We start from the raw sequence: 55847 nt of genomic DNA, 5'->3' as shown, positions 1-55847 counted from the left end.
AAGGTGCCGACCGAACTGCACGTCTATCCCGGTGCCTATCACGGCTTCGACGTCATGCCCGATGCGCCCGTGTCCCAGCGGATGAAAAACGACATGACCATCGCCCTACGCCGCGCACTGCACGGTGATTAAATAAGGCAGGCCGGAGCGAAGTGCGGCGATAGCCACGGCTTCGCCTCTTCTCGAAAAAGTGAGGGCGTCAGCAGAAGCACAGCCTCCCCGTGCAACAATGTTCCTGCGAAGGCAGGAACCCAGTCCCGCCGCATGAACTGGGCTCCTGCCTGCGCAGGAGCACAATAGTCGTCAATCCGAAGCAGCCTCCAGACGGCAAAGCTGACAGAACACGCGCGCGACCATTTGCGAACGTCTAGTGTGTAATGAAAGGGCCGTAGAGGCCGATTTTGAGACTGTCGGCTTTCCGGCGGAGAGAACGCTATGGCTGCCGGTCGTCTTTTGGGGCACGCGATCGATGGTGGGCGGAAATAGCTCCCTGTCGCTCGTCGACCATAGTCGGTCGCTTTCAAGCGTTTATCGAAACTCTGAAACCAGCCGTTCCGCTTGGACATTCGCTAGAATAGGTCAATCTGGAGCGACCCCAAAGTGCGTTTTACGTAGTCACCCCAATCTGGATCGTCGAGCTGCGCGATGAACATGGGAACTCCATACATATCAAATTCTGTCGTTCGAACTGGAGGTCGCCCAAGAATGGACGAGGCCATGGTGGGAGGAGCGGCAAGATCATCATGGTCCGCTAGTTTCTCCGTTATGGAGACTCTCCCGCCAATGTCAGACATATCAAGCTTCAATCCCGAATGAGCAAATCCACTCTCCCGATACCTGTGGATTATCGACGCAAGGAGCTTGTAGAGGTCGCCCTCTCCCGCAGCTTTTGCAGCCTGCTCATTTGGGTATTTTGCAAGATAGAGGATTGCATCTGACGACCAGAAAATCGTAAGCGCGGTTGTTAAGTCGCAGTCGGGGCGTTCCACTATACTTTGAAGTGTCTCTATTCCGCCACCCAAGCCATAATTCCATGCAATGACGCACTCTGCCCGATCGTCATCAGACGCCGAGGCGAACCACGCATCAAAGGAAGCCCGCTGCCGCTCACTAAAATATGTGTAGCCCATCATCTTCCTACGCCTTATGCCGCTGACTGACATAGACTTAATGGACTGCCTGTCAGATCGTGGCAACGTCAAGGCTGATGCAAAAGGCCGATGCTGCGCGTCGCCTTAGCGAACGGGCGTTCCGAAACCCGACAGTCTCAAATCCACCCATCCCAGCGATTTGGCCGGATCAAAAGCCTGGCGAGTCACGCCGGTGCTGCCAGTTCGGTTTATGTCCGCATAAGATTCAATGTAAGAATGGCGCTGACGAGTGGGTAAGCGGATATCCTTCTCCCCTCCCGCAGGCGGGAGGGGCCGGGGGTGGGCCAGCGCAACATTGGCGATGTTCTTCAAAGGCCAAGCTTGAAGCTCGCTTCGCTCGCGCCCACCCCTAACCCCTCCCGTCTACGGGAGGGGAATATCTCGGAATGATCGACGGCGGACCGGCAGCTTTTTTCGCCAGATGGGCGGTGCCAATCTGAACGAATGACCGCTACAAAAGAGCAGCCGGGGCAGCATGAACCGCCCCGGCCGCCTTGTCCTTATTCAGCGCGCAGTTCGGCCAGCTCGTCCGCCGACAGCTTCAGGCTCGCGGCCTTCACGCTTTCTTCGATCCGCTCCGGGCTGGACGCGCCAAAGATCGGGATGACCTGGCCCGGCTGGTTGATCAGATAGGCCAGCACGACTTCCGCCACGCTCACACCATGGCGCTGGGCCACGGCCTTGGCCGCGTTGAAACGGCCTTCGTTCGCCGGATTGTCGTAAAAGCCCTGCAGCGCTTCGGCGACTTCGCCCTTTTCCAGCATGCTGAAATAGCCACGGCTCTGCGCGCAATAGGGGATGATGGCGACGCCCGCATCCTTGAGCGCGCTGCCATGATCCTCGAAATACAGCTGATAGCCCTGCTGCATCGCATTGCCTTCGTTCGGCTTGGCCAGGCCCCAGAAAGGTTCGACCGCGACAAAGCCGGTCTTGCCGTTCGCCTTGGCATAGGCATTGGCTTCCAGCACGCGGTCGGCGGTCCAGTTCGACGCGCCGAACCAGCGGATCTTGCCCGCTGCCTTCTGTTCGTTCAGGAAGTCGATCAGTTCGGCCACCGGCGTTTCCGGGTTGTCCATGTGCAGCCAGTAGAGGTCGATCGTATTGACGCCCAGATGGTCCAGGCTCTCATTCAGGTCGCTGGCGACGTCGGTCGGGTTCACCCGGTTGCGATAGTCGCCCACGCGCATGTCGAAAAAGCCGCCCTTGGTCGCGACCACCACGTCGTCGCGCTTCTGCGTCTTCAACCACGCGCCGATCGCGCGCTCGCTCGCGCCCTTGGGGGCGTCGGGCATCCAGTCGCCATAGGACCGGGCGCTGTCGACGAAGTTACCGCCCAGCGCGGCGAACTTGTTCAGGATGGCGTTGGACCGGTCCTGGTCCAGGTTCCAGCCCAGCATGTTGGTGCCGTAGCACAGCTGGCTGACCTGCAGGTCGGTGTTGGCGAGCGTCACTTTCGAAAGCATGGCATTCTCCTGAATGGATAGGTCGACCTTTCCGTGGGAATGGTCTCGCTTTAGGGCGGGCACGGGGCCGCGCGGGCGATGTTTGGTGCATCGCTGGCCTCCCTATCCGTTACGCATTGCGACAGCGAAAGGGAAGAGGATTGTGCCAAATAGTCGCTAACCGACGCTTGATGGTGCGATGATTGCGGCGGTGGTCCCGCCTGGACTCACGACCTAGTCCGCCCGGATCATGACATCTGGCGCTCTATGATTCGGCACGCTATGGTCCGGCCAAATTGAGAGGTGGGCACTAATGCAGATACGAAGCGGGCGGACGATGACGCCGCCACCGCTGGATGCTTTGGACACGAGCATCATTGAAATTCTACGGACCAACGGGCGCGCCACCAACCAGGACGTGGCCAAACAATTGTCCGTCACCGCGGCCACCGTTTCCGCCCGCCTGCAAAAACTGGAAGACAGCCGCGCCATGCGGGTCGTCGCCGTCACTGATTTCGCCGCGCTGGGCTACAACATCATCATCGCCGTGGGCGTAAAGATATGGGGGCGCAGCGCGCAGGATGTCGGGCGTGACCTGGCGCGTTTCCCCGAAGTGTTGAGCGTCAACATCATGAACGGGGCCAATGACCTGGAACTGATGGTCGCCCTGCACGACTTTTCGGAAATCCAGAACTTCCTCTACGATCATATCGCCGGGATCGAAGGCGTCGCGCATCTGGAATCCGGGATCGCCGTCGACATCGTCAAATATGAATTCAACGTGGCGCCGCTGTGAGCGTGGCCAGTTGGCAGCGCCTGGACGCGCTGGACCGCAAGATCGTCGAAAAACTGGGCCGCGACGCGCGCATTTCCAACCGCGCCATCGCAGCCGAACTGGGCGTGACCGAAGGCACGATCCGCACCCGCATCAAACGGTTGCAGAATGAAGGGCTGATCCAGTTCACCGTGGTCAAGGATTTCCGCATGGCGGGGTCGCCCAATCTGTGCATGCTGGGCATCGACGCTGATCCGTCCTGCGTGTCGGACCTGGCCGAAACGATCCGGCAGATCCCCGAAATCAACTGCGTGGTGCTGATGCTGGGCCGGTTCAGCCTGCTCGCCATGGGCCTGTTCACCAATATCGAACAACTGAACGAAATCGTCATCGACCAGATCCGCACCTTGCCCGGCGTCCGCCGCGTGGAAACGTCGATATCGGTGCACAATCTGAAATATGACCCAACCATCGCCAAGATCACGTCGGGGCCAAAGGTCGATCCGGCCTGCGCGGATAGCTAGAGCATCGCGCGGAAAAGCCTGCCCTGAGGTGGTCGAAGGGTAGGCCACAAAAAGCGTTAAACCGAAAACCCCTTCCTCCGTTCGCCCTGAGCTTGTCGACCCGAAGGGCGGCGATAGCCAACGGCTTTACTTCTTAAGCCTCCCCGCGTCAGAAGAGAGAAGGGCCTCGATATTTGAACGAGACAAACGGCTCGTTCAAACAGCCCAAACGGGCACTCCCATGAACCACAGTCCCCTCTAATTCCCCAACCACCAAAGCACGGCGATCAGCGACCCCGAAGCCAGGGTCGTGGTCAACGTCACGGCCCATGCGCTCAACTCCATCGCCCACCGCCCGGCCTTGCCCGCCAGCACGAAACTGGAAGCACCGCACGGCATCGCCGCCATCAGGATCGCGGTCTTGGCCCAAAGGGTCGGCATCGGCGGCAACATCATCACGAACCCGGCGGTGATCAACGGATGCACCCCCAGTTTCAGCACCAGCGACCGCCCGATCGGGGCGGGCGCGGCGTTTTGCCGGGGCAGGGCGATAAAAATGCCGATGGCGGTCAGCGCGCACGGCGCGGTCGCCTGCGCCAGCGTCTCCAGCAGCACGTCCAACGGCCCGCCCAGCGGCAACCGCAGGATCGACCATAGCACGCCCATCACCGCCATCAGGATCAGCGCATTGCGCGACACCGCGCGCGCCGCCAGCCTGATCCCCTTCATCGTGCCATGGCCGTGATTGGCCGCGATTTCGCTCACCACCATGCTGACGGTGAAGATGACGGCGGAATAGATCAGCATCGCGACCGCCACTGGCGCGACCGACCCCTGGCCAAATGTCAGCAGCGCGACGGGCAACCCGATAAAACCGGTATTGCTGAAACAACTGCACAGTCCCGCGATATTGGCGTCACTGCTCGTCCGGCCCAGCCATTTTTCGATCCCGAAACCGATCGCATAGGTAAGCAGCGCGCCGCCGGTCACGGCAATGAACATTGACGGCATCGCCAAATCGCCTGGGTCCATCTGCGCGATAGACCGGAACGTCAGCACCGGCAGGGTGATGCCGATGACGAAACGGTTCAGCACTTCAAACGCGCGGTCGCCCAGCAAATTGGTGCGGCCACAGCCATAACCGAGCATGATCAGCCCGAACACAGGCACCAGCGCGCCCAATATCGTTATCGCCATGGAAAGATCGTCACCGCAGAAAGGAGGGCCTCGCCCCGCTTACAGCATCGCGCCGACAAGTGGGAACCAATTCTCCGCAACCCGATGTCGGCGTCAAATCGCTTCCCGCTTCCCTCACTCCATTTTGGGCGTTTCGACGCCCGCATTGTCGCACGCATGGTTCAACAGCGCGCTATAATCCTTCGACGCATATTTGGTCGCGCGCGCCCCACCGAAAACGGCATGGGCCGCCGCGCCCATGGGCAGGCCGACGCGGTTTTCCGCCGCTGCGTTCATCGCCAGGCTCAGGTCCTTGAACGCCAGGTCGATGGTAAAGCCCGGTTCAATGTCGCCCTTCAGCACCTTGTTGGCCATCAGTACATGGAACTGGCCGTTGCGCGCGGTGGTGGCGCCCGTCACATCATGCATGGTCTGGATGTCCAGCCCCAGCTTCGTCCCCAGCGCCAGCGATTCCGCGACAATCTGCGCCGTCGACAGCAGCATGAAATTGTTGATCACCTTCATGCGGCTGCCCATGCCGGGATGGCCGCAGCGGAAAATGTCGGTGCCCATGGCGTTCAGCGCCGGTTCGACCCGCGCGAAATCCGCATCCTCCGCGCCGACCATGAACAGCGATTCCCCGCGTTCGGCATGCATCGCCAGACGCCCAATCGGCGCATCGACAAAGCTGATGCCCTTGGCCGCGCAGGCGGCGGCGACCCGGTCGGTCCCCTTGGCATCGATGGTGGACAGGTCCATCAGCAGCCCGCCCGCGTCGATATTGGCCAGCACGCCGTCCTCGCCCAGCACCACGGCTTCCACATGCTGCGTCGCGGGCAGCACGGTGATCACGATGTCCTGCCCCCGGCTAGCCTCGGCCACGCTCGCCGCCTTGGCCGCGCCCAGTTCGGCGACCTTGCTCATTTTCGCATCGTCAATGTCGAAAACGGTGACGGCAAAGCCCTTGCGCTGCAGGTTGGATGACATGGGCAGCCCCATCGCGCCCAGGCCGATAAAGCCGATCTTCATGGTCATGTTCTTTCCTCTCCAAATCCAGAAGCAGCCTCACACACTCCCCCTCCCGCAGGCGGGGGGGCCGGGGGTTGGGCCAGCGCAACGTCAGCGCAATGCCCAAGGTCAGCGCCAGACGCTCGCTCCGCTCGCGCCTACCCCTAACCCTTCAAACGAGTCACGTGCCTCGTTTGAACGCCTGCGGGAGGGGGAGCAAGGTTCCTCAATGCAGCTTCTCCGCGACAACCCCTGCTTCTACAAGCTCTGCAATCGCCGCCTCATCAATGCCCAGCACGTCCGACAACACCGAACGCGTATCCTCGCCCGAACGGGGCGGGGCATGGCGGTAATCGGCGGGCGTCTTGGAAAATTTGCCGGGATAGCCCAGCACCTTCACCACAGTCCCGTCGGACCGCACCATTTCGCGGATCACGCCGCGCGCTTCGATTTGCGGGTCGGCCAATATATGGGGGATGTCGTTCACCCGTCCGCCGGGCAATTTGGCCGCTTCCATGGCCGCGATCAGGTCGTCGGACGTCCATTTGGCGATGGCGGGCCGCATTTCATCCTGCAAGGCATGGCGGTTGGGCGACCGCCCGCCATTATCCTTGAACCGCGGATCGTCGGGCAGGTCAGGCCGCCCGATCAGCTCGCAAAAGCTGCGGAACTGCCGGTCATTGCCCAGCGCCACCAATATGTCGCCGTCGGAACAGGAAAAATCCTGATAGGGAACGGTATTGGGGTGCTCGTTGCCCAAACGGCGCGGGATCATCCCGCCATTCATGTAATTGCTTGCCTGATTGGCGAGCAGCGCGACCTGCGTGTCCAGCAACGCCATGTCGATCTGCTGGCCTTCGCCGGTGCGGTCCCGATGGGCCAGCGCCGCCAGGATGGAAATGGTCGAATATAGCCCCGTCACCAGATCGCTGATCGGAATGCCGACCTTGATCGGCCCGCCGCCCGCTTCATCGTCCGGGCGTCCGGTGATCGACATCAGGCCGCTCATCCCCTGGATCAGGAAGTCGTATCCGCCGCGATCCTTGTACGGCCCGTCCTGGCCAAATCCGGTGATCGAACAATAGATGATCTTTGGATTGATCGCCGACAGGGTCGCGTAATCCAGCCCATATTTGACCAGGCCGCCGACGCGGAAATTTTCCACCACAATATCCACGTCCGCCGCGATCTTGCGGATCAGCTCCGCACCGCGCGGATCGGCCAGGTTGATGGCCGCCGATTTCTTGTTGCGGTTGGCGCACAGATAATAGGCCGCGTCCTTGGACCCGTCGTCCAGAAAGGGAGGCCCCCAGCGGCGCGTGTCGTCGCCCTGGCCGGGCTGTTCGATCTTGATGACGTCCGCGCCCAGATCGCCCAATATCTGCGTGGACCATGGCCCGGCCAGCACGCGGGACAGGTCCAGCACCTTGATCCCGGCGAGGGGGCCGGTGGGCTGCGGTGAAATAGTCTCGCTCACTTGTCGTTGAACTCCGGCGCGCGCTTGCCCAGAAATGCGGCAATCGCTTCATGATGATCTTGCGTATAATGGGCCATCGACTGATAGCTCGCCGCCATTTCCAGCAGCGTGGCCAGCTTCATGTCCGCGCCTTCGCGCATCAGCCGCTTGGCCATGCGGGTGGCGTGACCCGGATTGGCGGCGATCTTCGTCGCCAGTTCCAGCGCCCGGTCCATCAACTTGTCGGCAGGCAGCACCTCCGCGACCAGCCCATATTCCAGCGCGGTCTTCGCATCGATGGCGTCGCCGGTCAGCGTCATGATATTGGCGCGCTGCGGGCCGATCAGGCGCGGCAACAGCCATCCGCCGCCACCGCCGGGGATGATGCCCAGCTTCACATAGCTTTCCGCGACCACCGCCGTGTCGGCCATCAGGCGGATGTCGCACATGCAGCTGATATCCAGCCCCAGGCCGATGGCCGGGCCGTTGATCGCGGCGATCATCGGCACTTCCAGTTCCATCAGGGCCGGGCCGATCATCTGGACGCTGGTGCGATAGCTGTTGCGGATTTCATAGGGCGATCCGCCGAACATGCCCGCCCGGTCCGCCATGTTCTTCACATTGCCGCCTGCGCAGAACGCCTTGCCCTCGCCGGTCAGGACGATGGCCCGCACCGACGTGTCGCGCACCATCTGACGGCAGAAATCGACGATCGCCTCGCTATGCTCGACTTCGGAAATGGCATTGCGTTCGGCGGGGCGGTTGAACCGGGCAATGACGACGGGGCCATCGCGCTCGATGAGCAGAAACGGGTCCAAAGTCGGCTCTCCTGATAATTAGGCCTGAAAAACTGGGTGGGTTTGCGCGGCACGCTAGGCGCTGGCATCTTTTGGCGCTAATATTGATTTCCGCTTTACCGATACACAGGGGCTATCGTGGAACTGCGCCAATTGCGTTACTTCGTCACTCTTGCGGACACCGGCAATTTTCACCGTGCCGCTGAACGGCTCCACATCTCGCAACCGCCGCTGACCGTCGCCATTCGCAAGCTGGAGGCGGAACTGGGCGCGACGCTGTTCGACCGTGGGTCCAGGGGGGTGACGCTGACGCCAGCGGGGCGCAGCTCGCTGGAAATCGCGCGGGCGACGCTGGCGCAGGCGGACCGTTTTCGCGAAGCGGTGCGCGAAGGCGCGGTGGGCGAACGGGGCAGGCTGCGCGTCGGCTTTGTCGGTTCGGCGACCTTCGAACTGCTGCCGCGCCTCATCACCGAATATCGCCGTCGCTATCCCGCCGTGGAACTGGTCCTCGAAGAAGCGACCAGCGCCGAAATCGCGCGAAAACTGGCCGCGACGGAATTGGACGTCGGCCTCGTGCGGCTTCCGCTGCTCCACATCGCGGCGGTCGATACACGCGTGATCGACCCGGACGAACTGCACGCCGCCATCCCCGTCGGCAGTCCCTTCGCCAGCGCCGACAGCGTCGAACTCAGCGCGCTGGCGCAGCAGCCGTTCATCCTGCAAAGCCGCATCAGCGTGCTCCACTCCATCACCCTCACCGCCTGTCAAAAGGCCGGGTTCATGCCCATCGTCGCCCAGGAAGCCGCGCAGTTGAGCGCCGTCCTCGCCCTGGTGCGCTCTGGCCTCGGCGTCGCTTTGGTCCCATCCCGCGCCGCAGGGTCAGTGCCGCAGGGCGTCCGCCTCGTCCGCCTTGCCCAACAGGTGCCCGTGCAGACCGGCGTCGCCCTCCCCCGCGATCGCGCCAGTCCGCTTGCGCAAAACTTCGCTGCCATCGCTTCCGATAGTCAATAAATATCGATCTTCGGACAATCGATATTGGACACTCGCCCCAACAAACGCGATTCAGTCCCCTACTTCATTCATGGTTTGACGAGGCCGGCTTGTTCGAAACACTGACTCTTTCCGCCCTGCCGCCAGAGGACGAAGCAATTCGCCCCGCCCTGCGCGCTCTGATCGCCGAAGCCATCGCCGAACTCCCGGTCCACCGCCGCGCCCGTTCCTGGGTGGGCTTCGACGCCTCCTTCAGCCGGAAACTGGGACAGGCGGGTTATCTCGGCCTGTCGATCCCGCAAAGCTACGGCGGTGCCGACCGCAGTCCCTTCACCCGCTTCGTCGTCGTCGAAGAACTGCTCTCCGCCGGCGCCCCGGTCGCCGCCCACTGGATCGCCGACCGTCAGAGCGGGCCACTGATCCGCCACTTCGGCACAGAGGAACAGCGCCAATTCTACCTCCCCCGCATCTGCAAGGGTGAAGCGCTGTTCTGCATCGGCATGAGCGAACCGGGTTCCGGCTCCGACCTTGCCAGCGTCCGCACCCGCGCCGAACCGCAGGAAGATGGCGGCTGGCTGCTCAACGGGCAAAAGATCTGGACCACCAACGCAACCCACAGCGATTACATGATCGCCCTGGTGCGCACCTCCGGCACCAGCGCCGATCGCCAGCAGGGCCTGTCGCAGCTGATCGTTGACTTGAAACTGCCGGGCATCACCATTCGCCCGATCGTCGACCTGACCGGCGACGCGCATTTCGCCGAAGTCTTCTTCGACAATGTCCGCCTCGCCCCCGACGCGCTGATCGGCGCGGAAGGGCAGGGGTGGAAACAGGTGACCGCCGAACTGGCCTTCGAACGCAGCGGGCCAGAGCGCATCTATTCCTCCGTCGTGCTGATTGACGCCTGGGTCCGTCATCTGGAAGCTGTCGGCCGCAAGGACAGCGCCACCATGCGCCTGGTCGGATCGCTGACCGCACAACTCGCCGTGCTGCGGGAAATGTCGCTCGCCGTCACCGCGCGTCTGGTGGCCGGGGAAAGCCCCGTGGTCGAAGCCTCGTTGATGAAGGATCTTGGCACCGGCTTTGAACAGTCCGTGCCGCAGTTGATCGGCGACGACCTTGCCGCGCACCCGGATGAGCCGGTCGATGCGGAACTCTACCGCACATTGCTGTACGTCACGCACGTCGCGCCCAGCTTCTCGCTGCGCGGCGGTACGCGGGAAATCCTGCGCGGCATCATCGCGCGCGGCTTGGGGCTCAGATAAGGGGACGGATGATGGACATGCAGGAACTGATCGACCCCTTCGCCCGCCTGATAGAGGATCTGTGCACCCCCGCCGCCGTACGCGCGGTGGAAGCGGGCGGCGATGCCAGCGCCATGTGGGATGGCTTTGTGGAATCCGGCTTTCTGGACGCGCTGGTGGCGGAAGATGCGGGCGGTGCGGGTCTCTCGCTCGCCGATGCCGCGCCGCTGATCGCACTGCTTGGCCGCCATGCCGTGCCGCTGCCGGTCGGCGACACGATGATCGCGCGCGCACTTCTGGCGGCTGCCGGAGTCGAAGCGCCCGCCGGGCCGATCGTCATCGCGACGGGGGCAGGAGCGGTCCCGTTCGGGGCTGTCGCCTCGCACATCCTGTCCGGCACGCCCGACGCCCCGATCCTGACTGAAGCGAAGGTGCAGGCGACCGGCGTTCATCACGACGTCGATGCCTATGCGACCGGCCTTGATGGCAAGGCGCTCCGCCCCATTGCCGCCGTGCTGCGTGCGATGCTGATTTCCGGCGCGGCTGGGCGAGTGATGGAAATGACCGTCTCCTACGCCAATGAACGCAGCCAGTTCGGCAAGCCCATCGGCAAGCAGCAGGCGGTGCAACAGCAGCTGTCCGTCCTGGCGGAGCAAGCCGTCGCCGCCCGCATCGCCGCCGCCATCGGCGCACGGTCCGGCCTCGCTCCACGCCTCCCGGACGCCGCTGTCGCCAAGCATGGCACCAGTCTGGCCGCCGCGCAGATCGCCGCCATCGCCCATGCGGTGCACGGCGCGATCGGCATCAGCGAAGAATATGACCTGCAACTGCTGACCCGTCGCCTGCACGGATGGCGGTTGGCCGACGGGTCAGAGGGCTATTGGGCTGGCGTGCTGGGCGAATTGCGCATGGCGCAACCGGGCAAGCCGACAGCGGACTTCCTTCGCGCGGCGTGAGACCGATTACCTTCGACGCCAAGGTTGATACGGAATAATATGGCTATTGCAGGGGCCCGGTGACTGTCCTCACTTGACGGCGGGGCGCGATTGCGGGCAGCGATAGGCGGGAAGAAGCGACCCACGGTCTGGCTATCTCGCGGCGCAGGAGCAGTTATTTCGATGAAAGCGGACGTCCCTCGTCCCTCGCCACGCGGACGGCCCAGGCGGCTGGAACTGGAACAGGTGCTGGAAGCGGCATTGGCCGTGGGCCTGCAGCAGCTGACCATGGCCGCCGTGGCGGAACGGCTCGGCGTGGGAAAGGCCGTCCTGTATGGCTATGTATCGACGCGCGAGGAACTGGTGCAACTCGCCACTGCCTTTGCGTCCCGGCATCATGATTTCCCGGCCGATCGTGGACAGCCATGGCCGACATGGGTCGTCGAATATGCCCGCGCCCTGTTCGAGATGTTGACCATGAAAGGCGAACTACTTGAAACCTGGTTGAGCGGCGGACAATCGCACTTCGTCGAAATCGACGCCGGGGAAATGTGGTTGGCCACCCTTACCAAACGCGGCTTTTCGGGGGAGGAGGCGCTGCAATTGCGTCACGCCGTGTCCCACATGGTAATCGGTGCCGCCGCCGCCGCGAAACGCGACCGGACCATGAGCGATGAAGGAAAGCCGCGCGCCGCCTCTGTGAAAAAAGCGCTCATGAGCCGCGCGCCTGAGGAAGCCCCCCTGGTGCGGCAATTCCTCCCGGCATTTTTGCTCGAAGTGAACGAGCGTAATTGGGAATATGGGCTGTTCATCCTGTTGAAGGGCGTGATCACGGGCCGAGAGGCGGCGGGGCTTGAAAATGACGACACCCGCCGCTCTTTCGAGGAACTGGCATTCCAGGCGGATTAGAGCATTTCCAGTCAGATGGCATCATCCGACGACTTGGATCATGCTCTAATCGCGCGACCCGCCTTTATCGGTCGACCATGACCTTCAAATAAGTGGCGGCTATTTCGCTGTGATTGGCATCGCCGCGATTTTCTCGTTCGAAAAGCTGCGTGAGTTCCGTGTGAAGATCCGCCTCGCGCCCCGTGCTGGCCGCCGCCTCATAGGCATTCATTGTCGGGCCATAATAGCTGCGGAACACATCCAGAAACGCAGATGGCGGGCCGGGGAAGCGGAATGTGTATGTCGCCCGCTCGCACCTTATGTCGTCATCCCGCACGCCAGCAGCGGTGAATCTTTCACGCACACTGTCCTCCACGCCCCAACTGATCGGGCTGACGAATCCTTCGGGCGGCGGCGTGGTGTAGAGCGCGCAGGTCTGCAGGATGCGGGCGATCAGGGTGGGATCACCCGGAATCCAGTTGCCCATGACGATACGGCCACCCCTACGCGTCACGCGCACCATTTCCCGCGCGACGTCGAAGGGGCGGGGCGCGAACATCGCGCCGAACATGCTGACGACCAGGTCGAAGCTATCGTCTGCAATGGCATCCAGTTTGGACGCGTCACCTTCCTGGAACCGGATATTGGTAAGGCCCGCCTCCCGCGCGCGCGCCTGCCCGGCGGCCACAAGGTTGGATGCAATGTCGACCCCCAGCACCTTCGCACCGCGAAATGCGGATGGCAGGGCGGTGGTGCCATCACCGCAACCAAGGTCCAGCACATCCATGCCGGGTTGCACATTCAAACTTTCCACCAGCTCGTCGCCGCTCTCCCGCATGGTTTGCGCCAGGCGCGTGAAATCGCCTTTTTCCCATAAAGCCTTGTTGGGGTTCATCGCTCGCACCTCCTTGAAGGTCGTGTTGAACGGTCAGGCGGTCTGCCGTGCCGCCTGGACAATCGTGCCCGCCAGCTTGGGCGCAACTTCGGCCAGATGGTCGAAATGCGCCTCATAATGGGCCATGCCCTGGCTCATCGACCGGACTTCCGCTTCCAGCCCGTGCAATCCCGCCTCAGGCAGCAGCATTTCGACGACATCCCAGTTCGACCAGCCTTCCAGCGTGGTCAGCCGCAGCACTTGCCCGCGACGGCTGGCCACGAGTGAGGTGATGCGGGACGTCGCGCTTCCCGGCGCGGTGATGGTGACGTGCGCGACCGGCTCCAGCAGATAGGGCGATGCTGCGGCCAGCGCGTCCGCCGTCGCGATCCGCCCTGCCATGCGGAACGCCAGCTCCGAACTGTCCACGCTGTGGAAAGACCCATCGACCAGCGCCGCCGCCACGTCCACCACCGGAAATCCGAGCGGACCTTTCGCCAGCGCGTCCATCATTCCCTTTTCAACGGCGGGTATCCACTGCCGGGGCACGGCCCCGCCAGTGATGCGTTCTTCGAACAAAGTGCCTTCGCCGCGCTCCAATGGCCGGACTTCCAGCACGACGTCACCATATTGGCCATGGCCACCCGACTGTTTCCGGTGGCGACCGCGTTGCGTGACCGGCCTGCGAATGGATTCCCGATAGGCGATGGTTGGACGCTGCACCGACAAAGCGATGCCATAGCGGCGCTTCAGCCGATGGACGGCGACCGCCAGATGCTCCTCGCTCATGCCGTGCAGCAACGCTTCACGCGAAACATCGTCCTGGTCCCAGCGCAGGCCGGGATCTTCCTCGGCCAGGCGATTGAGCGCCATTGACAGCCGGACCTCGTCCTTGTGATCCTTGGCCGCGATGGCGACAGTGCAGTTCGCTACCGGCGGCTGCAGGTGCAAGGGGGCGGCGACTGGCGCGCCCGCCGTGCCAAGTGCGTCGCCCGCCCGGACGGCATCGACCTTAGCGATGCCCAGTATGGAACCGGCTGGAGCGGACGCGATCTTGGTCGCCGATCCGCCCTGAAGCGTGAACAGGCCGCCCACCCGCGTAGGCTGGCCGTCGGCGTCGATCAACTCTCCCCCGTCGGACAGGGGACCGCCGAACAGCCGCGCAATGGCCAGCCGCCCCACTGTCGAGGCATGGGATATCTTGCAGACCTGAACGCAGCTGCCATCCGCGCCGATCCGTGCCGCTGTCTGGCCTGCATGGGGGGTGTCGTGCCGCAGCATCTTGAGCAACCGCCGGATGCCAAGGCCACTGGCGGCTGACCCGAACAGCACCGGCACGATCAGCCCGCCTGCCGTTTCCCTTGCGAGATCGGCGAAGATCGTATCCAGGCTGGGCTGCTCATCGGACAATAGCTGCTCCAGCAGCATGTCGTCATGATCGGCCAACTGTTCCAGCATGTGAAAGCGGGCAGCGACTTCCTCTCTTTCCAGGTCCGGCGCAATCGCAACCGGGGTCGATGCCTTGCCCGGCTCATAGCGGTAGGCCCGTTCGTGGGCGAGATCGACAAAACCCACCACCTTGTCGTCGTTGCGGATCGGGATTTGGCGAGCGACCAGCGCCGCCTTGCTCATGGGGGTGAGTGCGGCCAGCAGCTCTTCAATGCTGCCCCGCGCCTGGTCCATCTTGTTGACGAACAGCGCATGGGGAATGCCTGCCTGCTCCAGTTTCCTCAGCGCCGGTTCGGCCAGGGCGGCGCGGGTGGGGTCGGGATCGACTACGACAATCGCCAGGTCGGCCATATGCAACGCAGCCGCGCCGTCCGCCGAAAAACCGGGCGATCCGGGGACATCGATCAGGGAAAATCCATCCCCCATCCATTCAAAATGCATGATGTTAAGTTCGGTCGAACTGCCGCGTTCCCGTGCTTCGGGGCTTGCGTCGCCGATACTGCTGCCCGCTGCGACCGATCCTTGGCGGGGGATGGCTCCCGCGACGAACAGCATGGCTTCGGCAAGGCTGGTCTTGCCCGCTCCGGCGGGTCCTACGAGCGCGACGGCCCGCACATCGCTGCCGCTCATTCTGGCTCTCCTCCAACTCATCCATCCTTCTGCGGGGATGGCCGCGTGGAGCCGCGATGTTCCTCCTAAATCGCCGTGAAGGCAAGCAGCTCAAAAGGGCGGGGTGAACTATCGGACAGGGTAGTCCTGGCGGGATTTCTACAGCGGCCAGGCCCACAGGATCAGCGGCGTGCCAAGCAGGACGACGAGCAGCGACAGCGGCGCGCCCAGCCGGGCATAATCGCTGAACTTGTATCCGCCCGGTCCCAGGACCAGCGTGTTGCACTGATGTCCGATGGGGGTCAGGAAATCGCATCCCGCTCCAATGGCGGTGGCGATCAGAAAGGCTTCAGGTCGATAGCCCAGGTCATGGGCGAAAACAGCCGCGATCGGGGCCATCACCAGAACGGTCGCGGCGTTGTTGAGGAAAGGCGTCACCGCCATCGCCGCCACCAGGATCAACGCCACCGCGCCCCAGGGCGGCAGGACTGCGGCAATGTGCGAAAGCTGGGTCGCGATGACGTTCGACGCGCCCGTGCTTTGCAGCGATTCGCTGACCGGGATCAGCGCGCCCAGCATGATAAGGATGGGCCATTCGACCGCCTCATAGGCTTCCCGCACCGGCAGCGCGCCCGTGATGATCACGGCCCCGGCAGCCGCGAAAAAGGCGACGGCCACGGGGATAACGCCGGTCGCGGTGGCGGTCATGGCGATGGCCAGGATGGCCAGCGGTAGCCAGCCTTTTTGCGAGAGCCCGAGCCGGATCGACCTCTGCGCCAAAGGCAGAACGCCCAGTTGATGCAGCCGGTTGGGCAACAGGGCGATGGAGCCTTGCAACACCAGCACGTCGCCCGCGCGCAATACCGTCTGCCCCAGCTTGCGCGTCAGCGTCTCGCCCGCGCGCGCCACGCCGATCAGGTTGATGCCGAAGCGTTCGCGCAGCAGCAGGCGGCCCGCCGTGCGGCCGATCAGCGCGGAATCGGTGGTCACCACCGCCTCGATCACGCCAATGTCGTCCGCATCTTCATCCGCTTTGTCATCGGCACCGGTCAGCGCCAGCCTGTCCCGCGCGATCACGCGCTCCAGCGCGTCGGGCGCGCCCCCCAGGATCAGCACATCGCCTTCCTGCAAGTGGACATATGGCTCCACCGCGCCATGCATGTCGCCGCGCAACAGGCCTGTCACCGTGATCTGATGTTCGTGCCGTTCCAGGAAATCCGCGATGCTGTCCCCAATGGCGGGCGACCCTTCCTGCACGGCAGCTTCGGTCACATAGTCGGAAATGTTGAGCGCCTCTCCCATAGTCGGCACGCCCTGCCGGTTCCTGGGAAGCAGGCGGTAACCAAAGCGCAGGAAGATGAGGCCGATCACCAGCAGGCCAAAGCCCGTGGGAAAGAAGTCGAACATGCGGAACGGCTCGCCGGTCATGTCCTCGCGCACACGGCTGACGATGATGTTGGGCGACGTGCCGACCAGCGTCATCAGCCCGCCCAGCAGCGATGCAAACGACATCGGCATCAGGTAGACGGACGGGCTGGCGTCATTCTTCTTCGCCATCTGGATCGCTGCGGGCATCAACATGGCGAGTGCCCCGACATTCTTGATCAGGGCAGAGGCAAAGCCAACCGAAGCGGTCAGGACCAGCAATTGCGAGCTGACCCTGCGAATATGCTGCGAAATGAAGCCGAGCGCGGTTTCGATCGCGCCGGACCGTTGGACCGCCGCCGACAGGACCAGCGCCGACCCGACGATGATGACGATGTCGTCGGAAAAGCCGGTAAAGGCGTCCTTGGGCTTGACTATGCCGACCAGCAGCGCCGCCAGCAGCGCGATTACCGCCGTCACGTCATAACGAAACCGCCCCCAGATGAAGAGGCCCATCATGCCGGCGAGCGTCGCGATGGAAAGCCATTGGGGAATGGTCATGAGACGGCGTGACTGGCGAACATGGCCCGTCCTTTAGCGTGAGGGCGGGGAAAAGGCCAATGGTGAACCGGCAGGGCCGGGGCCAGATCATTCATCCTTGATCGGGTGGAATAGCGCAGCCTTTGCCTTCGCCGGTCGCATCGGCTCGCCCTGCGGCGGCATCGCGCCATCGGGCGGGCGGGACGCCGGATCAGGCGCTCTGTCGCTGGTGTAGATCATCAGTGCGACAAGGATCAGCAGTCCAACCAACATGGCGACGACGAACAGGCAGGACCTGCGCTTGTTGCGAAAATCAGCCACGACGCGCGTCCCGGTGCGGTTGAAAATGATGCCGCCAGAATGTGCCCGCAGGCTCAATACAGGGCACAGCATTTCTGTTCAGAAGGGTGGTTCGCGTCATGATCATGTTCCAGACGGCATAACCAGCCGGAAGCTGAGTGGTGCCATGAATTTCGGCGGCGGCAAAATTTCCCTGAAGTTTCGGAGCGTTCACTTGCTGCCCTTCACACAGGGACGAAGCAGGCGACCCAACAGAAGGTTGAAGTGACACCAATGTCACTTTACCGACTTTCCGCTGGTAAAGTGACATGCGTGATTTTCCGAGAGCTGCGATTTTAAGCAGATGGCCTTTCTCAGCAATGAAGCAGAGGGCCTTTGAGAGGGTGATATCGGACACCTCGCTTATCCTCGTCCGGGTAAAGTGACACGGGTGATTTTTGTGAGCGAAAGGCTCCAGGGGGGATTCACATCGAGTCGCGATGTGCTAGATTCCTGATATGTTCCACCAGCCCGACCTTTTCGACCTGCCGCGTCCCCCCAGGCCGGTTCCCGATTTGCCCGCCATGGTTGAGCGGATTTCCCTGGTTTCGAAGCGGCCCCGATATGCGCTTCTGGTCCTGAACCTGATTGCGAAAGCTGCGGGGACCAACGGCAGCCTTGGCCCCTATGTGCCGGTCGATCGCGACATGGTGCCAGTGCGCGACTGGCTGTGTCAGGCGCTCGCGCCGCTCGCCAACCGGGATTGCCGCCGCCTAGCCATGGTTGAAACCGTGCGGGCGGAACTGGCGCTGGGCAGGCCCGGCGACACCGCTGATGCAGAACGCCGCGTAGAGGAGGAGGTCCAGTCCCGCATCATGCGGTCGGGCCGGACAAACATCAGCCGCGCTGTGTCTGACCTCGTGCGGGCAGGATTATTGCGTCGTCACTATCAGGGCTATCGCATCGACCATGCCAATAGGGGAGCCCAGCGCGAGGCTGTTTACACGGTGACGCCCGAAGTCCGCAGCGCCCTGTCTCGCACCTGTTGATCGGCGTTCCATGACGCGTCGCCGAAGCGGTCCCGCAGGAAGGCGATGAGGGCATCGACGACAAGCGGGCGGAATGCCGCGCGGGGATAGACGGCGTAAACGCCCAGATCGCCGGGACCTTCCCAGCCGTCCAGCACCCGCACCAGCTGCCCCTCCGCCAGCTGCACCCCCACGTCCCAGAGCGACCGAAGGGCGATCCCCACGCCTGAAAGCGCCAGTTCGCGCACAATCTCGCTGGAGTTGGTGCGAACATGGCTGCGCCCTTCAACCAGCTTGCGGGACCGCCCGTTGACCAGCCGCCATGGCAACTGCCCATCCGCCGCCAGCAGGCGATGCCGCGCCAAATCCTCGATCCGCTCTGCTATGCCATGTTCCGCAAGATAGGCGGGACTGGCGCACAATATCCGCCGATTGGGGGCCAGCAACTGCGCGTCCAAACTGGCGGGCACCTCACTCGTGATGCGGATCGCGACATCGACTTGCTCTACCAGCAGATCGACATAGGCATCGGTCAGATTCAGTTCCAGTTCCACATGGGGATAGGCCTTCAGGAAATCGCCGACATGGGCCGCGACATGCAGCCGACCAAAGGACGTCGGCGCGGATATGCGCAGCGGCCCGGATGCGGTGCGCAGACGGTTCGTCACGCGATCTTCCGCTTGCGCAATAGCGTCCAGAATGGCCACGATATCCCCGTGCAACATCGCGCCTTCCTCTGTCAGCGCCAGCCTGCGCGTCGTGCGGTGGACCAGCCTGACGCCCAGCCGCGCCTCCAGCCTGGCAATCCGCTTGGACATCATCGCGGGCGAGATCATCAACATGCGACCCGCCGCCGACAGGCTGCCAACCTCTACCGCCTTGGCGAACAGTTCATAGTCGGGGTCCATCATTCATCTTTTCTCCACAGGAGAATATTCTTATCCATTTTGTCGTCTAGTGCGATGGTGGCCGCAGGTCTATAGCATGGGTGACAGATGGAGGGATTGATGCACGACCGGATCGACAAGGCTGGCCTTCAGGTCGCGCCGGAACTGGCGCGGTTCATTGATGAGCGGGCGTTGCCGGGCACTGGCATCGAAGATGATCGATTCTGGACCGGGGTCGCCGAAATCTTCGCCCGCTTCAGCCCTCGCAATGCGGCATTGCTGGACAAGCGGGATCAGTTGCAGGCGCAGATCGACGCCTGGCACAAGGACCGCGCCGGGCAGGCGCTGAACGGAGCGGAGTACCAGGCGTTTCTGAGCGACATCGGCTATCTCGTGCCGGAGCCGCAGCCCTTCACCATCGGTTCGACGCGGGTCGACGATGAGTTGGCTCGGTTGGCCGGGCCGCAGCTGGTCGTCCCAATCCTCAACGCCCGCTTCCTGCTCAACGCCGCCAACGCACGGTGGGGCAGCCTTTATGACGCGCTCTACGGCACCGACGCCATCCCCGGCGCACCATCCGCCAAGGGCTATGATGCTGCGCGCGGCGCTCAGGTCATCGCCTGGGCAAAGGCGTTTCTGGACGGCGCGGCGCCGCTTGCGAAGGGTAGCTGGGCTGATTGGACGGGGGGCGTCCCAGAGCTTCGCGATCCGGCGCAGTTTGCCGGTCGGTCGGGCGACAATATCCTGCTGCGCAACCATGGACTCCATATCGAACTGGTGATCGACGCCGCCCATCCGGTGGGGCGCGACGACCCCGCGCATCTGGCCGACATCATGCTGGAATCGGCGCTATCGACCATCTGCGACCTCGAAGATTCGGTCGCGGCGGTCGATGCCGCTGACAAGGTTGCGGCCTATGCCAACTGGCTGGGCCTGATGAAGGGCGACCTGGAGGATAGTTTCGAAAAAAATGGCGCGATGATGACGCGCCGCCTGCATGGCGACCGCAGCTATGTCGCGCCCGACGGCAGCAGCTTCACCCTGCCGGGCCGGTCGCTGCTGTTCGTGCGCAATGTCGGCCACCTGATGACGACGCCCGCCATCCTGCTCGCCGATGGCAGGGAAGCACCCGAAGGCATATTGGACGGCATCGTCACCAGCCTGATCGCGTTGCACGACATCCGGCGCACTGGAACATTCGTCAACAGCCGGGCGGGCAGCATCTATATCGTCAAGCCCAAGATGCACGGACCCGAAGAGGCCGCCTTCACCAACGACCTGTTCGACGCGATCGAGGATGTGCTGGGGCTGGATCGCCATCAACTCAAGGTCGGCGTGATGGATGAGGAACGGCGCACCTCCGCAAATCTCGCCGCCTGCATCCATGCCGTGCGCGACCGTATCGTCTTCATCAACACTGGCTTCCTCGACCGCACCGGGGACGAAATCCACACGTCGATGCAGGCGGGACCAATGATCCGCAAGGGCGACATGAAGACCACGCCCTGGATCAAGGCTTATGAAGACCGCAATGTCCAGATCGGCCTTGCCTGTGGCCTGTCAGGCCGGGCGCAGATCGGCAAGGGCATGTGGGCCGCGCCAGACCGCCTGGCCGACATGATGGAACAGAAAATCAGTCATCCCATGACCGGAGCGAACACCGCCTGGGTGCCTTCACCCACCGCAGCGACCTTGCACGCGACCCATTATCATACGGTCGATGTTTTTGCCCGGCAGGCGGAACGCCGGGCCGAGGCCGTTGCCAGCCTTGACGCGCTGCTGACGATTCCGGTCGCGGAGGGCAGGAATTGGTCCGATCAGGACATTCGGGACGAGCTGGACAATAATGCCCAGGGCATATTGGGCTATGTTGTCCGCTGGATCGACCAGGGCGTGGGCTGTTCGAAAGTGCCCGATATTCACGACATCGGGCTGATGGAGGATCGCGCTACGCTGCGTATTTCATCCCAGCATATGGCCAACTGGCTGCTGCATGGCGTCTGTTCCCCAGAGGAAGTGGACGCGGCGCTGCGGCGGATGGCGGCAAAGGTCGATGCGCAAAATGCGGGCGATCCGCTCTACCGTCCCATGAGCGGAAATGAGGATAGCAGCCTTGCCTTCCAGGCCGCGCGCGCGCTGGTGTTCGAAGGGGTCACCCAACCGAACGGCTATACCGAACCGCTGTTGCACAGCTTCCGCGCGCGGGCGAAGGGTGTTTAAGGGCGCGAACGAATAGCTGTCGTGCTCCTGCGAAGGCAGGAGCCCAGTTGAAACGGCGGAACTAGGCTCCTGCCTCCGCAGGAGCACTGGTCGCGTCAGTCAATCAGTCAACCGCTCAACAATCGCCCTGGCCGCACGCGTCACGTCGTCCCAAGTCTCGTCAAACCCCGCTTCATCGCCAAAATAGGGGTCCATGACATCAGTCCCCTCGCGACCCAGGACAATGTCCATCAACAACCGCAGCTCAGCCGTTCCATTCGACGGTCTGATCTGCCGCAAATTGCGAAGATTCTCCCGATCCAGCGCGAAAATATGGTCGAAGCGGTGAAAATCCTGCGCCATGACCTGTCGACCGCGATAGCGGGAAATATCAGCGCCATTGCGCAGCGCCACGGCCTGCACACGCGGGTCGGGCGGACAGTCGACATGCCAGTCCCCGGTGCCCGCCGAGTCCACCGTGATCGGCAACCCAACCCGTTCCGCTTCGGCGCGCAATGCCGCCTCCGCCAGCGGAGACCGGCAGATATTGCCCAGGCAGACGAACAGGACCGACGCCGTCATCCCTCTGCCGCCGCCGTGCTCAGGCCCAGTTGGGGGACGCCGATGGATCGCCGCCCGCCAAAGTCGGTTCGCGCGACGATGACGCCCAGCTTTTCCATATAATCGATCAGCCGCCGCACACGGCCCGGCGAACTGGTGCCATAGGCGCGCGCCAACGCCGCGTCGCCGGGGCAGGGCATGCCCTCCATCGCGGCACGGGCGACCAGCAGGAACGGGGCCAGCATGTCTTCGGGCAGCGGTTCGGCGGCGCGCATCGCGTCGCCCCATCGGGGATCGGCGGCATCGAACATCCCCGCCTGCGCCATGGCAAAGCGTTTGCGGAATGCGGGTAGATCCAGCGGAGGCAGGCGCAGCCCCTTCATCCGGCACCGCACCCCGAAATCCTGATAGAGGGTCGACACGCTCGGCTGCGATTCCCCCAGGTCAGCGACGATTTCCTCCAGCACCGCAATCACGACCGGCTCATTCTGGCCAAAATCGAGTTCCGGCGCGGCGGGCTTGGCGGAAGGCGTCGCGGCCAGCGCACGCATCAATTCCTCGGCGGGCAGCGGCGGCGGATCGGCGCGCGGGGGGGAAGGGGGAAGCGCATCCTCCTCTCCGGGTCCGGCGAACAGCAACTCCTGCAGGTCGCCAGTCGCGGCCACCGGCGGGGGCATCAGCTTGTGCGTCCCGCCCCGCGTGCTGGTCTTCACCGCGCCGATCTTCACCGCGACCGGACGGCGACAGATGGCGGGGCCAAGCGCCAGGAACCGCCCGCGCTCAAGGTCGCGTATCTGTTCCGCCTGACGCCGCTCCATGCCCAGCAAGTCAGCCGCGCGCGCCATGTCGATGTCCAGAAATGTCCGCCCCATCAGGAAATTCGACGCCTCCGCCGCGACATTCTTGGCCAGCTTCGCCAGCCGCTGCGTCGCAATAACCCCGGCCAGCCCGCGCTTGCGTCCCCGGCACATCAAATTGGTCATCGCCGCCAGGCTCAGGCGTCGGGCTTCGTCCGAAACGTCGCCCGCGGCCACGGGCGCAAACATCTGCGCTTCGTCCACCACGACCAGAGCGGGATACCAATGATCGCGCGGCGCGTCGAACAGGGCGGACAGGAATGTCGCGGCGCATTTCATCTGCGCCTCCAGTTCCAGCGAGTCCAGACTCAGCACGACAGAGGCGCGGTGTTCGCGGATCCGCATCGCCATCTTGGCGATCTCGCGCTCATTATAGTCGCCTGCGTCGATCACCACATGGCCATATTCGTCCGCCAGCGTAACGAAGTCGCCTTCCGGGTCGATCACGACCTGCTGGACCAGCGCGGCGCTTTCTTCCAGCAGACGGCGCAGAAGGTGGGACTTGCCCGACCCGGAATTGCCCTGGACGAGCAGACGGGTGGCGAGCAATTCCTCGACATCGACCAGAACGGCGTTGCCGTTTCCGTCGGTCCCTATGCTGATGCTGGCGGTCACATCTGTCCTTTGGCCCAGGCAGTGGGATTCGCGCAAGGGCGCTGACTGAACAGCAGGCAGTTGGCGCAACGAAAGGTTGACCCTGCGGTTGTTGCAGAGCAGCATTGCGCCATGGCTACAACCGCTTCCCCCACCGCCCCTGCGATCGCACAAAATCCCGACATCCGCTATCTCGCCCGACTGCTGGGCGATGTCATCCGCGCCTATGGCGGGGAAAGCCTGTATCGCCAGACGGAATATATCCGATCGGCATCGGTGGACCGCGCGCGCGGCCTTCATGGTGCCGATGTCGTCGACACCGGGCTGGATGCGCTCAGCCTGGACGATACCCTGTCCTTCGTGCGCGGATTCATGCTCTTTTCAATGCTCGCCAACCTGGCCGAGGACCGGCAGGGCGTAGCTGCCGAGCCGGGCGCGGATGTCGCGTCGGCTCTTCAACAGCTAAAATCGCATGGCATCGGCCCTGACGCGGTGATCGACCTGCTGTCCAACGCGCTGATCGTTCCGGTGCTGACGGCTCATCCGACCGAAGTGCGGCGCAAGAGCATGATCGACCATCGCAACCGCATAGCCGAACTGATGCTGTCGCGGGACGCGGGCCGGACGGAAACGCCCGACGGGGAAAATCTGGACGAAGCGATTTTCCGCCAGATTGCGCTATTGTGGCAAACCCGGCCGCTGCGCCGTGAAAAGCTGTTCGTGCAGGATGAGATCGACAATGTCCTGACCTATTTCCGCGACGTTTTCCTGCCCGTCCTGCCCGCGCTCTATGCCCGCTGGGAACGGGTGCTGGGCGCGCGCCCGCCCAGCTTTCTGCGGGTCGGCAACTGGATCGGCGGCGACCGGGACGGCAATCCGTTCGTGCAGGCGCCGCAATTGCGGTCGGCCCTGGCGCGGGGCTGCGAAGTCGCGCTGCGCCACTATATGGACGACCTCCATGCGCTGGGGGCGGAGCTGTCGCTGTCGACCGAACTGGCTCATGTGCCGCAGCCGGTGATCGACCTGGCCGACCGGAGCGGCGACGCTTCGGCCAGCCGTCGGGATGAGCCCTATCGCCGCGCCATTTCGGGCATCTACGCCCGGCTCGCCGCCACCTACCGCGCCCTGACGGGTAAGGAGCCGCCGCGCGCCTCCACGCTCAAGGGTGAAGCCTATGCCGGGCCTGCCGATCTGCGGCGCGACCTTGTCACAGTGGCGCAGGGGCTGGCGAGCGAAGGCAATGGCGCGCTGGCCAGCGGCGGCGCACTGGGACGGCTGATCCGCGCGGTTGAAACCTTCGGCTTCCACCTGGCGACGCTGGACATGCGGCAAAATAGCGACGTGCATGAGCGCGTCGTTGCCGAATTGCTGAAGGTCGGCGGCGTCGAGCCCGACTATGCCGCCCTTGATGAGCCTGCGCGCGTGGCCTTGTTACGCCGGGAACTGGCCAGCACCCGCCCGCTCGGTTCCCGGTTCGAAGATTATTCGGAAGAAACCGCGTCCGAACTCGCCATCGTGCAGGCAGCGGCGGATGCGCACCGCATCTACGGCCCGCAATGCATCACCCACTATATCATCTCCAAGGCGGAAAGCGTTTCCGACCTGTTGGAAGTGAATATCCTGCTCAAGGAAGCGGGGCTGTGGCGCGCGGGCAGCGATGGCGCGACCCCGCAGGCCGCGATCATGGCGGTGCCCCTGTTCGAAACCATCGCCGACCTTGAAGCAGCGCCCGCGATCATGTCCGCTTATTTCGACCTGCCCGAAATCGCGTCCATCGTGAAACATCGCGGCCATCAGGAAGTCATGATCGGCTATTCGGACAGCAACAAGGACGGCGGCTACATCACATCGACCTGGGGATTATATCAGGCCAGCAAAGCGCTTGCGCCCGTCTTCGCGAAGGCGGGAACGGCGATGCAGCTATTCCATGGCCGGGGCGGGGCAGTGGGACGCGGCGGCGGATCATCCTTCGCCGCGATCCAGGCGCAGCCCAAGGGTACGGTGCAGGGCCGCATCCGCATCACCGAACAGGGGGAGGTGATCGCCGCCAAATTCGGCACGCGCGATGTCGCCATGACCAATCTGGAAGCGATGACCAGCGCGACCCTGCTCGCCACGCTGGAGCCGGAGGGCATTTCGGACGGGGACGCCCGGCGCTTTGCCGATGGCATGGATAAATTGTCGCAAACCGCCTTCGCCGCCTATCGCGACCTTGTCTATGGCACGGAAGGCTTTTGCGACTTCTTTCGCGAATTGACGCCCATTCAGGAAATATCGGGCCTGAAAATCGGGTCGCGCCCCGCCAGCCGGACCAAAAGCACGCGGATAGAGGATCTGCGCGCCATCCCCTGGGTGTTCAGCTGGTCGCAGGCGCGCGTGATGCTGCCGGGCTGGTATGGCGTGGGCCATGCGCTGGCGGCGTTTGAGGACAAGGCGCTGCTGGCCGACATGGCGCAAAGCTGGTCGTTCCTGCGATCAGCCCTCGCCAATCTGGAAATGGTGCTGGCAAAGTCCGACCTGGGCATCGCCGCCCATTATCTGCCGCTGGTGGAGGATCAGGATCAGGGACGCGCGATCTTCGACCGCATCCGGGAAGGGTGGAACCTGACGCATGACGGCCTGCTGGCCGCCACTGGCCAGTCGCGCCTTCTGGAAAAAAGCCCGAAGCTGGACGCGTCCATCCGCCTGAGGCTGCCCTATATCGAACCGTTGAACCTGCTGCAGATCGAATTGCTGAAACGCCATCGGAGCGGAGAGCAGGATGCGCGCGTCAAGGAAGGGATTGAACTATCGATCAACGCCATCGCCACCGCGCTGCGCAATAGCGGATAGTGGGCGGCTCAATCGCCTTCGTGATTATTCATTCACAACCAATTCAACCGGCCCGCGTTATCGTCAGCAGCAGATGGATATGAGGAGAGAGGCAATGACGTGGACCGGAAAGAGGTTTCTGGCTGCAATAAGTCTTGCCGGCGCAGTCACCTTGGGCGGCTGCGCCTATGACGACGGCTATTATGGTGGCGTGAGTGTAGGCACCGGCTATTATGGCGGCGGCTATTATGACGATTATTGGGGTCCGGGCGGTTACGCGCCGGGCTATTATAGCGGCTGGTATAATAATTATTATTATCCGGGTTCAGGCTATTATGTCTATGATCGGCGCGGCCATCGTCACCGCTGGAATGACGGCCAGCGCCGCTATTGGGAAAGCCGTCGTGAAGCGCGGCGCGGCGAGGATGGTCGCCGTTGGCGCCAGGGATCGCAGCAGCGGCCAGACGGCAACCGCCAGGGCTGGCGCGGACGGCAGCAGCGTGAAGGCAATGCGACCGCCACGCCCAACCGACCCCCCGTCGTTCGGGAAGAATCCCGCTCCAACCGCGGCAATACCCGCGAATGGTGGCCGGGCGCTCAGCGCGGCGGTAATCAGCGCGACGGGGACAAGTCCAACCGCGATGGCCGCCGGGGCTGGCGCAACTGATGCGGGCATGGACAGGCGCGGCCGCGCTACTGGCTAGCCTCTCACTCACCGCTTGTGATGGGCGGGAGGAAAGCGCGATCGACAATCTGGCGAACGGCGCGAACGCGGCGCAGGTGGAAAATGCCTTCCGGGCGGAAGCGCAAGCGGTGATGGAGCCGCTATCGCCCCCTGAACCCGGCACGCCCGGCGGCCTTCCCGCCGCCAGCCAGCCGGTCGAGGAAGAAGAAACGATCGATCCCAAGGGGCCACAGGGCGCGGCGCAGGTCGTGCAGGGCTATTATGGCCTGCTGGAAGAACGCCGCTTCGACGACGCGCAGGACTTGTGGAACGAAGAAAGCGCCATCGGCGCGCAGGACGACGAACTCTTTGCCCGCCGGTTCCGGGGTTTCAGTGAAATCCACGCGAATGTCGGTGCCCCCGGCCAGGTCGAAGGCGCAGCAGGATCGCTCTATGTCGTCGTGCCGGTCCAGGTCTATGGCCGCATCGCCGCCAGCGGAAAGCCCTGGTACACCCTGCGACAGGTCACGCTGCGCCGAGTCAATGACGTGCCGGGATCGACCAAGGCCGACCGCCGCTGGCACATCGAATCGATAGGGCCTTATGTGCCGCCAGCCGAGGGCGATGCGGACGCGATCAACGCGACCTCACCAGAATAGGGCAGGGGCACAGGTGGCTCCGGCTGACTGGAGTAACAAGCCTCACTCTCCCCCGTTCGCCCTGAGCCTGTCGAAGGGTCTACTTCTTCGGACTCCACGCGTCAGACGAAATGAAAAGACCCCTTAGCCAGTTTGCAGCAAGCGCTCAGGACGCGCTTCGACATTTGAACGAGACAAACGGCTCATTCAAACAGCCCGAACGCGGTGGTTCCGATTAACTACAGTCCGCTCTAACCGGAACCACCGTGATCATCAGGAAATCGTGGCGCTCACGATCTTGCCGGGGGTGCGCGGCGGCTCACCCTTGGGCAGGGCGTCCACATGCTCCATGCCGGACGTGACTTCGCCCCAAACGGTATATTGGCCGTCAAGGAAGGTCGCATCGTCGAAGCAGATGAAGAACTGGCTGTTCGCGCTGTTCGGGTTGGACGACCGCGCCATGGAACAGATGCCACGGACATGCGGTTCGCGGCTGAATTCCGCCTTCAGGTCGGGCAATTGCGATCCACCCATGCCGGTGCCGGTCGGGTCGCCACCCTGCGCCATGAATCCGGGGATGACGCGGTGGAAAACCACGCCGTCATAGAATCCATCCTTGGCAAGCTGGGTGATCCGTTCGACATGGCCGGGTGCCAGGTCGGATCGCAGCTTGATCACGACGTCGCCGCCGCTGTCGAGGGTGAGTGTGAGCGTTTCGTCGGCCATGAAAATCTCCTCTTTCGGGGGAGTGGGGAAATGTTGGTCCATATAGAGTGTTAAGCCGGGGATGGAAGCGCCTCAATCAACCTTTGAGGCATTGCATTTATCCCGATCATGAGCAAAAGCAGCGACATGTTACAGGAACCGGACAGTAGGGGACGCGATGAGCGAGCGAGCCGATATGGCCGAGCCCCGGCCGGACGAACTGCCTGCTGACGGCAAGCAGGAAGATCAGACGGAATCCCGCCATGACGAGGATGACCGGCTAAAGCGTGACTTCGTGTCCGCCGTGCTCGACGCGGTGGAGGAAGGCGACCGGGAAACCGCGCGCGACCTGGTCTCGCCGCTGCACCCCGCCGACATTGCCGACCTTCTTGAACTGACCCCGTCCGACCGGCGCGGCGATGTCGCGGCGGCGCTGGGCGATCTGGTCGGTGCAGAGGTTCTGTCCGAACTTAACGACTATGTCCGCGACGACCTGCTCGATGCGCTCGCGCCCGAACAGGTCGCGGAATTTGCCGCCGAACTCGATACCGACGACGCCGTCGCCATCATCGAGGATATGGAGGAGGCCGATCAGCAGGCCGTCCTCGACGCGATGGAGCCGGAAGATCGCGCCGCTATCGAAAGCGCGCTCGCTTACCCGGAGGAGTCCGCCGGCCGCCTGATGCAGCGCGACCTGGTCGCGGTGCCCGAACATATGACCGTGGGTCAGGTCATCGACTATCTGCGCGACAATGGCGACCTGACGCGGGATTTCTGGGAAATCTTCGTTGTTGATGAAGCGCATAAGCCGATTGGGACGTGCCAGCTCAGCTGGCTGCTGACCTGCCCGCGCCCCATCGCCATGGCCGACCTGATGAAGCGCGAACAGACGCTGATCCCGGTCGACATGGATCAGGAGGAAGTCGCGCTGCGCTTCCAGAAATATGCGCTCATTTCCGCAGCTGTCGTGGACAAAAGCGGTCGGTTGGTCGGCATGATCACGGTCGATGACATCGTCCACATCATTTCTGAAGAAGCGGGCGAGGATATTTTGCGCCTGTCGGGCGCGGGCGAAGGGGACATCAACCAGCCCATTTTGGAAACGGTGCGCACGCGCCTGTCCTGGTTGGTGGTCAATCTGGGGACGGCGATCCTCGCCGCGTCGGTGGTCGGACTGTTTCAGGAAACCATTTCCAAATATGTCGTGCTGGCGGTGCTGATGCCGATTGTGTCGGGCATGGGCGGCAATGCGGGGACGCAGACCATGGCGGTCGCGGTTCGGGCGCTCGCCACCAATCAGCTCACCAGTTCCAACACAATTCGGCAGATTGCGCGCGAATTCCGCATCGCCTGCGCCAATGGCACGACGCTGGGGATATTGATCGGCATTGCGGTCGGGTTGATCTACGGCAATCCCGACCTTGGGCTGGTGATCGCGATGGCCATGCTGATCAACAATCTGGTGGCGGGGCTGGCGGGGATATTGGTGCCGGTGACGCTGGACCGCTTCAATATCGATCCCGCTGTATCTTCGGCGGTGTTCGTTACGACAATGACCGATGTGATGGGGTTTTTCTCCTTCCTGGGGCTGGCGACGATCTGGGGCCTATGACGGTCTGGGGCGTGACGATCTGGGCCGTGGGCTTGACCGCTCGCGCCCAGCGCCCATCTTCACCCCATGCCGCTCCACATCACTAAAATCGCCTTTGGCAGCGAAAGTCCCGCGACGCTGCGCGCATGGCTGGAAAGCCATGAAGGCGAAGCGCGCCTCACGACCCGCTACCTGCCCAAGCGCGCGGCGGAGATGGAGGGCGGATCACTATACTGGATTCACGGCCACAGGCTGGTGGGCCGCAGTCCGCTGATCGGATTTCAGGAAACCGGGCAGGGCCGTTTCTGGATCAGGCTCCAGCCCCGCTTGATCGCCGTGCAGGCCAAGCCGAAACGGGCGCATCAGGGCTGGCGCTATCTTGAGGGAGAGGACGCGCCGTCCGACCTGGGCGAGGGCGAGGCGGATGACCTCGACGCGATGCCCCGCGCCATGCTGGGGGAATTGACGCGATTGGGGCTGGTTTGAGGGGGTAGAAATATCGTTGAAGCCGTGCGACGCGGCGGCTATGTGAAGTATGTGCTTATAAGAGTTGAAAAATCCGCGGACCAAGAGGCCATCGGGGCCGTCATCACTTCAGCATTTCTGGAAGCTGAGTATAGCAGCGGCAAAGAAGCTGCGATTGTCGAGATATTACGGAAAGCTGATGTTCTGACGGTCTCACTGGTCGCGACCGATGAGGCGAAGATCATAGGCTATGTGGCATTTTCGCCAGTGAACATCGATGGTCTGAATGATGGCTGGTTTGGCTTGGGTCCGGTCGCAGTGGACCCGGATTGCCAGCGAGAAGGCATCGGCAGCGCGCTAATCGAGGCTGGGCTAGCCAGCTTGAAAGAGCAAGGCGCAAGAGGCTGTGTGGTTCTGGGCGAGCCGGGTTATTATGGTCGCTTTGGCTTTGCCGCCGACGCAAATCTGATTCTTGAAGGCGTTCCTCCAGAATATTTCCAGCGCCTCTCCTTTGATGGGTCGTCGCCTGGCGGGCGCGTCGATTATCATCCGGCATTTGGGGTGAGTTGACGTCCGTTCCTTTCGCTTGCGACAGGCTTTCGGAAAGATGGCGGCAATAGGAAGATTACGCGGCTTTCCCCCTCAGCGCCTTTTGCCGCCGCCTCTGCACCGAAGATCCAATACCCAGCGATTCCCGGTATTTCGCCACCGTCCGCCGCGCAATGTCCATGCCCTTGCCGCGCAGCATGTCGACCAGCGTATCGTCCGACAGGATCGCTTCGGGCGCTTCGGCGGCGATCAGTGCCTTGATGTGGCTCTTCACCGCTTCGGCTGAAACCGCGCCTTCTCCGCCCGCCGCAGCAACGCCGCTGGTGAAGAAATATTTCAGCTCATGGACGCCGCGCGGACAGGACAGATATTTGTTCGATGTCACCCGGCTGACGGTGGATTCATGCATGCCGATGGCATCCGCCACGGTCCTGAGCGTCAATGGCTTCAGGTGAGCGACCCCCTTGTTGAAGAAATCCTCCTGGCACCGCACGATTTCGCTGGCGACCTTGATGATCGTCTTCTGCCGCTGGTCCAGCGCCTTCACGAGCCAGTTGGCGCTCGCCAGGCATTCGGCGAGCCACGCCTTTGACGCCCGGTCCTGCGGGCCGGACGCCAGCTCCACATAATAGCTCCGGTTGATCAGCAAGCGGGGGAGGGTGGCGCTGTTGATTTCGATCGACCATCCGTCGGGCGTCGGATTGACGAACAGGTCCGGGGTGATCGGTGCGGTGCGATCGGTCGAATAGCGTAGGCCGGGCTTGGGATCATAGCCGCGCAATTCGCGGATCATGTCGCCCAGATCCTCCTCATCCACGCCGCAGATCCGGCGCAACTGCGGCAGCGCGCCCCTGGCCAGCAAATCCAGATTGTCGATCAGCTTCGCCATGCAGGGGTCGTAGCGGTCGGCGTCCTTCGCCTGGATCGCCAGGCATTCGGCCAGCGACCGCGCGCCCACGCCCGCCGGGTCAAAGCCATGAATGACGGCCAGCACGCTCTCCACCTGCGCCAGCGGCACACCCACCCCATGGGCGGTTTCCAGCAGATTGGCCTCCAGATAGCCCGTTTCGCCAATCTGGCCGATCAACTGGGTAGCGATCAGCAGGTCCATGCCCGACAGCGCGGCGCGCGCCTGATCCATCAGATGTTCCTGCAACCCCTGGTCGGGATTGGCGAAGCTGTCGAAATCGATCGCTTCCCCATTGCCCCCCGGCAGCATGTCCATGCCGCCCGATCCGACGGCGCTCGCCGTCCTGTCCGCAGGCCCATCATCGATGAAGATGTCCGCGCCATAATCGACATCCAGCGGCGCGTCAGCTTCACCACGCCCCTGACCGATCAGATCGTCCACCCCGCCGGTTTCCGCCGCCAAAATGGGCTTTTCGACCAGCGCGTCGATCCCGTCGGCATCGGGCGCGCTATCGACCGACGCACCTGTTTCCAGCAGCGGGTTCTTCTCCAGCTCCCCCGCGACGAACGCATCGATCTCCAGGTTGCTCAGCGCCAGCAGCTTGATCGCCTGCTGTAGCTGCGGCGTCATCACCAGCGACTGGCTTTGCCGTATGTCGAGCCGCGGCCCAAGCGCCATCAGCCGCGTCCTTCACCGTCAGCAGGAAGGAAGCATCGGCCCGCCATGTCAGAGCGAGAAATTCTCGCCCAGATAGAGCCTGCGCACTTCGGCATTGGCGACCAGTTCGGTCGGGCTGCCCGTGAACAGCACCTGTCCCCCATAGATGATGCAGGCGCGGTCCACGATTTCCAGCGTTTCCCGCACATTATGGTCGGTGATCAGCACACCGATGCCGCGCGTCTTGAGCTGCTTCACCAGGTCGCGAATGTCGGCGATGGACAGCGGGTCGATGCCCGCAAATGGTTCGTCCAGCAGCACGATCGACGGGTCCGCCGCCAGCGCGCGCGCAATCTCGCACCGCCGCCGCTCGCCACCCGACAGCGCCATGGCCGACGAATCGCGCAGCCGCGTCAGCCCAAACTCGTCGAGCAACTGCGCCAGCCGCGCATCGCGCGCCGCCTTGTCCGGTTCCGCCAATTCCAGCACGGCGCTGATATTCTGCGCGACCGTCAGGCCCCGAAAGATCGACGTTTCCTGCGGCAGATAGCCCAGCCCCAATATCGCCCGGCGATACATGGGCAGGCCGGTCACATCCTGCCCGTCCAGAATGATGCGACCATGGTCGGGACGCACCAGCCCCATCACCGAATAAAAGCAGGTCGTCTTGCCCGCGCCGTTTGGGCCTAACAGGCCCACCACTTCGCCCTTGCCCACGGTCAGCGACACGTCGGCCAGCACCACCCGCTTGTCATAGCTTTTGGCGATGGAAATAACGGACAGGCCTTCCCCCACTTCCTGGGGTGAAAGGCGCGATGCCGGGGCTGTTCTGTCCTGGATCGTCACGTCGTCCATCACTCATCCTTGCGACCGCATGGGGAAGCGCAATAAAATAGGAACGCCCCCGTGGCAATTGGCAAGCTTTGTGCATGGGACAGCCGCAGGGGCAAGGGGAAAATGCACCATGCGCTCATTGGGGTACGCCGATCTGGCCCCCCGCCAAAAAAAGTGGGCCCCCAAATCACCGGGGACCCACTTTCAATTCAATTTCAAATCATAAGATCAGCTGGGCCGACCTTATTCCTCGCCATTATCCTTGACCCCAACGGTCGGGACATCGACGGTTTCCTCCTTGGTGCCGACCACGACTTCCTTGGAATCGACATCGACATTGGGCAGGGCGCCGCCCTCGACGCTGACTTCTGGCACATCGCCGCCGCTGACGTCGGCTTTCCAGAAGCCGGTTGCGAACAAGATGCCCACGATCGCCAAAATCACGATCAACGCGATCGCAAGGGTGCGGCCCGTCCGGCTCTTGTGAACGACCACGCGGTCGCCATCATAAGGGTCTCGATGCACTTCAGCCATCACAATCCTCCTCTTGAGATGGTGCAAACGGCTGTTATCGGGCTGTGGTTCCCAATTGGGCGATTTCGTGACCATGCGCTCACTGGCGCTTCCTCAAAAAATGTTTCCAACCATTGCCGGTTTGCATATGCACGACCGATTGAAGGATGACGCCATGATGGATCGCATTTTTACGCTTATCGCCACACGCATCGCGTCAGCAGCGGGTCAGCCCATGACCTTCATACTGGCGCTTGGCACGATTATCATGTGGGGCGTTACCGGGCCGGTCTTCGGCTATTCGGACACCTGGCAACTGATCATCAACACCGGCACGACCATCGTCACTTTCCTGATGGTGTTCCTGATCCAGAACAGCCAGAATCGCGACGCAGCGGCGATGCAGGCCAAGCTGGATGAAGTGATCCGCGCCATCGGCCCAGCGTGGGAGCAGTTCATCGGGATTGAGCATCGCTCCGCCAACGAAGTGGAAGCGATCCGCGCCGCCCTGGAAAAGGAAGTGGCAGACGCCGACGGTAAGGCGGCCACTGCCCACAAGAGTGTCGAACATGTCCTGAGGCGTTTTTAGAACGCCGTCACCCTATCAGACGCTTTCCGTCGCCATCGACGGGGCCTTGGCCGGCCAGGCATCATCGTCCAGCGCGGGCAGCCGTTCGAACGCATCATTTCCCAGCGTGAGCGTCAGCATGTCGCACCCGAACCGGATGTCGTCGCGGGCAACCGCCCGCAGCTTTTCCTGCAGCCCGCCAATGCCGCCCGAAGAGACCACCACATAGCTGACCCGGCCCGTTTCGCATTCGACCAGCGCTTCCACCGCATGTCCAACCGGATCGCCCGACCGGCTGTGGATCGGCATGCCCGCCACCCCCGTGGCGGTGAAGAGCGTGGACGCGGCAGAACGGCGGCTCGCTTCCTGCGCCGCCTTGCCGCCATCCTCATAGGCCCGCTGCCGCCCCAGCCAGCGCCAGATCCCCACGGCGTTCACCAGCATGAGGAAGAGGTTGGTCGCCAGCAAATTGGTCTGGCCGGTCGCAAATCCGACCGCCGACCAGGCGATCGAACCGACGGTAAAGACTACAAAGCCCCATCCGGTGATCCGCGCGCCCAGATTGGCGGCGGTCATCATCGCGGCGATCATTGTCGCTATCGGCGCGACCCACCCTGCAACATCTTCCAGCATCCTGCGCACAACTCGCGGGTCGGGCGAAAGCTGCATGACGGTCGGCACGTCGAGTGATCCCACCGGCGCAGGAAGCTGGCCGGGTTGAATGCTTCACCTTCCCGACGCGCTTTTCCTTCAATCTGCCTTGCGCGGCATAATAGCAGAAAGCCAGTGGGAACGTGCAGCCGTCGCGACCGTTGGCTCAGGGCAGAAGCAGCATAAGGAGGCTTTCATGGACCCCCGGCGCATCAGCCTTGGCCTTGGCATTTTCTCGCTGGCGCTGGGTGTTGCGGAAATCGCAGCAACTCGCCGTATCGCCCGCACATTGGGAAACGACCATCGAACGGGCCGGGCCACCCTCCGCGCGTTCGGCGCGCGTGAGATGATCACCGGCGCGGGCCTCATGGCCGCGCCCGCTCATTCGACGCTGATGTGGGGCCGCGTGGCGGGCGACGCGCTGGACCTTGCCGCTCTGGGACTGGCCGCAGGCCGCGCGCCTCGTCGCGGGGCGATATGGGGTGCCATCGCCTTGGCTGCCGGGGTCGCGGTGATCGACGCGCTGGTCGCCCGTTCGCTCGATCGGCAAACCGGTCGTGCCTATCCGTGGCGCGATGATGCCATGGCGGATCAGCACTTCTTTTCCACGGGAAATGCCACGACGATCGAGCCGGACGACATGCCTTTCATTCACGCGCCCGAAGTGACCCGCCATTAACCAGTAGCGCCAGAAGGAAGACCATCATGATACGTAAACTCGCCCTGCTCGCCGGAGCCGGATTCCTGGTCAAAAAGCTGCTGAACAAAGGGCAGGCAAATGCGCCATCGTCGCCGGGTCACAGGCCCACCGACCTGATGGGCAATCGTCATCCCGACGGCTCACGCCGGGCCGATGAACATTATCGCCCTGACCCAACCGGGCCGGTCGCGGCGGAGGATCGCGAGGGACTAAGGCCGGTCACCATGCCAGCGCCGCACGACCCGCCGGGCCGGTAGCGTCGGCGGCCTCCCCGTGATCCGGGCACCGGGCTGCGCGCAACAGGATGAGGATGATGAGCGATTATGAAAATTGCCGCATGCATATGGTCGATGTCCAGATCGCGGGACGCGGCATTCTCGACGCACGGGTGCTGAAGGCGATGCGCATCGTCCCTCGCGAATATTTCGTGCGCGAAGGAATGGAAGAACTCGCCTATGAGGACGCCGCGCTGCCCATAGAAGAGCAGCAAACAATTTCTCAGCCCTATATCGTCGCCGCCATGATCGAAGCGGCTGAAGTCGCGCCGGGCGACCGGGTGCTGGAGGTCGGTGCAGGGTCGGGTTATGCCGCCGCCGTGATCGGGCAGATTGCCGATCGGATATTCGCGATCGAGCGACACGAGCTTCTGGCAGAGCTTGCCCAAAAACGCATGGCCGCGCTGCACTATGACAATGTCGTCATCACAGTGGGCGACGGCACGCTGGGCCTGCCCGATGAAGCGCCATTTGACGCGATATTGGTGGCTGCTGCTGGACCTGATGTTCCTCCAGCACTCAAGGAACAGCTGGCCATCGGCGGACATCTGGTCATGCCGGTCGGCGATCCGGGCCATCAACGACTGCACAAGATCAGCCGGTTGAGCGAATACCGTTATGATGTGCAGCCGCTAGGCCCGGTCATGTTCGTTCCGCTGATAGGCGAACAGGGCTGGCACGAAGATGGTCTGGGGTGACGAGCGGTAACTTTGCTCCGCCTCAGCTATTGCGGTCCAGATAGTCGGTGACGGCATTCAAGCTGTGACCGACATGTTCCACCGCTTCTTCCAACCTGCGACGTGAAACCTGCAGGCGCTGCGACCAATATTGGACCTCAAGGTCCGTCTGCACCCCGACATGTTTCAGGTCGCGGGGAACGGGCGGCCCCCTGGTGTCTAGGGTAGGTTGGGCTATACTCGCCATGGCGTGGATTCCTCATGCATGATAGGGTGCGTTTATATCCACCATCATGTGGCCACGGCCCGCGACGGGACATGCTGCACCGATTTGCTACTCTCTCAGCGCACATCGCGGCGCTGGGTTCCACGCCCGGCGGCCCGAAGCGCTAACATGCATCAGCGCAGATGCCGCGTCGGATAGACGGGTGCTGAACGGTCGGAATTTTTGTCGCTTATATGTGGCATTTTATCGCACTGGCCTTCGCTCACCAACATAGGTGAAGGATAGCACACACAGATTGGTCCAGAAGCGAAGCGGGGGCTTGAACAGGGAATTGTCCATGTTGAGCCAAGTTGAATCCAGCGAACCGCATGTTCATTTCCGACCGCACCAATTTCTGATGCGTGAAGATGAAGAGCCTGCTGTTATTTTTCAGATCGATGAAGGCTGGGCTTGCCGTTATCGGCAATTATCCGACGGACGGCGACAGATTACTGCGCTTTATTTGCCGGGGGATTATTGCGATCCCCAATGGGCGCTGGGCAGAAAGCCGTCCCAACCCATCGTTGCGCTGACAAATGTGCGCGCAAGCTGCTTGCCGTGCAGGCCGCCCACGACATCGGCTGGTGGCACGCAGTCGGCTTTCTGGCTCAGCCTGAACGACATGATAGAGCGCCAGACCAACTGGCTGGTCACGCTGGGTCGCAAGACGGCGTTGGAACGGGTCGCGCATCTTTTGCTGGAATTGTTCGAACGGCTGCGCCGGTCGGGCCTCACCTATGGTCAGCAATGCGCGATGCCGCTGACACAGATGGAGATTGCCGACATGACCGGTCTGACCCCCGTCCACGTCAATCGCACGCTTCAACTGATGCGGACACGCGGCCTGGTGGAGCTGCAGGCGAAATGGCTGCGGATTCCCGATCTGGGGGCTTTGCGTCAGGCGGCGGCCATGCGGGCGCAAGGCGTGGCCGCCTGAAACAATCTGAAACCAGCGGGTAAATCAGGCCAGTTTCAGCCCCTCCTTGTTCATGCGGCGCGTCAGGCCACTATTCTCCGCCTGGTCGAGCGCATGTTTCAGGCGCGGGAACAGCTCATCCTCCTCACGCCTGATGTGCGCTTCTATGTCGGACCTGAAATTGGCGAGTTTCGCCTGAAAACCGGCATGGTCCTTGGTCAGGTCGCTCAATTCGTACAGATATTGCTTCACATAGCCATGCTCGCCCGTCAGGTCGTCGGCCTCTTCCTGCATGCCCGCCAGCCGCATCGCCGCGTAAACGGCATTTTCTTCCTCCATCGCGTGCTTGCCGAGCGCATGTTTTAGCTGGGTCAACAGCATGGCGCGGCGACCATTGGCTTCCGGGCCGGTTTCCTGCAGCTTGTCGAACAGGGCGAGCGCCATCCGATGCTCCATCGCGAGCGCCTTGTCCCAGTCGCCCGCCAGGGCGGTGGGTGCCTGCACCGCGAATTTCCGCCCTGCCGCGCCCAGCAGGGCCAGCCCCGCGCCGATGCCCGCGCCGATCAGCGCGTCGCGGCTGCCGCCATGTGTGATCCGATGAAAACTGGTCTGTGCGCCCATGATGTCCTCCAATGCAGATGATCGCTCCAGAAACGAGCGCTGGGGACCCGCGTTCCCCTTAGCCATCGTCAGACGGAGGCCAGAGTCACCCATGTTAACGAGCAAGGCGGGACCCACGTGACCATCGGCGCATCAATCGCACCATTTTGGCGAAGATTTCGCGAAATGCCGCTCGTTACGGCCCCAACCCCACCGTTGCGGTTGTAGTTTGAGATGAATTGAAGGGGAATTGCTCTACCCCTGCCGCTTCTAGAGACGGGTTTCCAGGGGTGGCGCTTGTATATGCGATTGGGACGGCTGTGGGACGGGTTGGCGGTGGTCGCCGCCGCTTGCCTGCTGTCCAGCGCGCCTGCGGTCCGCGCGCAACTCGCCAATCCCGGTGCAGGCGCGGCCAACGCCCCGGCCATCGACCGCGACCGCGCCGACCGCGTTGAACCAGGCATTCAACCCTCGCCCGCCGCACCCCGGCAACCGGCCCCCGCCGTCAATCTTTCCCCCGCCGCAGAACCCGCCGCCAGCATCCGCCTGACCAAAGTCCTATATATGGGCGCGTCGCTGCCCGTGGCCAATCTGGACGCGGCGGTCGCGCCACTGGTCGGACGCCCGCTGACAAGGGACACGCTTCAGGCTGTGGCGACGGCGGTGGGCGCGGCCTATGCGCGCAGCGACATCGCTTATTATTCAGTGTCCATCCCGGCCCAGATCCCCGCCGCTGGCCAGTTGATCGTCCAGGTCGTCGAAGGGCGCGTGACCGACTATCGCTTGGCGGGCCTGTCCCCCAGCACCCCGACCCGCCTGATCGACGCCCATATGCAACGGATGATGCGGGACGCCCCGCTCAGGAAATCGATGCTACAGCGGACCCTGGCGCTGCTGCGCGATATTCCGGGCCAGACAGTCGACGCGGCGGTCCGGCAGGGCGCGAAATCGGGCGACCTGATCATCGACCTGATCGTCAAGCGCAAGCAGCTTCAGGTCGGGCTGCTCATCGACAATAGCGGCGTCAGCAACGTGGTAAATGGCGTGCAGGCGCAACTGTCGATCACCGCCAATGGCCTGCTGCGCGAAGGCGACAGCACGCGCGTCGCGGGCTATCTGCCTTTCTATCCCGAACGCTACCAGCTCTATTCGCTCAGCCACAGCAGCCCGATCGGCAGCAACGGCACCACCCTGTCCGGCAATGTCGCGCATGTCGAAACACGGCAACGCGACGGCCTGATCAAGGGCGACGCGACGCTTGCGGGCATTGCGCTCAGCCACCCCCTCATTCGATCGAACAAGACCAACCTGTCCGTCACCGCGTCATTCGACGGCGTGAACAGCAGCAACTATTATCTCGACGTGCGCTTCGGCGATTACAAAGCGCGCGCCATCAGGCTGGGCGCGTCCTGGTCGCACGCCAGCGACACTGATGGAGAGGCGGCATCGCTGGTCATCAGCCGGGGCGTGAACATATTGGGCGCAAAGCCCTTCACCGGATTTTCCGAAACCGGCTTCACCAAAGCGAATATGCAAGCGGTGGCGGTGCGCGGCCTGTCCAAGCGCCTGTCCGTCAAACTTTCGCTCAAGGGTCAATATAGCCGCGACAAACTGCCCGTGACGGAGCGTTTCTCCTTGGGTGGCAGGGGCGCGGGAATGGCTTTCCGCCTGGGCACCCGCACCGCAGAGCAGGCCGCCGCCGCCGCCGCCGAAATCAGCTGGACCCTGCCGCCCAAACTCACCCCGCTCAAAAACGCCGCGCTGTTCGCTTACGCAGACGGCGCAGTCGCACATTCCGTCGCGCGCCCATTTTACGCGCTGCCAGCAGAAAATGCGTCGCTCGCCTCCGCGGGTGGCGGCATCCGCGTCGGGCTGGGCGGCAAATGGCGGGCGAGCGCGGAGGTCGCGGTCCCGGTCAAGCGTCCCGACAGCGCCCACAGCCGCAAGGCGCGCTTCTTCTTCGGACTAGGGCGCGCTTTCTGACGCCCGCAACATTGCGTGCACGCAAAACGGGCGCGCGCCAGCGTCTGACCGTGGGAGGAGCCACATGAACAATATCTGGGAGGTCTGGCCGTCAGCCCTGACGCCAGCCGAATGCGATGCGATCATCGACCGCGCCGCCACTTATGGCGATCAGTCGGCGACCGTCGGCTTCAACGAAAGCAGCCGCAGCGACGCGACCTATCGGTCATCCACCGTCCGCTGGTTCGACCCTCATCGTGAAAAGGACATCGTGGCGCGGCTGATGCAATTTGTCGAAGCGTCCAACCGCACCAACTTTGGCGTGGACATCGTTGCGCCCTATGAATTGCAGTTCACGCAATATCATGGCGACCAGCATGGCAAATATGACTGGCACCATGACGTCTGGCTGGAATCCGGGCGTCCATTCGACCGGAAACTGTCCGTCGTCGTCCAGCTTTCGTCGCCAGAGGATTATGAAGGCGGCGCGTTCGAATTTTATCAGGTGCAACAGCCCGGCGTGACCTTCGCGCCGCGCGGCAGCCTCCTGATATTCCCGTCCTTCCTCCAGCATCGGGTGCTGCCCGTCACGAAAGGCTTGCGGCAGAGCCTGGTGACCTGGGTCGAGGGACCGCGCTGGCGGTAGAGATGGTCAGAAATATAACCGTTATGGATAGGCTGGCGGATAGAGTCGTTCGGGCCTGATTGCGTATGATTGGCCATGAAGCCGCCCATCATTTGACTAAAAACACACCATTCCCGTAAATTATGGCCCAAACGTCGGGCTTTGCGTATCCTGCGCAACGGCTTTCATATGACCCCGCTATCCTTCGCCCCCTCTCCAATCCACTATAACCATATTGGCCGTTTTACAACGCGCCGTCAGGGATTTCCGTGCTTAGCCTGTGGGCATTGCGAACCGTTCGCGATGTAACAGGGAGATTTTCCATGTCCTTTGTGGGGCCGATACAATCCGGCAGGCGCTACCTTCTGTGCGCCACAGCAATTCCTCTTTTCCTTCTGGCCGCATGCGCTGACGGCGTGGGCTTCGACATTGGAGCCGGCGGCGGCCAGAACCCCTCCGGCCCATCTGGTCCCTCCGGTCCCAGCGGTCCGTCTGGCCCCGGAGGTCCCACCGGTCCCGGAGGTCCCACCGGCCCCGGCGGCCCAACCGACCCTGGAGGTCCGACCGGCCCCGGTGGCCCGACTGGTCCTGGCGGTCCCACCGGCCCCGGAGGCCCAACCGGCCCTGGTGGTCCAACCGGCCCCGGCGGTCCCACCGGCCCCACGCTTGGCAGCCCCCTGATCGGGGCAGCCGTGGGCGATCAGGTCATTACCGGGCCAAGCGGGCCGGGTACGGTTGTCGGCGTCAACATCCTGCCTGGCCAGACGCCGACGACAGGCACGCTCGCGACCGTTGGCCTGTTGACCGGCGACGGCACCGTGGTGGACGTCGCCCTGCCCACGACGCCGCAGGCGGTTCAGCAGGGATTGGCCCCTGTCGGCACGCTCACCGGCGCTTTGCTGGGGGATCAGCTGGGCGGCGCCGTCACGCAGGTGACGACCGGCCTGTCGCCTGTCGTCGCAACCGTGACTTCGGTGGTGGATCAGGCTGCCACTCCGCTGCTGGGTACGGTGAACGGCGTGCTGGCTCCGGTTCTGTCTCCGCTGGTCGGTGGCGATGGGGCGCTGGCCCCGGTGACCAATCTGCTCGAAGGAACCGTCGGCACGCTCACCGGGCCGTTAGGTGGTGGCGCTACGCCGGGCTCGCCCGTCACAGGGTCGCTGGTCGGCACCAATATCGGCGGCAATGTGCTGGGCGGTGGATCGACCACGGACAGCGTGATCGGCGTCAACCTGCTGCCCTCCACAGCCCCGTCCGTGCAAGGGCAGTTGCTGACCGCAGATGTGCTGACATCCGGCTCCATCGTCAACGTCGCCGTGCCAACGACGGCGGCTGGAGTGGAGGCGGGCCTGCAACCGGTCGGCAATCTGGTCGGGGCGTTGCTGGGTCCGCAGGCAGGCGGTGCCGTGGAACAACTATCCACCACCGTCGCCCCGGTCGCGGCAGTGGCGACGACCGCCGTGGATAGCGTGCTGTCGCCAGTGCTGGACACGGTCAACGGACTCGCGCCCGCACTGCCCGGCGGATCGGGGGGAGGGGGCGGCTCGCCGCTGGCACCCGTGACCGGCGTGGTCGGCGGCCTTCTGGGGTCAGCGACGGGGGGCAGCGGAAGCCCCACGGCACCGCTGACGGGCGTGATCGGCTCGGTGCTCAGCCCGCAAGGATCAACCGGCGGCGTGCTTGCGCCGGTCACGGGGGTGATCGGCGGTGTCCTGGCTCCGACCACCGGAACCGGCGGCAGCAGCCCGGCTGCACCTGTGACCGGTTTGCTCGGCGGCTTGCTGGGTCGGTGATGAGGGCGCGCGCGGCCTTGCCCCACAGAGCCGCGCGCACTTTCCCAGCCCCTGTCCCCTCACAGGCCGGGGACCGGGGGCGGGGCGAGGAGGCGGCCGGGCGCGCCGCCTCCTCAAACCCTTCGGAAAACGCATCATCATCAGGAAAGGGATCGCCTTGAACAATATGGCGACACGCACGGTCGGCCAGCTGGTCGTCATCCGGCTGAACAACCATCTGCCGATTGAGATCATATTCGGGCAGGATGCGGCGACGCGGGCGATGGAACATCTGCGCCGACTGGCCGAACGGCATTTCGGACGCGCGACCCTGTGCCGCATCCATCGCAATGAGGTTGAACTGGTGGTGCAGCAGGTGCCGATGCGGTGCCTGCCCGCCGGGCTGCTGACCGAAAATCTGTGCTACGCCTTGGCGGACGAACCCTTCCGCTGGGATGATGAAGACATGCTCCTGTCCGTGTCGGCAGGATGGGCTTCCATCGACACCGCCGACGCCCCATTGGAAGGTCCGCATGTCGATCAGGCCCGCGCCCGGTTGGCGCTGTCCTGCCTGTCCGGTGCACAGCCTGTCCTTTCGTCGGACGAAGCGACGACCCATTATCGCAAGGACATGGTTGCCGCCGCGAAACTGATGCGGCTGGCCCGGCGGGGAGCCGCCTTCTTCACCTGGCGGCCCGTGGCGCGGCCGGACGATCCGGGCGTCATACTCTATTATGAGGCGCTGCTGCGCCGCGTCGGTCATATGGGTGAACAGACCGATTGCGCGGACAGCTATGCCGCGCTGGAACGGTTGGGCATGGCGCATCTGCTGGACCGGCGGTTGCTGGCCGATGTGCTGGAAGAGCTGGAAAATGACCCCGCCGCCTGCCTCAGCGTCGCCATGTCCAGCCAAAGCCTGTCGCTGAACCTTCAGGGGGAAGGGGCCGGGTGGAATGACGCGATTGAACGGCTGAAGCGCGACCCCGAACTGGCCGGCAGGCTGGTGATAGAGATTGCCGACAATAGCGGCATTCCTCATCTGCGCGACGCCGTGAACTTTGTCCGCGCCCTGCGCGACCTTGGCGTGCGCATCGCCGTCGGTCATTTCGGATCTGGTCAGGCATCGATGGCCCAGTTGATGGCGCTGTCACCCGACGCGGTAAAGCTGGACAGCGCGTTCATGCGCACCGCCTATAAATCGGAACGCAACCGCCTTCGCATTGGCCACCTGATCGGGCTGGCCCGCACCATGTCTCCCATCGTCATATTGGATGGGGTCGATTCACCCTGGCACATGCATCTGGCCAGGGAAGAGGGCGCGGAATGGGTCGCCGGGTCTCATCTGGGCAGGCCCAGCCTGCGGCGGGGCTGGCTGAACGCGGACTATGGCGACAGCGTCGCGGGCCTTGCGGCCTTCAATGCCGCATTCCGACCGATGGGCGAATTGCGGCTGACCAACTGATCGTTGGCATCCCGCCGCGCAATATTGCGTGCGCGCAAAATTCAACAGAATAAAGGGAATTAAATTGACCAACATCCACTCCGGCTTGCCAAAATCGGCCTGGCGCACCGCGATTACGGGCGCGCTCATAGTGTCGGCGGGGCTTGCGACGGCGGCTCATGCTGCCCCCTATGGCCTTTATGCCGCGACCAATGGTCAGGCCGCGATTGCCGCCGCGCTCGATAGCACGGCCCCGCCGGCTGGCAGTGACCGCGCCGCCATGCTGGCTAGCATCGACGCCTTGCCATCCGCCGGGGAACGGGCGGATGCTTTGGGCCAGTTGACGGCGCGCAGCTATACGCTGCTGCCCCGCCTGTCGATCCAGTCGATGGATGCCGCCGACCGGGAAATTCGCCACTATCTGACCGAACGGCGCAGTATCGCACTCGATGCGGTGGGCGAACTGCCCGTGCGTGGCGACCGCACCATCCACATGATGCTGACCGGCGGGCTACGGCAGGCGAAATATGACGGGCGGACCGACCGGCCAGAGGCGCGAACGGACAGCCGTTCGATCCGTTTTGCCATCGATGTCAGCCCTGTCCCGAACCTTATCGTGGGCGCGACGCTGGGCATTGACGGCATCGACGCCCGGCTGGACCCGGACCAGCGGCCCCGCATCACGTCCTTCAACAGCCAGATCGGCCCCTATGCCAGCTATCAGAATGGCAAATTCTATGTCGACGCGACGGCGAACTATAATTTCTCGGAATATAAGCTGCGGCGTCAGGTCACATGGACCGGCTTTTCGGATCGGATGACGGCAGCCGCCGACGGCGACGGCTATGGTGCCAGCGTCGAAGCGGGCGCCATGCTCAAAGCGGGCGCGGTGCGGGTGCAGCCCTTTGCCGGGATGCATTACCGACATGCCGATATCGGCGGATTCCGGGAAGGCGGCGGCGCGGCGGCTCTGGAGGTCGCAAACTATCGCACCCGGTCGCTACGCTCGACTTTGGGCGCGCGGGCGTCGGCGACGATCGACAAGGGCGACTGGGCCATCCGCCCCACATTGGAAGCGCAATGGCGGCGCGAATTGCGCGCGCAGCCCGACAGCCGGATCGAGGCGCGCTTTGCCACGCGGGACCTGCCCGTCTTCACCCTTCACCCCAGCAGGCTGGCGCGCAATGAAGGGTTGGTGAGTGCAGCCGTGACCGCTACGCACAACAGCCGCACGACCGTGCGGCTCGGCTATAACGGCGAATATGCAGCCGATCATCGCGTCCACGCCGCCATCCTGTCCATCAGCCGCCGTTTCTGACCGCAGCGCGCAACGGCATTTTGCGTATTTGCACCGAAGCGAACCCAGTTGGGCGCGCGGCAAGGCGAACGACGCGCTATGCAATCGGCGTTGAACATCTGAACGGGACCTCATGATGGCAGGCTTCATCCGCGACATATTGACGACCTTGTCCTATGAACCCGGTCGCGCCGGGGCGGATCAACAGGCCGCGATGACGCGCCTGGACGATCGCTTGACCAGCTTCGCCGACACGGCGGCGCACAGTGGCGCGCCGTTGCTCCTGCGCGCGGCGGACTGTGCGGTGTGGGACGGCAATCCGCGTGACCAGCCCGCCCTCAACGCCGAAAGCTGCCGGTCGTTGATCGAATCCATCGCGACGGAGGGGGGCAATCGCATCCCCGCGCTCGTGCGCCTCAACCCGCCCGGCGCGGACCTGCCCTATCAGCTTCTGGTCGGCAGCCGACGACGTTTCGCCATCAACTGGCTCAACCATAATGGACGGCCCGAATTGCGGCTGAGCGCCCTGATCGTGGATATGTCGGATGAGGAAGCGTTCCGGCTGGCCGATATCGAAAATCGCGAGCGCGCCGACATTTGCGAACTGGACCGCGCGCGCAGCTATCAGGACGCGGTCGATCGCTTCTATGGCGGCGTGCAGTCCCGCATGGCCGAAGCGTTGAGCCTGTCCAACAGCCAGCTCAGCCGACTGCTCGCCCTGGCCCAGTTGCCCCAGGAAGTCGTCGACGCCTTCGCCACCCGCGCCGAACTCAAGGTCCGCTATTCAGAACTGCTCACCCCGCTGTTGCGACGACCCGAACAGCGCGCCGACATGATCGCCGAAGCGCGGCGGATCGGCGCTGAACAGCAATCGCTCGCCGCCCAGGACGAACGCATGATCCCGTCCGCCACGGTGCTGGCGCGCCTCCGCGAAGCCGCCGCACCCCGCCACCGCGACGAAGCGCGCGACTTGCCGATCATACTGGACGGCGACCGGATCGGCAGGGTCCGGGCAGGGAAGAACGGCGGCCTTGCCATCGACCTCCAGATCGCGGACGACGCCGATATCGACGCTCTGCTGGCGACCCTGCGAACCGCCCTTTTGCGCACACGCAACAGCGCCAGTCAGTAGCTTCCGTTCGTGACAACCACCGTCGCGTCCAGCGCGGTCGACGGCATCGGGATAAAGGCGGCGTAGCGCAGCAATCGCGATCCGCTCATGTCGTAACTCACGCTGACCCTGAACATGCCCGTGCCATCCGCCCCCGCTTCGATCTGCGGCGCAGAACCCGACGACAGCAGCGACCCATAGCCGTCGATCACCGCCTGCGCGCGGTCGCGGGCCAGCGCCGTCCGCTCGACCGTCGACATGCCCGCCATCGCCGCCCGCGCCCCTTCGGCCGCCGCATGGCGCACGCCCATCAGCGCGGAAAACCAGAAGGAATAGATGATGATCGCGAAAACGAGCATCAGCAGCGCTGGAGCGATCAACGCGAACTCCAGCGCCGCCATGCCCCTGTCGCAGGCCAGCGTCCGGCGCACATGCTTCATCCCGCCGATCAGTTCACTTCGTTGAACAGCGCGGTGAACGCGCCTGTCAGCTCGGTTTCAAAGCTGGTCCCAACCGCCCCGATGGCAGCAACCACAACCGCGCCCAGCACGGCATATTCGACCGCCGTCAGGCCCCTCTGGTCGCGCGCCAGGTGCTTCAAAAAATTGCGGGCTTTGGTGATCATATCCTGTTCCTTGTCCCTCCAATGACAGGACGGCTGCGCGGGGGAGGGGACCCACGCCGCCAATATCGCTAGACCAGCACCGGCACCCCGCACCGCGCGCCAGTGACCCACAAGGTCGCGTGGCCCAATTGAATGCCCAGCGCCGCCAGCAGATTGTCGAGCAGCGGATCGACCACATTGCCCACCAGCCCGGTGACGGGCGCAGTAATCGCGCTCAACAACTGGGACCGGATCGCCGAAGCACTGCAAAGCGGCGCGATGCACAGGCCGATGACATTCACCTGCAGCCCGTTCGACGCCGCCAGACTGCCGACCAGAGACGAAATCAGCGTCCCCGCCTGCGACCCATTGCCGATGCTCGCGGCGGTCCCCGGCACCCCAGGCCGACCGATGCTGCCCTGTCCCCCAGGACCGAAAACCAACGTGCCGCTATTCCCCATCACCGGCTGCGCGACGGCGCGCGCGTCGACGGTGATGATCCCCAGCACGCTCAATATCCGCGCGGGCGCGATGTCGCTGGCCGACAGCGGCGGCATCGGCCTGGTCATCGCATTGGCGGGCGCTTGGCCGATATAGGCGTTGACGAGGCCCGAACTGGCCAAAATGCTGACCCGCGTATCGCGCGCCTGTTCGGCGGTATCCGGGCAATCGATCCCGCTCACCTCCGCCCGCGCGGCGGCCACGTCGATCAACACGGGAACCGCATCGACCCCGATGCCCAGGATGGAAAGGTCAAGCCCAAGGTCCAGCTTGATCCGCAGCGCGGACGTGCCAGCACTGGTTTCGCCCGCCGGTCCAAAGGAAAAACGCGGGCGATCCACCGGCCCGCTCGCAATCGCGGAAATGCGCACCGTCGTCCCTGATACAACCCGGCTCAGCGCATCCGACGCGTCGATCGATCCGCCACCCGATTGCGCCGCAAAGGCCAACAACTGATAGGCGTTGATCCCCGCGCGCAACGCAGGCTGATCGGCGGCTTCGCCCACCGGCATATTCTTCCATACGCCAAGGCCAAACAGCCCGGACAGCGGCACGGTGTATCCAGTACCAACCTGCCCCGCCACCAGCGTTAGCGCGGCGGCAGTGTCTGGCCGATCCGCCGCGCTCGCCGCCGCCAGCATCAGGTCATGCAGGCTGACGGTGCGCGCGGTCAGGTCCGCATAGGTGCCGCTTTCCCCGACCCGCTCCGCCAGCGCATCGAAAAATCGGCCCGCATCGACATCGCTCGCCATCAACGCTTCGACATCGGCGGTGCTCAGCTGCAACTGGACGCCCAAAATCGCGCCCAGCAGGTCATTGACGCTGTTCACCAACGCATTGGTGACGGTCAATATGCCCGACGTGATGCCGACGCCCGCTTCATCGATGCGCGCGGCGGTGGCGGTGGCGGCCAGTTCAGGAATAGGATTCGCGCTGCCCAATACACGCGTCAAAAACTGGCGGCTGGGCATTTCCGTCTGCACGCGCACCGCATTCGTCCGGCCATCGCCGGGGCACCGGGCAAAGGTCGCATCGAAACGCTGGTCGGCGGGCGTCGCGGCATCGGGGCAATATCGCCCGACCACGACGGATCGCAGGATGGCGGGGTCATAGCCATTGCGGCTCAGCGCTTCGCCCGCCCGCGCACTGGCGTCGGCGGGGTTCATCGCGGCGGCCAGCGCAGCCGCCTCGGTCGCGGCCCGAAGCTCGCGACTGGCCGTATAATAAAGCCCGGCGTCCAGCGCAAAGCCCGTCGCGCCGACCAGCGCCGCGCCCAATGCCGCTATCATCGGGGCGACCGCGCCGCGCCGATCACGCCAGAGGACGGGGATGCGCAGGGCAATCACCGTCCGTCGCGGCGTTCAGGGGCCGACGACTGCGGCGGGCGCTGGCCGATGGACTGGAGATATCGTTCGCGGATGACCTCCGCTTCCTCGCCCGACAGCCCGGCGGCCTGACCATCGCGCGGGGGAGCACGCAACTGCCATTCAATCACCCGGCGCGCCTGATCCGGCATCGGCGCGACAGGCGCGGCGGCGGCGATGAGCAGACAGAACATCAGCTTTCCTTCCTTGCAATGCGATCGGCTTCAACGGCGAGCATCCGGCGCAGCGCATCCTGCTCACCGCCGTCGCGGATCTGACGCAGGCGGGCGTCGGCCTCCGCGCGCTCACCGCCGACGATCAACGCCAGCAGCAGATTGTTGCGGATGGATCGGTCTGTGGGCGCCAGATCGACCGCGCCGCGCAACGCTTCGATGGCCGGGGCGGTCTGCCCCAAACGCAGCAGCGCATAGCCCAGCGCATTGCGCAGCAGCGCATCGGCAGGCCGCGCATCCATCGCCTGACGGTAGAGCGTCGCCGCCTCCGCCCACTGACCCCGCGCGCAGAGCACATGCCCACGCACCGCGCTGCTTTCCGGCGATGCGGGCAGGACCGCCGCCGCTCTTTCCGCAGCATCGACATCGTTCAGGTCCAGCAGGCTGTTCACCCGCAAAATCTGCGCCTGCACCTCGCCCGGATAGCGGCGGTCGAAATCGTCCAGATAGGCGATGGCCGCACGGGGACGGCCATCGCCACGCGCCTGTTCGATCAGTTGCAGGTACAGGCTGCGCGTCGGGTCGGCCTTTGGCCCGGCGGCCATGATCATCACGGCCATCAGGGGAAGGGCAAACTGGCGGATCATCGCCCCGCGCCCCGCAATGTGTCGAATATGGCGATGACCGGCGGCCCGCCCAGCACGATGAACAGGGCAGGCATGAAGAACAGGATCATCAACACCACCATGCGCACGGTGATGCCGCCCATGGCTTCGCGCGCGCGGGCGACGCGGCGCTGGGTAAATTCGCGCGCAAATTCGCGCAGGGCCGGGGCCAGTTCGACCCCCTGGAACATGGCCTGTCGAAACAGCGCGGCCAGCTCCTTCCCCCCGCTGATCGCGACGCGCGCCGCCCAGCGGTCCAGTGCCAGTTCATAACGCATGCCCCGGTCAAGGTCGGCGATCAGCAGGCCGATCAGCGGGCCATGTTCAGGCACCGCCACCTGTTCATCCCGCGCGATGGAACGGAAACATTGGTCGAGCGACACGCCGCTTTCCAGCATCATCAGCATCAGATCGATCAGGAAGGGAAATTCCGCCGTCACCCTGCGCGACCGTGCTGACGCCAGCATATACAGCGCCTGTTTCATGCCGACATAGACCAGGCCCGCGCCGATGACGATCAACAGGGGCCGGGCCAGCCAGCCGCCCCATGCAACCCGGCACAGCAGCATGACCAGCAGCGCCGATCCGGCCGTCGCGGCGATCCGCAGCCCGACAAACAGTTGCAGCGCGCGCGGATCGCGGAAACCGGCCAGTTGCAGCCTGCTTTCCAGTTCCGACCGGTCGCGCCCACGCGCGGCGATGAAACCGGGCAGGGCAAAGCGCTCGCCGCCGGGCGTTGCTGATGGCGCTATGGCCGATAGCCGCGCTTCCAGCCGCCGGTCGGCCAGCGAAAGCCGCACCCCCTTCGCGGCGAAGACCAATCCCGCCAGCATGACGACGATGCAAAGGAAGAACAGCGGGGACGGCATCAGAAGGCCAGCCTCATGACGCGCCGCATCACCAACATGCCCGCCGCCTGCAGCCCAATCGCCACCACGGCCAGTTTGCGCCCGCGCGGATCAGCCAGAAAAAAGTCGATATAGGCCGGGTTCATCGACATCAGCAGCGCCATCGCCACCAGCGGCATGGCGATCAGCACGCGGGAACTGACCTTCGCTTCGGATGTCGCGGCCTTCAACTCGCGCTTGATGCGGATGCGTTCGCGCAGGATCGCCGCCAGGTTGGACAGGACGCCGGTAATCGACCCGCCATAGCGCAAATTGGTGCGGATCGCCGCCGCCAGCATCGATACTTCAGGAACGCGCAGGCGGTCTGCCAGCTGCTGCATCGCTTCACCCACCGGCGCGCCCAGTTCCAGGCGGCGGGCCACCGGGGCCAGATAGGCGCGCACGATGCCCGGCGCTTCGCCCAGCGACCGCTCCAACGCCTGCGACAGCGAATTGCCCACCGTCTGCATCTGCCGGACGGCGTCGATATAGAATGGCAGGGCATCGATCAGCGCATCGATCCGCCGCTGCGCCCGCCGCTTGACCCAGCCGAACGACAGTAGCGGCACAGCCAGCAGCAGGCCCAGCACCGCCACCGGCCCGGAAACCAGCAACAGGACAAGCGCCAGCAACATCAGCCCGCCCGCGATGATCCCGGCGGTGCGCGGCGTGATTTCCAGTTGCGCCTGCGCCAGCAACGGGGCGATCCGATCCGGCACCGTCAACGGGGCGCTCAGGCGGATGGGTGGTGCATCGACACCCTGCGACAAGGCGGCCAGACGCCGGTTCAGGCGGGATCGGGCCGCGCCCCGCAGCGCCAGCCAATGCCCCAGCACCGCCGCCATGATCAGCAACGCCAACAGCAGGAACGCCGCCCCCCTCAACATAGCGGCTGCCCCGTCACGCCCGCATAGTCGCGCAGGCGGTCGGCGAAATAGGGGCGCGGCGACAATGTGCGAAATTCGCCCAGGCCCGACATGGCGGGCTGCTCATGGAAACTGAAAAGTTCGTTGAGCGAATAGGCGTCGCCTTCCAGCCCGGTGACTTCGGTGACGCCGACGATCCGGCGGCTGCCATTGGCCAGCCGCTGGATGTGGACGACGATGTGGACGCTGCTGGCGATGAAGCGGCGGATCGCCCGAATGTCATTCTGCAGCCCGGCAAAGCCCAGCAGCATTTCCAGACGCGCGAAGGCGTCGCGGGGGCTGTTGCCGTGCAGCGTAGCCATCGACCCGTCATGCCCGGTGGACATCGCCTGCAACATTTCCACGACCTCGACGCCGCGCACTTCGCCCAGGATGATCCTGTCCGGGCGCATGCGCAGCGCGTTGCGGACCAGCTCGCGCGCGCTGACTTCGCGGTTGCCATCGACGTTGGGCGGGCGGGTTTCCAGCCGGACCACATGGTCCTGCCGCAACTGAAGTTCGGCGGCATCCTCTATGGTGATCAACCGTTCGCGGTCGCTGATGAATGTCGACAGCATGTTCAGCAGCGTGGACTTGCCCGCGCCCGTGCCGCCGCAGATCAGGATGTTCAGGCGCGACCGCACGGCGGCGGCCAGATAGGCGGCCATGTCCGCGCTCATCACTTGCCGTTCGACAAAATCATCGACGCCCAGCGCCTGCATGCGAAACTTGCGGACGGACAGCAACGGCCCGTCCAGCGCGACCGGCGGGATGACGATGTTGACGCGCGACCCGTCGGGCAGGCGAGCATCGACATAGGGGCTGGCTTCATCGACGCGGCGGCCAATCGGTCCCACGATCCGGTGGATGATGTTCATCAGATGCGCATCGTCGCGAAATCGCGTGCCGACCTTTTCCAGCAGCCCGGCGCGCTCGACATAGATGGACCCGGCACCATTGACGATGATGTCGTCAATGTCGGGGTCGCGCAGCAGCGGGGCGAGCGGGCCGAGGCCCGCGACCTCATCCTCCACATCCTCGATCAACAACAATCGTTCGGCTGCGTTCAACGCCATCTGTCCGCGTCGGCTTCGGCTGGTGACGACCTGTTCAATCTCCTGCCTTAGCGCGCCCAGCCCCAGCTTGTCGGCGGTGCTGCCCCGCGCTTCCAGTTGCTCGATCACCTGCTGGCAGGTCTGCGCCTTCACCGCCTGATAGCTGTCGCTCATCCGCTGGGTGGCGGGCTGGGCCACGGGCGCGGGGCGGGCACCACCGCGCGCCGGGCTGATCGGCAGGCTGTCTTCGGTCAGCAGGCTCATGACGCCCGCTCCATCGTTCGGCGGACGGCGCGGCGCACACGGTCGATGCTCGCGAAAGCGGCGCTGGGCGCGGGTGGCTGAATGCCGCACATCCTGCGGATCGCCTGCATATAGGGCCCGCCGTCCTTCTCCATCGCCATGGGCTGCCCCGCGTTCAGCGCGTTGCGCGCTCGCGCATGATCGACGGGCAGCGGATGGACGGTGGAAATGCCCAATATGTCGGCCATGCGCCGCCCGTCCAGCAGCACCGATGGCTGATGATCCCACACCACAAGCCGCGTCTTGGCCAGAACCGCGCCATCTGCTCCCATCCGGTCGATCAGGCGGCGGGACGCCTCCAGCTCGCGAATGGACTGGGCGCACAGCAATTCGATGCGGTCGGCCTGCGCCCCCAGATCCCGCAACAGCCCCGCATGGCGCAGGCTCCCGACGCTCAGCACCACCTCCGCGCAGCATGTGCGGAGCAGGCGGACCAGCGCGGCAATGTCTGTGGGTCCGATCCCCACCGGCTCCGCGCCCGTCCCGCCATCGAATGTCAGCAGCAACAGCCCACTGGGACCATGCCGGGCCAGCGCGCTGGACAGTAAGCTGGCGTCCAGCCGCTCCATGTCCCCAATGGCAGCGGCCATTCCATAACCTACTGATAAATCAAGATAAGCCTGCGCCGCACTGGTCGGCATCGTGCAGTCGATCAACACAGCAGGCGACCGCTCCCCCGCCCGACTAACCGCCATGTCGGTAGCAACCATAGCCGCCACCTCCTGATCCGCCCCCACCACCAACGTCAGTCGACCACCGCGATTCTGTTCGCTGTTTCCTTCATTAATTAGCCGCCACAATATGTCCGAAATCTCCCCTCCCTCACCCTGACGCGGAATGATGTCATCCGCCCCCGCACGAACAGCCCGCAATATCTCGTCAGCGTCACAATCCGACGTCGCCAGCACAATCGCCCGACCTCCCGCAACTTCGGCAACGGCTGCAATAGCGGCGGTGATCGACCGTTCAGGCGGGATCGCAGTCCGATCGATCACGATGACAGCGGGTCCAGCGGGCAAGTCAGACGCAACCGATTGCGCCATCTCGACAGTCGCCCGCCCGTTCATCGCCTGCTCGATCCGTTCGGCAAGGCTGCGGTCGACCGATAGAAGGAGAATGTTCGCCATGATCAGCGCCTCACCAAACCAAAGGTGGGCGCATCCGGGGCGATGGCATCCGTCGCAGTGCCGGGCAGCGCGGGCATGCTGGCCGCCTGCACTGGTCCCACCAGCCGGGGGGTGGCGACGATGACCAACTCCTGCCGTTCCTTCTGGCTTTGCTGGCGGCGGAAAAAAGCACCCAGCACGGGGATGTCACCCAGCAGCGGTGTCTTGTCCCGCGTCACCGACTGGCTGGAATAGCTGAGCCCCGCGATCACAAAGCTCTGTCCGCTACCCAGTTCGACCGTCGTTTCCGCCGACCGGCGGCGCAGGCCGGGGATGACATAGCCCTGCAACTGGACGCCGTTGGCATAATCCAGTTCGCTGACCTCTGGCGCGATCTTGAGCACGATATTGTCCTTCGACAGGACAAATGGGGTAACGGCCAGGCGCACGCCAAATTCCTTATATTGAATGGAAATGGTGCTGCCCGACCCGGCGGACGCTTGCGGGACCGGCACGGGTATTTCGCCGCCCGCCAGGAAACTCGCCTGTTCCCCCGACCGGACCAGTAATGTCGGTTGGGCGAGCAGTTCGGACAGGCCGTTCGATGACAGCGCACTCAACACCGCATTGACGCCGCGATTGGGTGACGACAGGAAAAGGTTGAACGCATTCTGGATGGGCACGCTGGCATCGATGCTGGAGCCGTCGCGGGAAAAGCTGGCGCTGGTGAGCGTGCTGGGCGACACGATCGCTCCCTGAAGGCCGCCGCTAAGCTTTGCGAAGTTGAACCCCAGCGCCTTGAGCGTCGATGTCGATATGGCGGCGAACTGCACATCAACGGCCACCACCTGTTCGCCCGCGACGATCCGGTCCGCGCTGGTCAGGCGGCCTTCTTCCGCCGCGTTGACGGATGAGGCGGGCGACCCCACCGTCACTATCCTTTCATCAAGCAGCGCGCCGTTCACACCGAATATGCGAAGCGTGGCTGTTCCTGCTCCGACCCCGGTCAGCCGCAGCGAACGGGCGCTGGGCGCGGCGACCGAGATGATATTGTCGTGGTCCACCTCGACGCGCCCGATCGGCTGGGTAAAGGTGATGGTGCGCTTGCCGCGCAGCGGCATTGGCGCTTCCTGCGCAATAGCATATGCTGGGCAGGCGGCGCACAGGGCCAGCCCTAGCAAGGCAGGGGTAAATGTCCTGATCAACGCGCTTCACCCCCTGAATAAATGGTTTCGTGGCGGTCGCCGACGACAAGCTGAATAGTGTGGGCAGGTCGCCGTGAGGGCCGCGACTTGCGCGGGGGCTGGGGCGCAGTGGCGGTCACCGCATCGGGTGCCCTGGACGTCGCGGCAGCGGCGGTGGCAGTCGTCTGTTCGCTGTCGACGGGATTGCGCAGCGAAAGGGTGAGCGCACCGGTATTCTTGGCAAGAGAGAGGGTGGACACTTGATCCGGCGTCAGCGCCAACGTGACCGTCCGGGC

The 55847-nt window shown here is 63.9% G+C and carries 58 protein-coding genes (2 of these 58 running past the window's edge); 26 read left to right on the top strand and 32 right to left on the bottom strand.

The window, feature by feature from the left end; all coding sequences use genetic code 11:
• On the top strand, positions 1–132 hold the final stretch of the coding sequence (locus FHS54_RS15490; RefSeq protein WP_167305035.1) for an alpha/beta hydrolase. 810 nt of this gene lie to the left of the window's left edge; 132 of the gene's 942 nt are visible here — the last part of the coding sequence; the start codon falls outside the window, past its left edge; its stop codon occupies positions 130–132.
• Between the two features lie 437 nt (positions 133–569).
• Here FHS54_RS15490 and FHS54_RS15485 read toward each other — a convergent pair whose 3' ends face one another.
• Positions 570–1133 carry a DUF4274 domain-containing protein gene (locus FHS54_RS15485; protein ID WP_167305034.1) on the bottom strand — a complete coding sequence of 188 codons (564 nt, stop codon included), beginning with the start codon at positions 1131–1133 and terminating at the stop codon, positions 570–572.
• 518 nt (positions 1134–1651) lie between these two features.
• Positions 1652–2614 (bottom strand): aldo/keto reductase, encoded by a 963-nt coding sequence (locus tag FHS54_RS15480; RefSeq protein ID WP_167305033.1) that lies wholly within the window; start codon positions 2612–2614, stop codon positions 1652–1654.
• A 292-nt stretch (positions 2615–2906) separates the two neighbouring features.
• Here FHS54_RS15480 and FHS54_RS15475 point away from each other — a divergent pair, with 292 nt between their 5' ends.
• Both FHS54_RS15475 and FHS54_RS15470 read left to right on the top strand, forming a co-directional pair.
• The gene (locus tag FHS54_RS15475; RefSeq protein WP_167305032.1) at positions 2907–3389 is read left to right on the top strand and encodes an Lrp/AsnC family transcriptional regulator; all 483 of its coding nucleotides are present in this window, start codon (positions 2907–2909) and stop codon (positions 3387–3389) included.
• The gene (locus FHS54_RS15470) at positions 3386–3892 is read left to right on the top strand and encodes an AsnC family transcriptional regulator (protein WP_167305031.1); all 507 of its coding nucleotides are present in this window, start codon (positions 3386–3388) and stop codon (positions 3890–3892) included. Before FHS54_RS15475 ends, FHS54_RS15470 begins: the two co-directional genes overlap by 4 nt.
• 237 nt (positions 3893–4129) lie before the next feature.
• Here the strand turns inward: FHS54_RS15470 and FHS54_RS15465 are convergent, their stop codons facing one another.
• The 4 genes from FHS54_RS15465 to FHS54_RS15450 all read right to left on the bottom strand — a co-directional run bounded on the left by FHS54_RS15465 (position 4130) and on the right by FHS54_RS15450 (position 8329).
• Entirely contained in the window at positions 4130–5068 is a 939-nt protein-coding gene (locus FHS54_RS15465) for an AEC family transporter (RefSeq protein ID WP_167305030.1), read from the bottom strand.
• A 114-nt stretch (positions 5069–5182) separates the two neighbouring features.
• A complete protein-coding gene (locus FHS54_RS15460; protein ID WP_167305029.1) occupies positions 5183–6082 on the bottom strand; it encodes an NAD(P)-dependent oxidoreductase in 900 nt (299 codons plus the stop codon).
• 199 nt (positions 6083–6281) lie between these two features.
• Positions 6282–7532: a CaiB/BaiF CoA transferase family protein gene (locus FHS54_RS15455; RefSeq protein WP_341785987.1), complete on the bottom strand. Its 1251-nt coding sequence runs from the start codon at positions 7530–7532 to the stop codon at positions 6282–6284.
• Entirely contained in the window at positions 7529–8329 is an 801-nt protein-coding gene (locus FHS54_RS15450) for a crotonase/enoyl-CoA hydratase family protein (RefSeq protein ID WP_167305028.1), read from the bottom strand. Before FHS54_RS15450 ends, FHS54_RS15455 begins: the two co-directional genes overlap by 4 nt.
• A 117-nt stretch (positions 8330–8446) precedes the next feature.
• Here FHS54_RS15450 and FHS54_RS15445 point away from each other — a divergent pair, with 117 nt between their 5' ends.
• The 4 genes from FHS54_RS15445 to FHS54_RS15430 all read left to right on the top strand — a co-directional run bounded on the left by FHS54_RS15445 (position 8447) and on the right by FHS54_RS15430 (position 12386).
• Positions 8447–9319, top strand: coding sequence for a LysR substrate-binding domain-containing protein (locus FHS54_RS15445; protein ID WP_167305027.1), 873 nt, complete (start codon positions 8447–8449; stop codon positions 9317–9319).
• An 89-nt stretch (positions 9320–9408) separates the two neighbouring features.
• The gene (locus FHS54_RS15440) at positions 9409–10563 is read left to right on the top strand and encodes an acyl-CoA dehydrogenase family protein (protein ID WP_167305026.1); all 1155 of its coding nucleotides are present in this window, start codon (positions 9409–9411) and stop codon (positions 10561–10563) included.
• A gap of 8 nt (positions 10564–10571) precedes the next feature.
• Positions 10572–11498 carry an acyl-CoA dehydrogenase family protein gene (locus FHS54_RS15435; protein WP_243855797.1) on the top strand — a complete coding sequence of 309 codons (927 nt, stop codon included), beginning with the start codon at positions 10572–10574 and terminating at the stop codon, positions 11496–11498.
• A 162-nt stretch (positions 11499–11660) separates the two neighbouring features.
• Complete coding sequence (locus FHS54_RS15430; RefSeq protein WP_167305025.1) at positions 11661–12386, top strand: TetR/AcrR family transcriptional regulator C-terminal domain-containing protein; 726 nt, start codon at positions 11661–11663, stop codon at positions 12384–12386.
• Positions 12387–12450: 64 nt separating this feature from the next.
• Here the strand turns inward: FHS54_RS15430 and FHS54_RS15425 are convergent, their stop codons facing one another.
• The 5 genes from FHS54_RS15425 to FHS54_RS15405 form a co-directional block, all read right to left on the bottom strand.
• A complete protein-coding gene (locus FHS54_RS15425) occupies positions 12451–13260 on the bottom strand; it encodes a class I SAM-dependent methyltransferase (protein ID WP_167305024.1) in 810 nt (269 codons plus the stop codon).
• A 33-nt stretch (positions 13261–13293) separates the two neighbouring features.
• Positions 13294–15318 carry an elongation factor G gene (locus FHS54_RS15420; protein ID WP_167305023.1) on the bottom strand — a complete coding sequence of 675 codons (2025 nt, stop codon included), beginning with the start codon at positions 15316–15318 and terminating at the stop codon, positions 13294–13296.
• Between the two features lie 138 nt (positions 15319–15456).
• Positions 15457–17223 (bottom strand): SLC13 family permease, encoded by a 1767-nt coding sequence (locus FHS54_RS15415; RefSeq protein WP_167305022.1) that lies wholly within the window; start codon positions 17221–17223, stop codon positions 15457–15459.
• An 87-nt stretch (positions 17224–17310) separates the two neighbouring features.
• Positions 17311–17523 (bottom strand): hypothetical protein, encoded by a 213-nt coding sequence (locus FHS54_RS15410; RefSeq protein ID WP_167304511.1) that lies wholly within the window; start codon positions 17521–17523, stop codon positions 17311–17313.
• A complete protein-coding gene (locus FHS54_RS15405; RefSeq protein ID WP_167305021.1) occupies positions 17516–17899 on the bottom strand; it encodes a hypothetical protein in 384 nt (127 codons plus the stop codon). The genes FHS54_RS15410 and FHS54_RS15405 overlap by 8 nt, the downstream gene beginning before the upstream one ends.
• 100 nt (positions 17900–17999) lie before the next feature.
• Here FHS54_RS15405 and FHS54_RS15400 point away from each other — a divergent pair, with 100 nt between their 5' ends.
• Positions 18000–18530, top strand: coding sequence for a hypothetical protein (locus FHS54_RS15400; RefSeq protein WP_167305020.1), 531 nt, complete (start codon positions 18000–18002; stop codon positions 18528–18530).
• Here the strand turns inward: FHS54_RS15400 and FHS54_RS15395 are convergent.
• Complete coding sequence (locus tag FHS54_RS15395) at positions 18482–19420, bottom strand: LysR family transcriptional regulator (RefSeq protein ID WP_167305019.1); 939 nt, start codon at positions 19418–19420, stop codon at positions 18482–18484. The genes FHS54_RS15400 and FHS54_RS15395 overlap by 49 nt on opposite strands.
• 96 nt (positions 19421–19516) lie before the next feature.
• On the opposite strand from FHS54_RS15395, the gene FHS54_RS15390 reads away from it, so the two are divergent.
• Positions 19517–21616 carry a malate synthase G gene (locus FHS54_RS15390; RefSeq protein ID WP_167305018.1) on the top strand — a complete coding sequence of 700 codons (2100 nt, stop codon included), beginning with the start codon at positions 19517–19519 and terminating at the stop codon, positions 21614–21616.
• 99 nt (positions 21617–21715) lie between these two features.
• Here the strand turns inward: FHS54_RS15390 and FHS54_RS15385 are convergent, their stop codons facing one another.
• Positions 21716–22177, bottom strand: a complete 462-nt coding sequence (locus FHS54_RS15385) for a low molecular weight protein-tyrosine-phosphatase (protein ID WP_167305017.1) — start codon at positions 22175–22177, stop codon at positions 21716–21718.
• Positions 22174–23628, bottom strand: coding sequence for a helicase HerA domain-containing protein (locus FHS54_RS15380; protein WP_167305016.1), 1455 nt, complete (start codon positions 23626–23628; stop codon positions 22174–22176). The genes FHS54_RS15385 and FHS54_RS15380 overlap by 4 nt, the downstream gene beginning before the upstream one ends.
• A 111-nt stretch (positions 23629–23739) precedes the next feature.
• On the opposite strand from FHS54_RS15380, the gene ppc reads away from it, so the two are divergent.
• The 3 genes from ppc (at position 23740) to FHS54_RS15365 (ending at position 27741) form a co-directional block, all read left to right on the top strand.
• Entirely contained in the window at positions 23740–26439 is a 2700-nt protein-coding gene (gene ppc, locus FHS54_RS15375; protein WP_167305015.1) for a phosphoenolpyruvate carboxylase, read from the top strand.
• A gap of 94 nt (positions 26440–26533) precedes the next feature.
• A complete protein-coding gene (locus FHS54_RS15370; protein ID WP_167305014.1) occupies positions 26534–27085 on the top strand; it encodes a hypothetical protein in 552 nt (183 codons plus the stop codon).
• Entirely contained in the window at positions 27085–27741 is a 657-nt protein-coding gene (locus tag FHS54_RS15365) for a hypothetical protein (RefSeq protein WP_167305013.1), read from the top strand. Before FHS54_RS15370 ends, FHS54_RS15365 begins: the two co-directional genes overlap by 1 nt.
• A 252-nt stretch (positions 27742–27993) precedes the next feature.
• Here FHS54_RS15365 and FHS54_RS15360 read toward each other — a convergent pair whose 3' ends face one another.
• Positions 27994–28446 carry a peptidylprolyl isomerase gene (locus tag FHS54_RS15360; protein WP_167305012.1) on the bottom strand — a complete coding sequence of 151 codons (453 nt, stop codon included), beginning with the start codon at positions 28444–28446 and terminating at the stop codon, positions 27994–27996.
• A 157-nt stretch (positions 28447–28603) separates the two neighbouring features.
• On the opposite strand from FHS54_RS15360, the gene mgtE reads away from it, so the two are divergent.
• From mgtE to FHS54_RS15345, 3 genes are all read left to right on the top strand, one after another.
• Positions 28604–30037, top strand: a complete 1434-nt coding sequence (mgtE, locus tag FHS54_RS15355; protein ID WP_167305011.1) for a magnesium transporter — start codon at positions 28604–28606, stop codon at positions 30035–30037.
• Between the two features lie 66 nt (positions 30038–30103).
• On the top strand, positions 30104–30502 hold the full coding sequence (locus FHS54_RS15350) for a DUF1489 family protein (RefSeq protein ID WP_167305010.1): 399 nt from the start codon (positions 30104–30106) through the stop codon (positions 30500–30502).
• A 42-nt stretch (positions 30503–30544) separates the two neighbouring features.
• Positions 30545–31051, top strand: coding sequence for a GNAT family N-acetyltransferase (locus tag FHS54_RS15345; protein ID WP_341785986.1), 507 nt, complete (start codon positions 30545–30547; stop codon positions 31049–31051).
• A gap of 55 nt (positions 31052–31106) precedes the next feature.
• On the opposite strand, the gene rpoN is transcribed toward FHS54_RS15345, so the two are convergent.
• From rpoN to FHS54_RS15330, 3 genes are all read right to left on the bottom strand, one after another.
• Positions 31107–32618 (bottom strand): RNA polymerase factor sigma-54, encoded by a 1512-nt coding sequence (gene rpoN / locus FHS54_RS15340; RefSeq protein ID WP_167305009.1) that lies wholly within the window; start codon positions 32616–32618, stop codon positions 31107–31109.
• A gap of 48 nt (positions 32619–32666) precedes the next feature.
• Positions 32667–33452 (bottom strand): LPS export ABC transporter ATP-binding protein, encoded by a 786-nt coding sequence (gene lptB, locus FHS54_RS15335; RefSeq protein ID WP_167305008.1) that lies wholly within the window; start codon positions 33450–33452, stop codon positions 32667–32669.
• 222 nt (positions 33453–33674) lie between these two features.
• On the bottom strand, positions 33675–33965 hold the full coding sequence (locus FHS54_RS15330; RefSeq protein ID WP_167305007.1) for a hypothetical protein: 291 nt from the start codon (positions 33963–33965) through the stop codon (positions 33675–33677).
• Between the two features lie 157 nt (positions 33966–34122).
• Here FHS54_RS15330 and FHS54_RS15325 point away from each other — a divergent pair, with 157 nt between their 5' ends.
• Positions 34123–34533 (top strand): low affinity iron permease family protein, encoded by a 411-nt coding sequence (locus FHS54_RS15325; protein ID WP_167305196.1) that lies wholly within the window; start codon positions 34123–34125, stop codon positions 34531–34533.
• 15 nt (positions 34534–34548) lie between these two features.
• Here the strand turns inward: FHS54_RS15325 and FHS54_RS15320 are convergent, their stop codons facing one another.
• Positions 34549–35103, bottom strand: coding sequence for a PRC-barrel domain-containing protein (locus FHS54_RS15320; protein ID WP_167305195.1), 555 nt, complete (start codon positions 35101–35103; stop codon positions 34549–34551).
• 256 nt (positions 35104–35359) lie between these two features.
• Here FHS54_RS15320 and FHS54_RS15315 point away from each other — a divergent pair, with 256 nt between their 5' ends.
• From FHS54_RS15315 to FHS54_RS15305, 3 genes are read left to right on the top strand one after another with little or no spacing between them, the layout of a single operon-like run.
• On the top strand, positions 35360–35842 hold the full coding sequence (locus tag FHS54_RS15315; RefSeq protein ID WP_208405059.1) for a hypothetical protein: 483 nt from the start codon (positions 35360–35362) through the stop codon (positions 35840–35842).
• A 26-nt stretch (positions 35843–35868) separates the two neighbouring features.
• A complete protein-coding gene (locus FHS54_RS15310) occupies positions 35869–36120 on the top strand; it encodes a hypothetical protein (protein ID WP_167305006.1) in 252 nt (83 codons plus the stop codon).
• Positions 36121–36173: 53 nt separating this feature from the next.
• Positions 36174–36836, top strand: a complete 663-nt coding sequence (locus FHS54_RS15305) for a protein-L-isoaspartate(D-aspartate) O-methyltransferase (protein WP_243855796.1) — start codon at positions 36174–36176, stop codon at positions 36834–36836.
• Between the two features lie 22 nt (positions 36837–36858).
• On the opposite strand, the gene FHS54_RS15300 is transcribed toward FHS54_RS15305, so the two are convergent.
• Entirely contained in the window at positions 36859–37062 is a 204-nt protein-coding gene (locus FHS54_RS15300) for a DUF3606 domain-containing protein (protein ID WP_167305005.1), read from the bottom strand.
• 316 nt (positions 37063–37378) lie between these two features.
• On the opposite strand from FHS54_RS15300, the gene FHS54_RS15295 reads away from it, so the two are divergent.
• The gene (locus FHS54_RS15295; protein ID WP_167305004.1) at positions 37379–38017 is read left to right on the top strand and encodes a Crp/Fnr family transcriptional regulator; all 639 of its coding nucleotides are present in this window, start codon (positions 37379–37381) and stop codon (positions 38015–38017) included.
• Between the two features lie 24 nt (positions 38018–38041).
• On the opposite strand, the gene FHS54_RS15290 is transcribed toward FHS54_RS15295, so the two are convergent.
• Positions 38042–38617 carry a hemerythrin domain-containing protein gene (locus FHS54_RS15290; protein WP_167305003.1) on the bottom strand — a complete coding sequence of 192 codons (576 nt, stop codon included), beginning with the start codon at positions 38615–38617 and terminating at the stop codon, positions 38042–38044.
• Between the two features lie 282 nt (positions 38618–38899).
• Between FHS54_RS15290 and FHS54_RS15285 the strand changes: the two genes are divergently transcribed.
• From FHS54_RS15285 to FHS54_RS15255, 6 genes are all read left to right on the top strand, one after another.
• Positions 38900–40579 (top strand): ShlB/FhaC/HecB family hemolysin secretion/activation protein, encoded by a 1680-nt coding sequence (locus FHS54_RS15285; RefSeq protein WP_167305193.1) that lies wholly within the window; start codon positions 38900–38902, stop codon positions 40577–40579.
• Positions 40580–40643: 64 nt separating this feature from the next.
• Complete coding sequence (locus tag FHS54_RS15280) at positions 40644–41204, top strand: 2OG-Fe(II) oxygenase (protein WP_167305002.1); 561 nt, start codon at positions 40644–40646, stop codon at positions 41202–41204.
• Positions 41205–41875: 671 nt separating this feature from the next.
• Positions 41876–42976, top strand: a complete 1101-nt coding sequence (locus FHS54_RS15270) for a hypothetical protein (RefSeq protein ID WP_341785985.1) — start codon at positions 41876–41878, stop codon at positions 42974–42976.
• Positions 42977–43142: 166 nt separating this feature from the next.
• Positions 43143–44417, top strand: coding sequence for an EAL domain-containing protein (locus tag FHS54_RS15265; protein ID WP_243855833.1), 1275 nt, complete (start codon positions 43143–43145; stop codon positions 44415–44417).
• Positions 44418–44481: 64 nt separating this feature from the next.
• Positions 44482–45714: an autotransporter outer membrane beta-barrel domain-containing protein gene (locus FHS54_RS15260; protein WP_243855795.1), complete on the top strand. Its 1233-nt coding sequence runs from the start codon at positions 44482–44484 to the stop codon at positions 45712–45714.
• Between the two features lie 112 nt (positions 45715–45826).
• Complete coding sequence (locus FHS54_RS15255) at positions 45827–46825, top strand: ParB/RepB/Spo0J family partition protein (RefSeq protein ID WP_243855794.1); 999 nt, start codon at positions 45827–45829, stop codon at positions 46823–46825.
• On the opposite strand, the gene FHS54_RS15250 is transcribed toward FHS54_RS15255, so the two are convergent.
• The 11 genes from FHS54_RS15250 to cpaB all read right to left on the bottom strand — a co-directional run.
• The gene (locus tag FHS54_RS15250) at positions 46819–47244 is read right to left on the bottom strand and encodes a TadE/TadG family type IV pilus assembly protein (protein WP_167305000.1); all 426 of its coding nucleotides are present in this window, start codon (positions 47242–47244) and stop codon (positions 46819–46821) included. The two genes, FHS54_RS15255 and FHS54_RS15250, sit on opposite strands and share 7 nt — an antisense overlap.
• Before the next feature lie 8 nt (positions 47245–47252).
• Positions 47253–47429, bottom strand: coding sequence for a Flp family type IVb pilin (locus FHS54_RS15245; RefSeq protein WP_167304999.1), 177 nt, complete (start codon positions 47427–47429; stop codon positions 47253–47255).
• 68 nt (positions 47430–47497) lie between these two features.
• Positions 47498–49255: a TadG family pilus assembly protein gene (locus FHS54_RS15240; protein ID WP_341785984.1), complete on the bottom strand. Its 1758-nt coding sequence runs from the start codon at positions 49253–49255 to the stop codon at positions 47498–47500.
• Positions 49252–49467, bottom strand: coding sequence for a hypothetical protein (locus tag FHS54_RS15235; protein ID WP_167304998.1), 216 nt, complete (start codon positions 49465–49467; stop codon positions 49252–49254). The genes FHS54_RS15240 and FHS54_RS15235 overlap by 4 nt, the downstream gene beginning before the upstream one ends.
• The gene (locus FHS54_RS15230) at positions 49467–50093 is read right to left on the bottom strand and encodes a tetratricopeptide repeat protein (protein ID WP_167304997.1); all 627 of its coding nucleotides are present in this window, start codon (positions 50091–50093) and stop codon (positions 49467–49469) included. The genes FHS54_RS15235 and FHS54_RS15230 overlap by 1 nt, the downstream gene beginning before the upstream one ends.
• The gene (locus FHS54_RS15225) at positions 50090–50980 is read right to left on the bottom strand and encodes a type II secretion system F family protein (RefSeq protein WP_243855793.1); all 891 of its coding nucleotides are present in this window, start codon (positions 50978–50980) and stop codon (positions 50090–50092) included. Before FHS54_RS15225 ends, FHS54_RS15230 begins: the two co-directional genes overlap by 4 nt.
• Positions 50980–51885 (bottom strand): type II secretion system F family protein, encoded by a 906-nt coding sequence (locus FHS54_RS15220; protein WP_167304996.1) that lies wholly within the window; start codon positions 51883–51885, stop codon positions 50980–50982. Before FHS54_RS15220 ends, FHS54_RS15225 begins: the two co-directional genes overlap by 1 nt.
• The gene (locus FHS54_RS15215; RefSeq protein ID WP_167304995.1) at positions 51879–53222 is read right to left on the bottom strand and encodes a TadA family conjugal transfer-associated ATPase; all 1344 of its coding nucleotides are present in this window, start codon (positions 53220–53222) and stop codon (positions 51879–51881) included. Before FHS54_RS15215 ends, FHS54_RS15220 begins: the two co-directional genes overlap by 7 nt.
• The gene (locus FHS54_RS15210; protein WP_167304994.1) at positions 53219–54388 is read right to left on the bottom strand and encodes a CpaE/TadZ family protein; all 1170 of its coding nucleotides are present in this window, start codon (positions 54386–54388) and stop codon (positions 53219–53221) included. Before FHS54_RS15210 ends, FHS54_RS15215 begins: the two co-directional genes overlap by 4 nt.
• Positions 54389–54390: 2 nt before the next feature.
• The gene (locus FHS54_RS15205) at positions 54391–55488 is read right to left on the bottom strand and encodes a type II and III secretion system protein family protein (RefSeq protein ID WP_167304993.1); all 1098 of its coding nucleotides are present in this window, start codon (positions 55486–55488) and stop codon (positions 54391–54393) included.
• Between the two features lie 80 nt (positions 55489–55568).
• A protein-coding gene (gene cpaB, locus FHS54_RS15200) for a Flp pilus assembly protein CpaB (RefSeq protein ID WP_167304992.1) crosses the window boundary here: on the bottom strand, positions 55569–55847 show its 3' end. It continues 603 nt past the right edge of the window; 279 of the gene's 882 nt are visible here — the last part of the coding sequence; its start codon lies beyond the right edge, outside the window; it ends in the stop codon at positions 55569–55571.

Source organism: Sphingobium vermicomposti, assembly GCF_011762025.1.
Classification (GTDB): Bacteria; Pseudomonadota; Alphaproteobacteria; order Sphingomonadales; family Sphingomonadaceae; genus Sphingobium; species Sphingobium vermicomposti.
The sequence above is the reverse complement of the archived record's forward strand: the minus strand, read 5'-3'. Positions and strand labels throughout refer to the sequence as shown.

What these genes read in the sequence shown, in the direction of transcription:
- FHS54_RS15485 (WP_167305034.1), bottom strand. Translation starts at nt 1,133, where the DNA reads ATGATGGGCTACACATATTTTAGTGAGCGGCAGCGGGCTTCCTTTGAT.
- FHS54_RS15480 (WP_167305033.1), bottom strand. Translation starts at nt 2,614, where the DNA reads ATGCTTTCGAAAGTGACGCTCGCCAACACCGACCTGCAGGTCAGCCAG.
- FHS54_RS15475 (WP_167305032.1), top strand. Translation starts at nt 2,907, where the DNA reads ATGCAGATACGAAGCGGGCGGACGATGACGCCGCCACCGCTGGATGCT.
- FHS54_RS15465 (WP_167305030.1), bottom strand. Translation starts at nt 5,068, where the DNA reads ATGGCGATAACGATATTGGGCGCGCTGGTGCCTGTGTTCGGGCTGATC.
- FHS54_RS15460 (WP_167305029.1), bottom strand. Translation starts at nt 6,082, where the DNA reads ATGACCATGAAGATCGGCTTTATCGGCCTGGGCGCGATGGGGCTGCCC.
- FHS54_RS15435 (WP_243855797.1), top strand. Translation starts at nt 10,572, where the DNA reads ATGATGGACATGCAGGAACTGATCGACCCCTTCGCCCGCCTGATAGAG.
- FHS54_RS15430 (WP_167305025.1), top strand. Translation starts at nt 11,661, where the DNA reads ATGAAAGCGGACGTCCCTCGTCCCTCGCCACGCGGACGGCCCAGGCGG.
- FHS54_RS15425 (WP_167305024.1), bottom strand. Translation starts at nt 13,260, where the DNA reads ATGAACCCCAACAAGGCTTTATGGGAAAAAGGCGATTTCACGCGCCTG.
- FHS54_RS15420 (WP_167305023.1), bottom strand. Translation starts at nt 15,318, where the DNA reads ATGAGCGGCAGCGATGTGCGGGCCGTCGCGCTCGTAGGACCCGCCGGA.
- FHS54_RS15415 (WP_167305022.1), bottom strand. Translation starts at nt 17,223, where the DNA reads ATGACCATTCCCCAATGGCTTTCCATCGCGACGCTCGCCGGCATGATG.
- FHS54_RS15400 (WP_167305020.1), top strand. Translation starts at nt 18,000, where the DNA reads ATGTTCCACCAGCCCGACCTTTTCGACCTGCCGCGTCCCCCCAGGCCG.
- FHS54_RS15395 (WP_167305019.1), bottom strand. Translation starts at nt 19,420, where the DNA reads ATGATGGACCCCGACTATGAACTGTTCGCCAAGGCGGTAGAGGTTGGC.
- FHS54_RS15390 (WP_167305018.1), top strand. Translation starts at nt 19,517, where the DNA reads ATGCACGACCGGATCGACAAGGCTGGCCTTCAGGTCGCGCCGGAACTG.
- FHS54_RS15385 (WP_167305017.1), bottom strand. Translation starts at nt 22,177, where the DNA reads ATGACGGCGTCGGTCCTGTTCGTCTGCCTGGGCAATATCTGCCGGTCT.
- ppc (WP_167305015.1), top strand. Translation starts at nt 23,740, where the DNA reads ATGGCTACAACCGCTTCCCCCACCGCCCCTGCGATCGCACAAAATCCC.
- FHS54_RS15370 (WP_167305014.1), top strand. Translation starts at nt 26,534, where the DNA reads ATGACGTGGACCGGAAAGAGGTTTCTGGCTGCAATAAGTCTTGCCGGC.
- FHS54_RS15365 (WP_167305013.1), top strand. Translation starts at nt 27,085, where the DNA reads ATGCGGGCATGGACAGGCGCGGCCGCGCTACTGGCTAGCCTCTCACTC.
- FHS54_RS15360 (WP_167305012.1), bottom strand. Translation starts at nt 28,446, where the DNA reads ATGGCCGACGAAACGCTCACACTCACCCTCGACAGCGGCGGCGACGTC.
- mgtE (WP_167305011.1), top strand. Translation starts at nt 28,604, where the DNA reads ATGAGCGAGCGAGCCGATATGGCCGAGCCCCGGCCGGACGAACTGCCT.
- FHS54_RS15350 (WP_167305010.1), top strand. Translation starts at nt 30,104, where the DNA reads ATGCCGCTCCACATCACTAAAATCGCCTTTGGCAGCGAAAGTCCCGCG.
- rpoN (WP_167305009.1), bottom strand. Translation starts at nt 32,618, where the DNA reads ATGGCGCTTGGGCCGCGGCTCGACATACGGCAAAGCCAGTCGCTGGTG.
- lptB (WP_167305008.1), bottom strand. Translation starts at nt 33,452, where the DNA reads ATGGACGACGTGACGATCCAGGACAGAACAGCCCCGGCATCGCGCCTT.
- FHS54_RS15330 (WP_167305007.1), bottom strand. Translation starts at nt 33,965, where the DNA reads ATGGCTGAAGTGCATCGAGACCCTTATGATGGCGACCGCGTGGTCGTT.
- FHS54_RS15325 (WP_167305196.1), top strand. Translation starts at nt 34,123, where the DNA reads ATGGATCGCATTTTTACGCTTATCGCCACACGCATCGCGTCAGCAGCG.
- FHS54_RS15320 (WP_167305195.1), bottom strand. Translation starts at nt 35,103, where the DNA reads ATGATCGCCGCGATGATGACCGCCGCCAATCTGGGCGCGCGGATCACC.
- FHS54_RS15315 (WP_208405059.1), top strand. Translation starts at nt 35,360, where the DNA reads ATGGACCCCCGGCGCATCAGCCTTGGCCTTGGCATTTTCTCGCTGGCG.
- FHS54_RS15310 (WP_167305006.1), top strand. Translation starts at nt 35,869, where the DNA reads ATGATACGTAAACTCGCCCTGCTCGCCGGAGCCGGATTCCTGGTCAAA.
- FHS54_RS15305 (WP_243855796.1), top strand. Translation starts at nt 36,174, where the DNA reads ATGATGAGCGATTATGAAAATTGCCGCATGCATATGGTCGATGTCCAG.
- FHS54_RS15300 (WP_167305005.1), bottom strand. Translation starts at nt 37,062, where the DNA reads ATGGCGAGTATAGCCCAACCTACCCTAGACACCAGGGGGCCGCCCGTT.
- FHS54_RS15295 (WP_167305004.1), top strand. Translation starts at nt 37,379, where the DNA reads ATGTTGAGCCAAGTTGAATCCAGCGAACCGCATGTTCATTTCCGACCG.
- FHS54_RS15290 (WP_167305003.1), bottom strand. Translation starts at nt 38,617, where the DNA reads ATGGGCGCACAGACCAGTTTTCATCGGATCACACATGGCGGCAGCCGC.
- FHS54_RS15285 (WP_167305193.1), top strand. Translation starts at nt 38,900, where the DNA reads ATGCGATTGGGACGGCTGTGGGACGGGTTGGCGGTGGTCGCCGCCGCT.
- FHS54_RS15280 (WP_167305002.1), top strand. Translation starts at nt 40,644, where the DNA reads ATGAACAATATCTGGGAGGTCTGGCCGTCAGCCCTGACGCCAGCCGAA.
- FHS54_RS15265 (WP_243855833.1), top strand. Translation starts at nt 43,143, where the DNA reads ATGGCGACACGCACGGTCGGCCAGCTGGTCGTCATCCGGCTGAACAAC.
- FHS54_RS15255 (WP_243855794.1), top strand. Translation starts at nt 45,827, where the DNA reads ATGATGGCAGGCTTCATCCGCGACATATTGACGACCTTGTCCTATGAA.
- FHS54_RS15250 (WP_167305000.1), bottom strand. Translation starts at nt 47,244, where the DNA reads ATGAAGCATGTGCGCCGGACGCTGGCCTGCGACAGGGGCATGGCGGCG.
- FHS54_RS15245 (WP_167304999.1), bottom strand. Translation starts at nt 47,429, where the DNA reads ATGATCACCAAAGCCCGCAATTTTTTGAAGCACCTGGCGCGCGACCAG.
- FHS54_RS15235 (WP_167304998.1), bottom strand. Translation starts at nt 49,467, where the DNA reads ATGTTCTGTCTGCTCATCGCCGCCGCCGCGCCTGTCGCGCCGATGCCG.
- FHS54_RS15230 (WP_167304997.1), bottom strand. Translation starts at nt 50,093, where the DNA reads ATGATCCGCCAGTTTGCCCTTCCCCTGATGGCCGTGATGATCATGGCC.
- FHS54_RS15225 (WP_243855793.1), bottom strand. Translation starts at nt 50,980, where the DNA reads ATGCCGTCCCCGCTGTTCTTCCTTTGCATCGTCGTCATGCTGGCGGGA.
- FHS54_RS15220 (WP_167304996.1), bottom strand. Translation starts at nt 51,885, where the DNA reads ATGTTGAGGGGGGCGGCGTTCCTGCTGTTGGCGTTGCTGATCATGGCG.
- FHS54_RS15215 (WP_167304995.1), bottom strand. Translation starts at nt 53,222, where the DNA reads ATGAGCCTGCTGACCGAAGACAGCCTGCCGATCAGCCCGGCGCGCGGT.
- FHS54_RS15210 (WP_167304994.1), bottom strand. Translation starts at nt 54,388, where the DNA reads ATGGCGAACATTCTCCTTCTATCGGTCGACCGCAGCCTTGCCGAACGG.
- FHS54_RS15205 (WP_167304993.1), bottom strand. Translation starts at nt 55,488, where the DNA reads ATGCCGCTGCGCGGCAAGCGCACCATCACCTTTACCCAGCCGATCGGG.